A 56,382-nucleotide genomic window follows, 5' to 3' on the forward strand; every position below is an offset into this window, starting at 1 on the left:
ATTTTGCTACCCCGAAGTTTGCGCATCTGCGGCTCTTCCAGAGGCAGCAATGATTGTCCCTGGAACATAACTTCGCCTCTGGGATGTCTGGCTTTGGGGTAGGGGAGAAGTTTCAGAATCGACATGGCCGTAACGGATTTACCAGAGCCTGATTCGCCAACCAGTGCCAGTGTTTCACCCTTGTTCAGGGTAAAACTGATCTGTTTGACCGCTTCAATAGGCGGCTGGTCACGCTGGATAAATTCAACGGCCAGATCGGTTACCTGAAGTAGAGGCTGGGTCATTGCACCTTCCTTGGGTCAAATGCATCACGCACGGCTTCGCCGATAAAGATCAACAGACTGAGCATCAGGGATAAAACAACAAAAGCCGAGATACCTAACCACGGGGCATGCAGGTTGGCTTTGCCCTGGGCCACCAGTTCACCTAGTGAGGGCGACCCCGGGGGCAGGCCGAAGCCCAGGAAATCCAGTGCGGTTAGGGTTACCAGAGAGCCATTAAAGATAAACGGCATAAAAGTCAGGGTGGCAACCATGGCATTTGGCAGGATATGCCTGAACATGATATTGCGGTTACCTAAACCCAGTGCCCGAGCTGCCCGCACATACTCAAGGTTGCGGCCACGCAGGAACTCAGCACGTACTACATCTACCAGATTCATCCAGGAAAACAGCAGCATAATGCCCAGTAGCCACCAGAAGTTTGGCTCTACTACGCTGGCGAGAATAATCAGTAGGAACAGTACCGGCAAGCCTGACCATATTTCGATAAAGCGTTGAAACAGTAAGTCGACCTTGCCACCGTAATAGCCCTGTACGGCACCGGCGACAATGCCAATCACTGAGCTGGCCAGTGTCAGTACCACGGCAAACAACACCGATATGCGAAAACCATAGATCACCCGAGCCATGACATCACGGCCCTGGTCATCAGTTCCTAGCAGATTTTCGCTGCTGGGTGGAGACGGTGCCGGTACCGGCAGGTCATAATTAATGGTGCTGTAGCTGAATGGAATTGGCGGCCACAGGATCCAGCCCTGGCCTCGGTCTTCAATCAGCTCCTGGATATAGGGGGCTTTATAATCGGCAGGGCTTTCAAAGTCTCCGCCAAAAGTAAGTTCGGTGTAATCCGTCACCACTGGGAAGTAGAAATTGTTTGCAAATTTCACCATCAGCGGCCGGTCATTGGCCAGCAATTCGGCAAACAGTGAGAGCAGGAACAAGGCAAGGAATATCCATAGTGACCAGTATCCGCGACGGTTATGACGGAAGTTGGCGACACGGCGTTGATTCAGCGGGCTGAGAGACATTGCCATGCTCAATGCTCCCGGCTTTCAAAGTCGATCCTGGGATCGACCAGAACATAGGTAATGTCACTGATCAGTTTCAGCAATAAGCCGATCAGGGTAAAGATGTACAGGGTGCCAAAGATTACCGGGTAGTCGCGGTTAATCACTGCCTCGTAACCCAGTAGCCCGATTCCGTCCAGGGAGAAGATGACTTCAATCAGCATAGAGCCGGTGAAAAAAATCGAGATCAGGGCTGCGGGCATGCCGGCAATGATAATAAGCATGGCGTTGCGGAATACATGGCCATAGAGTACCTGGTTTTCGGATAAACCCTTGGCGCGGGCGGTAAGCACGTATTGCTTGTTAATCTCATCAAGGAACGAATTTTTCGTCAGCATGGTGAGCGCTGCGAAACTGCCGATGACGGAGGCCAGTACCGGCAGCGTAATATGCCAGAAGTAATCCACTACCTTGCCCCAGAGTGAGAGTTGGTCAAAATCGGGCGATGTCAGGCCACGCAATGGGAACCAATCCAGCCAAGTGCCACCGGCAAAGACCACGATTAACAGGATGGCAAACAGGAAGTTGGGGATAGCGTAGCCGACAATAATTGCCGAGCTGGTCCAGATATCAAACGGGGTGCCGTCTCTGACAGCCTTACGGATGCCCAATGGAATTGAAATCATATAGGTGATTAGCGTGGTCCACAGCCCCAGCGTAATGGATACCGGGATCTTTTCGATAATCAAATCCACCACGGATTTATCATTGAACAGGCTGTTACCGAAATCAAACCGGGCATAATTTTTGAGCATCTCCCAAAAGCGTTCGTGCGCTGGTTTGTCGAAGCCGTACAGGGCTTCAATTTCTTTCACCAGGGTTGGATCAAGTCCGCGTGCGCCGCGATAATTTCCTTCGCTATTGGTGTTGCTTGGTCCCTGGCTCGTTAGGTCGGTTTGCGCTCCGCTGATGCGTGCAGTGGCACCAACATCAAGTCCTTCCAGTTGGGCGATTGCCTGCTCCACGGGGCCACCAGGTGCTGCCTGAACAATGATGAAATTGATGGTCAGGATGCCCAGCAAGGTTGGGATAATCAGCAGTAACCGGCGCAGGATATAGGCGGTCATGGCTGGCGGTTGTCTCCCGTTGCCGGAGCCGCCCACCAGGTATCAAAACCCAGATTGTAATCCGGACGTACCTCAGGCATCTGAATAAATTTACGCACAGCAATACGATAGCTATTGATGTGATACTGCGGCACCACGTAGTGATTCCATTGCAGCACACGATCCAGTGCCCGGACGCGAAGTACTAACTGCTTGCGGTCAGGTGCGGTAATGATTTGTTCAACCAGGTAATCAACGGCGGGGTTTTTGATGCCGATAATGTTGCGGCTGCCGGGTTCATTTGCCAGCGACGAATGCCAGAAGTCACGTTGTTCGTTGCCGGGGGAGTTGGACTGGCCGAAGCTGCTGACAATTACATCGAAGTCGAAACTGCGTAGTCGGTTGATATATTGCGACACATCAATGATACGGATACTGGCCTGGATGCCGAGTCGTTCCAGGTTGCGAATAAAGGGTGCGACCACGCGTTCAAAGGCTGGTTGTACTAATAACATTTCAAAAATGAAAGGTTGCTGGGTTTCGGTGTTGACCAGCTTACCATCTTGGAACTCCCATCCCGCTTCTTGCAGCAGGCGCTTGGCGGTACGTAGTTCTTTGTAAATGCGGCCGCTGCCATCGGTTTCCGGTGCCCGGTATATCTTGGTAAACACCTCTGGTGGTACTTGATCACGCACAGGCTCCAGAATCTTCAATTCCTCGGGCGTTGGCAGTGCGGAGGCAGCCATTTCTGAATTTGAAAAATAACTGTGGGTGCGGGTATAGGCGTTGTGGAAGATATTTTTGTTGGTCCACTCGAAATCGAACGCCATGGTCAACGCTTCACGTACCCGGGCATCTTGAAACTGCGCTCGGCGCAGGTTCAGGATAAAAGCCTGCATCCCCGTGGGATTTTTGTGCGTCAGCTGGTGGGTAATAATATCGCCGCTGTCGAATGCCTGACCGTTGTATTCAGTGGCCCAACGCTTGGCACTGTTTTCCTGGCGGAAATCGTATTCGCCTGCCTTGAATGCTTCCATGGCTACGGTGCCATCCCGGTAATAGTCGTATACCAGGCTGTCGAAATTGTAGCGACCTAGGTTTACGGCGAGGTCTTTGCCCCAGTAATCAGGGTTACGTTGCAAGGTGACGCTGCGACCGGCATCAAAACTGGCCAGAGTGTATGGGCCGGATCCCACCGGGATGTCCAGGCTGGGTTTGGTGAAATCTCGATCCTGCCAGTAGTGTTTGGGCAGAATACCGACCTCACCAACAATCAGCGGCAGCTCTCGGTTAAGGTTGTGTTTAAAAGTGAATTTAACCCGTAGAGGTGACAATGCTTCTATTTGCTCGATATCCGCATAGTAGGCGCGGAAGAATGGTGCGCCCTGTTCGCGTAATAGCGTGAAGGTATATACCACGTCCGCTGCGGTTACGGGTTGACCATCAGAAAACTTAGCGCTGGGATTAAGGTTAAAAATAATCCAGCTGCGATCGTCTGGTACCTCAAGGGACTCCGCTAATAAACCGTAAAGAGAGAAAGGCTCATCCTGGGCACGGGTTAACAGGCTGTCATAGATAAGACCGATATCATCCGCTGGCGTACCTTTGATGATAAAGGGATTAAAGCTGTCAAAGGTGCCTATGGATGACTGCACCACCTTGCCACCTTTGGGCGCATCAGGATTCGTGTAATCAAAGTGACTAAAACCTGCGGCATACTTCAGGTCGCCATGCATGGCAATGCCATGTTGGGTCGCTGCCGTTGCTTGCCACGCTATGGCACTGCATAGGATCAGACAGAGCACCTGCAAAGCACGAAATACATTGTGTGAAGACTGAAGGCAGTGTTTTACCAGTTGCATCGCGCGAAATTCCTTATCGTCGAGATTTCAGCGAAAACTCATTTATATCAGGCAGCGGGTTTTGTCGCCAGCCCATGTGAATAGACTAAACAGACAGCAGGTTACTGTTTTTGTTCAAATTCTGCGGCAAGTTGGGTGAGCATTTCAGCCACTTGTCGGCGTTTAATCTTCTGCTGGCGCAGTTGGTGGTAGTGCTGTTGCAGGAATTGCTGCTTGTCAGTATTACCCTCTGCCAGACCGTTGATCAGATCCTGATCCATCCATTGCTGTATACGGTGGAATAGGAACCACTTGAAGGCGATTGCTAACACCACAGAGACAGCAATGATAAAGATACTCAGGGCATCCATAGGGTAATACTCAAAAGTTAGCGTGCTTTACGCACATCAATATATAGGGTCAATTGCTGTCCAGGCTGGAGGTATTTGGACTGGTCTAGGTTGTTCCAGCGTTTGATATCGGTTACGGCTACGTTATACCGTCCGGCAATTTTGTGTAATGAGTCACCCGAGCGTACACGGTAGCCGATTTTTCGGTTTTTGGCGCGAATATCATCACTGCGACTGCTGCCGTTGCTGGCTAGGATAAGCAGCTTTTTGCCCGGTTTTAGAGTATCGCCGGGAGCCATATTGTTCCAGCGGGCCAGCGCTTTCAGGTTGACCTTGTAGCTACGGGCGATCTGCCACAGGCTGTCACCCGGTTTGACTGTATGGTAACGGCTTGAAGCAGCTTTGCTCTTGACCCGGTTTTGTTGGCGCTGGTGACGCTGTACTTCGCTGAGTACGTAACTGTCAGCCTGTTGGCTGGCGGTGGGAATCAGTAAGGTCTTGCCTGCACGTATGCGATTGCTGCTTAGCTGGTTACTGGTTTTGAGCAATGTCACTGTGGTGTTAAAACGTTTTGCGATGCTGATCAGCGAGTCGCCGGAGCGGATAGTATAGCGCTGCCATTGCATGCGCTTTTCCGGTGGCGTCTGTGCCAGTGCGGCTTTCAGTTGTGCTGCTTTATCAGTCGGCACCAGTAAGCGGTGAGGCCCCGCCGGGTCGGTTGCCCAGCGGTTGAAACCAGGATTCAACAGGTACAGTGCTTCTACATCAAGGTCGATCAATTTCGCTGCCCAGGCAAGATCAACCTGGCTTTGCGTATCGACGACAGAGAAAAACGCTTCATCCGGCAGGGAGGGCAGGTTCAGACCATACTGGTCATGATTGCGCAGTAGCTCGGTAACCGCCAGTAACTTGGGTACATACCGTTCTGTCTCGTTTGGTAGTTGCAGTGACCAGAAGTCAGTGGGCAGGCCTTGCTTGGTATTCTTACGAATTGCTTTAGATACATTACCGCCGCCAGCATTATATGCCGCTAACGCCAGTAACCAATCGCCATCAAACCGCTTGGCTAACTGTTCAAGATAGGTTAGGGCAGCATCGGTGGATTCAAGAATGTCGCGGCGAGCGTCATACCACCAAGTTTGTTTCAAGCCGAAGTGTTGGGCCGTAGACGGAATGAACTGCCAGGCACCTGCAGCGCGACCATGAGAGTATGCAAACGGGTCATAGGCACTTTCGACAATCGGCAGTAACGCCAGCTCGACCGGCAGGCCGCGCTGCTGTACCTGCTGCAGAATATGATGGTAATAGGGGGCTGCCCGTTTAAGGGTGCGCTCCATGTAGTGGGGGTGCTTGCTATACCATTTAAGCTGCGCTTTAACCCGCGGTTGATCCAGCGATGGTGCCAGGCTGAAGCCGGCTCGAGTCTGTTGCCAGAGGTCGGTAACGGCCTCTGGCTCGTGGGCTGTAGGCCGTATTGATTCTTTCTCAGGCGAGACCTGTGTGACCACCTTTTGCGCGGGCCGCTCAGCTATATTAGAAGACTGGGAGGACACTTCATCTGCTGTTGAGCGCTGAGTGTGTTCTGATAGGGTCTGGCAACCGCTTAGTACCAGAGTGCTAACCACAAGGGCTGCAATGCGCGATGAAATTAAAGGCATGGGCTCGCTGTATTTATAAAAATTATCCGGTCATTCTAACAGTGAGGCACATGCGGTCAACTGACTAGAATCAGAACTGATTCTTCCACTCACGGATGGCCGCAAAGACTTCCACCTGGGACAGTCCTGTTTGGCCAGTGAACTGCTCAGCGGCTTTAATTACATCGGTTTCAGCGGTACGCATAAACGGATTAATCTGTTGCTCTGTAATGACGTGAGAAGGTAGCGTCGGCTGATCCTGCTGGCGTAATTCATCGCAATGCTCGGTAATGGTATGAATGGCGTTATTATTTGGTTCGACCGCGGTCGCAAATTTCAGGTTGGCCATAGAGTATTCGTGGGTGCAGTAGACTTCTGTTTGCTCAGGAAGATGCTGGAAATAGTTCATGGCTGTCAGCATCTGTTCAGGTGTGCCTTCAAACAGGCGGCCACACCCGGCAAGGAATAAGGTGTCGCCACAGAATAACTGGGGTACAGCACCGGGTTTGAAATAGCAGATATGATCCAGCGTATGACCGGGTGTGGCTTTGATTTGCAACGCATGACCAAATAGAGAAATGTGATCACCATCTCTCAGGGGTTGATTGATGCCTTTAAAAGGTGAGTTATCAGGGCCATACACCGGCACGATGCGGGTGTCGGTCAGGCTGCTTACACCGCCAGTATGATCCGGATGGTGATGCGTGATGAGTATGGCGGTGAGCTGCAGATTATGCGCTCTCAGGTAGGCTTCAACCGGTGCGGCATCACCGGGATCGACCACGGCAACCTGATTACTCTCCGGCGAGTGAATCAACCAGATATAATTATCCTGAAAAGCTGGAATAGGGGTGACCTGATACATGATTAACCTCAACGATCTACTCTGGTCTTCAAAAAACTTAGCGGTTAGGATGCATCATACACTGACATAGGCTTTTTGTGATGCCACGCACACAGGGTTAAGTTGCTATATGAGCTTTCAGGTTCAGCCTTCGTTACCGACACTTTTGCCCGCACTGCGCAACTGGTTTGACTCTGAATTGGGTCAGGAGTTGCTGCAGCGGGAACGAGCGTTGCTCGATCGGGTTCTGCCGGGGTTGTTTGGTATGGAGCTGGTGCAGTTTTCTGTCGATAGCCGGGTCAAGCTCTGGGAGTCCAGTCCGGTGCAGCACTGTTTTGCCATTGCACCCCAGCTGGAACTTGGGATGGATGAGGCGCAGCTGGTGGCACTAAGCCATGAGGTGCCGTTGACCCATGAGTCAATGGATGTGGTGTTACTGCATCATGCGCTGGATTTCACACCGGCTCCACACCAGGTGCTGCGAGAGGCTTCACGCATCTTGCGCCCCGGTGGGCATCTGGTGGTGATCGGGTTTAATCCGCTTAGTTTATGGAGCCCACGCCGTTTGTGCCGCAACCGTCGCCAAACGCCGCCCTGGTGTGGCCACTTTCTCAGTCACCGGCGTCTGTCGGATTGGTTAAAATTGCTCGAATTGACTGAACTGAAACACCTTTCCGGGTATTATCTGCCCCCTTTCGATAATCAACGCTGGCGTGCACGCTGCCGATGGCTGGAGCGTTATGAGCGCGGTGGTGTAGGCCATTATGGTGCTTTTTCTTTGGTACTGGCTCGCAAGGATATTGCCGGAATGACACCGATCCGATCAGGGTGGGGGTTACGTCGTTTGATCAATATCCCAGTGGCAAAACCGACCGCAAGGGGACAGATGCGTGAAAACCGTTGAAATTTTTACAGACGGTGCTTGTAAGGGTAACCCTGGCCGGGGAGGCTGGGGCGCGGTGGTGCGCTATGGTGATGCTGAAAAGCAGATCTATGGTGGTGAACCTGATACCACCAATAATCGAATGGAACTGATGGCAGCGATTCAAGCATTAGAATTGCTCAATCGTCCCTGTGAGGTGGTGCTGACCACTGACTCTCAATATGTGCGTCAGGGGATTACCGAGTGGTTGTCTGGCTGGAAACGTAAAGGCTGGAAAACCTCAGCCAATAAACCGGTGAAAAATGCCGATCTATGGCAGCGCCTGGATCAGGCAACGCAACCGCACCAGATCGACTGGCGCTGGGTCAAGGGGCATAGTGGCCACCCTGAAAATGAACTGGCGGATCAATTGGCCAATCGGGGTGCCGAGGAAGTAGCAGCATGAGACAGATAGTACTGGATACGGAAACCACCGGTCTGGAACCCGCTCAAGGGCATAATATTATTGAAATCGGTTGTGTTGAGATGTTCAACCGCCGGTTGACCGGTAAAACTTACCACCAATACGTCAAACCAGATCGTGATGTGGACGAAGAAGCGGTTCAGGTGCACGGTATCACCAATGATTTTCTGGATGATAAACCGCGTTTTGCTGAGGTGGTGGATGAGTTTATTGAGTTTATCCGTGGCGCTGAACTGATCATTCATAACGCCGCGTTTGATGTTGGCTTCATTGATACTGAGTTGGAACGCAATAATCATCCAGAGCGTGTTGCGAATATATGCCTGATCACCGACAGCCTGTTACTGGCACGTAAGAAACATCCCGGCCAGAAAAATAACCTCGATGCTCTGTGTAAACGTTATGGCATCGAAAATGGTCATCGTGAGCTGCACGGTGCGTTGCTTGACTCTGAGATTCTGGCGGATGTTTATCTGGCGCTGACGGGGGGGCAAACAAACTTGTCACTGGCAGGGGGTGATGATAATGATGAGGGTGGCAGTAGGATCCGACGTTTGGAATCAGCATTGGAATTACCTGTGCTGACCCCGGATATGGATGAGTTATCGGACCACGATGCTTTCCTGCAGCGTTTGAATAAATCCGGCGACTGTGTCTGGCTCAAACAGTCAGAGCAAGACTGAATCAGGGCTGCTTTGGATAACAGGTAACGCCTTCCGGCAGGGTATACCAGTCCTGCTTCTCACTGACCCAAATATGTATCGTTGGTTGAATTATTCGGGTATCGGATAGGTTGGTGGGCTTCAATCTGATCTCTTCAGGCTTATCCGGGTTAAAGTGATAGATGCGATTACCGCAATTCGGACAAAATTTCGCGGCAATGGTATTGCCGCTGTCAGCTTTGCGCTGCCACTCTTTCATACGGCCGTTAAATTCCACATCAGTCGCATCAACCACAGCAGTGATACTGAAGGCGCTGGTGGATAGCTTTTGGCACTCGCGGCAGTGGCAGGCCGCAATCAATTTAGCTGGCCTTAATAGGCGGTATGTAACACCGCCACACTGGCAGGCACCTTCAATGGGGTAGCTGATGTCGCTGGTCATAGTGCCTCCTTTTAATGTCGACGCTTCAGTGTAGGCCTCTGCAGGATGTTTCTCCAGATTCTGTTGCTGAAGTCAGGCAATAAAAAAGGCTGACAATGGTCAGCCTTTTTTTGAGCAGTTGAAAATTTATAGCGTATTTACTACCGCTATGTAGCCAACAACGCTCATCACAATGGTATAGGGCAGAGCCATAAAAACCATCTTGCCGTAGGACAGGCGCAACAATGGTGCCAGCGCCGATGTCAGCAGGAACAGAAAGGCAGCCTGGCCATTGGGTGTTGCCACACTCGGAATGTTGGTGCCGGTATTGATGGCAATTGCCAGACTGTCAAAATGCTCACGAGTTATCTCTCCCGCATTCAGGGCGGCGACTACTTCATTGATGTACACCGTTGCCACAAACACGTTGTCACTGATTGCTGACAGGATGCCGTTAGCGATGAAAAATACCGAAGGTTGCTGTTCAATATCCATTGCCAGCACAGCATGAATGATTGGCTGGAACAGATGCTGTTCATGTATGACTGATACGATGGAGAAAAACACTACCAGCAGTGCAGTAAAGGGCAGGGCCTCTTCAAATGCTTTACCAATCTGGTGCTCTTCGACAATCCCGTTCATCGCTGTCAGGAAGATAATGATGGTCAGACCGATTAAGCCAACCGCAGCCAGGTGAAAGGCCAGAGCAAATACTAAATAGAGGGCAATGGCCGCCTGAACCATCAGCGCCACTTTATCCTTGGTGGTGCGCTTGGCGCTTTGCTCGCCATCAAAATCGATCAGAATGTTGCGCACATTTTCTGGTAGTGTCGCGCCGTAATCGAACAGTTTGAATTGCTCAAGCAAGAGGCAGGTGATCAATCCAGCTAGTAATACCGGCATGGTAATTGGTGCCATGAGCACGAAAAACTCTACAAAGTCCCAGCCGGCTTTCTCCGCAATTAGCAGGTTTTGTGGTTCGCCCACCAGGGTGCAAACTCCGCCTAAGGCGGTACCCACCGCACCGTGCATCATCAGGCTGCGCAGAAATGAGCGGAACTGGAGTAAATCTTCCCGGTGGTTTTCCTGCACTGAGGTATCGTTGGCGTGGTCATGTTCCGGGTTGTGATAGGTTTTGCCGGATGCCACCTTATGGTAAACGGCGTAAAAACCGACACCAACACTGATCAGCACCGCAGTAACAGTTAGCGCATCCAGAAACGCAGAGAGGAACGCCGCAGACAATGAAAACAGCAATGCCAACAGTTTTTTGGAACGCACTTTAAGCAGGATTTTGGTGAACGCGAACAGCAGCATATCTTTCATGAAATAGATGCCGGCAACCATAAACATCAACAGCAGAATAACTTCCAAGTTGCTCGCTACTTCATGTGACACTGACTCGGGAGTGGCCAAACCCATGATAATGGCCTCAATTGCCAGCAGACCGCCGGGTTGTAGCGGGTAACATTTGAGGGCTAATGCCAGAGTGAAAATAAATTCAAAGATTAATAACCAGCTGGTTATCACTGGCCCTATTGTGGCCAGCAGGATTGGGTTTATGATCAAAAAGGCCAGAATAGCCTGTTTGTACCAGACTGGAGAATTCCCCAGAAAATTGTTCACAAAGGCTTGCGGTAACGAGTTGCTCATTGCGGGTTCCTATTATAAGAGTCATTCTTATGTGACTTTTTTGCAGCCCAAGATTATCAGTAACTGGGTTAAAGCTGAAGAATACATCAGTAATTTCAGCCTGTAAGCATGAAGTTCCGATAGCTGAAGCTGCTTTGAAAAAGTATGAATGCTGCTGGTGCGAAAATGACAAGATGAGCAGAATTTGCATGAAATCGACATATTGGCTAGCGCAGGATGGAAAGCTACTGACAGATGCAGAAGGGGTGTTCTGTTGTTCTGAGCAACAGTTGCAGACACTGCCGGTAGAGGTCTGTTATGTCTTGGGTGATAACTTGTCTGTTGCGGATGCTCCGCAATTGGCGATACTGCAGCAGGCAACGCTGCCTGAGGCGGTGCAGGCAGGAAATTTACGGAATTTGTTGGCAAATGCTACGGATCTGCGGATGGCAACCCTGTTATCCAGGGCCGCTCAGCTGGCTAATTGGCATGTTCAGTTCCGGTATTGCCCGCGCTGTGCATCTGCGCTGCACCGCGCCATGACTGAAGTGGCGATGCGGTGCCCGGCATGTGAACGTCATTATTACCCACCGACCAACCCCTGTGTCATTGTCCTGGTGCGCAATGGCAATCGTTGTTTATTGGCGCATGCCAGTCGTTTTGCCGATGGACGTTACAGTTTGTTGGCGGGTTTCATTGAAGCGGGTGAAACTGCAGAAGCCGCGGTAGCAAGGGAAGTCGCCGAAGAGGTTGGCATTCAGCTGAAAAACATTCGCTACATCCGTTCGCAGTCATGGCCGTTCCCGCACTCACTGATGTTAGGTTTCTTCGCGGATTATGCCGGTGGGGAGATTCAGCCGGATGGAGAAGAGATCGTTCATGCCGACTGGTTTGGTATCGACGGGTTGCCTGTCCTGCCGCCAAAGTTCTCGATTGCCAGAGGACTGATAGAGCAGTTTTTTCAGGAAATTGGTGCTGAGGCGCCGGTGAGTTCAGCTGCGTTTTTCCCGACTGAATAGTTTTCCCAACCGGGTGGCGAGCATAACATTGCCTTCTGCCCGCAGTTTGCCAGTTAGAAATGCACTCATACCATCTTTCTCGCCACTGATGACGGCAAACATGGTGTCCGCGTTCATCAGCAGGGTGACATGGGGGTCGGGATGGCTGCCCAGACTGGCTGAGCAGTCCGAACCGTTTATATGAATATAGAAGTCTTCATCATCGTGCAGTTTAAATTGAAATACGGCTTCCAGTTCATCGGCTTCGGTGGCGATAAAACGGCTGGGTAATTTTTCAACCACTCGGTTGACAGTCAGCGTTTCATTCATTGCTTCAGACTCCATAGGACAGCTTCGATGCATGGGGTTTTATGATACATTAGCGTCTTTCGCGCTGATAGCTGATAGGGAGTTTTCCGGTGGCTGATTTTTTCTCTGAATATGGATTGTTTTTGGCCAAGTCGGTCACTGTGGTGGTCGCAATCCTGATTGTTGTCATCGGTATGACTGCGGTTGCCCTGCGTTCCCGACGGGAGGGGCATCACGGTGATATTGAAGTCACACACCTGAATGAAGAACTGCAGGAGATGAAGTCTGCTCTGGAAAGCGCCATCCTCGATAAGGCAGAACTAAAAGCTTTGCATAAAGCGGAACGTAAAAAAGAGAAAGCTGAAGCTAAGCAGGCAAAAAAACGAGGAACGGATAAAACCGCAACTGAGGAAGAGCGGCGCAAACGGATCTTTGTGCTCGATTTCGACGGGGACGTGAAAGCGTCTGAGGTAGAGAACCTTCGGGAAGAGATTTCTGCTGTATTAATGCTGGCGGAAGGTAAGGACGAGGTAATGTTGCGTCTGGAGAGTCCCGGCGGGATGGTACATGAGTACGGTCTTGCGGCCTCGCAGCTGGAACGTATTCGCCGCAAACAGATTCCACTGACAATCTGTGTTGATCGCGTAGCGGCCAGTGGCGGTTATATGATGGCCTGTCTTGCCAATCGTATTCTGACTGCACCCTTTGCCATCATCGGTTCCATCGGGGTGATTGCGCAATTACCTAACTTTCATCGCCTGCTGCGTAAGCATGACATCGACTATGAGGTACTGACTGCGGGTGAGTATAAACGTACTCTGACGGTGTTTGGCGAAAACACGGACAAGGGGCGAACGAAATTCATTGAAGAACTGGAAGAAACTCACGAGTTGTTTAAAACATTTGTCGCCAAGCACCGTCCTCAGGTTGATATGCAACAGGTTGCTACCGGCGAAATTTGGTTCGGCAGTCAGGCGCTGGATAAGCAGCTGGTTGATGAACTTATGACCTCCGATGAGTACCTGATGTTGGCGGCAGATGATGCTGATATCTATATTGTTCATTATGAACAGAAAAAATCACTTCAGGATCGGTTGTCAGAATTCAGTGTAAATGCCTTTGAAAAGGTGTTCTGGCGTGCTTTAACCCGACTGAGTGAAACCCGAAATTGGTTTAGATGAGTCCAGTTAGTTAAGATTTAGTTAAAATTGCTTGTAATTTTTAGTGATTTTTGGCTTGATTGGGCCCAGGTTTTAAACATTGACTGGGATCAGTATGGCGTATAAAGGGACACCTTCCAGTATTGTGGAAGCAGCAGAAACCCTGTTTGCAGAGCAGGGTTTCAATGAAACGACTGTGCGGCAGATTACTCATCGTGCGGGTGTTAATCTGGCGTCTATCAACTATCACTTTGGCTCCAAAAAGGGGCTGATACAGGCGGTAGCTGAGAAGTTTCTGACGCCTTTATGTAATTCGCTAGAGCGAATGCTGAATGATTTTCAGGTCCACTCTTCTGAAGATATCGCGCTGGAGGATCTACTGGAGATCCTGATGCGTGCACTGTTATCCGTGCATCACGAAAATTTACATGCTCTGTCGGTGTTTATGCGCCTGCTGGAATTGGCTTATATGAAAAGTCAGGAGGAGCTAAGAGGTTTTCTGTTGCAACGCTATCAAAGCAAGTTGCAGCCCTATTTTAAACTGTTGCACGACAGCGCAGCGCCAATGGAGGATGATGAGTTTTTCTGGCGTTTACATTTCCTGCTTGGCTCCATTACTTTTACCCTGTCCAATTTCCACACCCTGAGCGCCATTGAGAAGACTGAATATCATAGTGATGCTGAGGTTGAAAAAATCATGCATCGCATGATTCCGGTGCTGGCCGCGGGGCTGCAGGCGAGAGCGGACAAAAGTTATTTTTGCCGGATCTGATGACACAACGAATTGAAGTTTCAATCAGCCAGCAAACGCTGCGGCTGCTGGAAGATTCCCATGAGTTAGCGGTCTACCCGGTTTCTACTGCGTTAAATGGAGCCGGGGAGCGAGAAAGTAGCGGCTGTACGCCGCGTGGTGGGCATTATATCCGCGCCAAAATTGGTGATGCTCAACCCATCAACAGTGTCTTTGTCGGCCGTCGGCCAACCGGCGAAATTTACTCTTCTGAATTGGCATTGATGCATCCTCAGCGGGACTGGATTTTGACCCGTATTCTCTGGTTATGTGGCACTGAAACGGGTTTTAACCGTTTGGGCAGTGTCGACAGTATGCGCCGATATATCTATATACATGGTACGCCGGACTCCGAGCCTATGGGTAAACCCTTATCCCACGGCTGTATTCGCATGCGCAATCAGGCTATCCTCGAACTCTTTGACAGGGTCGCGGTCGGAACTGCGGTGGACATTCAAGAATAACGGAACTCTCCTATGCCTGATGCATCGTTGTTTCTCGACCTGGAAGGCACCAGCCTGACGGTCGAGGAAGAGCAACTGCTGGTTCAGCCTGAAATCAGTGGTGTAATCCTTTTTGCCCGTAATACCGAAAATGCTGAGCAAGTGAGTCAACTCACAGCCCAGATTCGTGCCTGTAATCCGCAACTGGTGATCAGTATTGACCAGGAAGGGGGGCGAGTGCAGCGCCTGAGGCAAGGGGTTACCCGTCTACCCGCAGTACAAACTCTGCTGCCAGGCTTTCGGCGGTCACCGGATGTTGCCTTAGCTGAGGCTTCACAGCTTGGCTATCTCATGGCTGCTGAATTGCGGCAATTGGATGTGGATATCAGTTTTGCCCCAGTGCTGGATATTGATTATGGTCACAACGAGATCATTGCCGATCGCGCGTTTGGGGACGATGTCGCTTCAGTGACAGCCTTATCCGGTGCCTATATCCGTGGTATGGCTGATGCAGGGATGGTCGCCACAGGTAAGCATTTTCCCGGCCATGGTTGGGTGAGTGCCGATACTCACCTGGCCGATGCGATAGATGAACGTGACCTGGAGACTCTGCTACATAAGGATATCGCGCCGTTTAAAAGTGCCATTGAAAATGGGCTGGAAGCGATGATGCTGGCGCATGTACTTTACCCATCCTGTGATGACCAGCCAGCCGGTTACTCCCAATTCTGGCTGAATAAAATTCTGCGACGGCAATTGGATTTCCATGGCGTTATTTTCAGTGATGACCTGAGTATGAAAGCTGCCCATTGTGCGGGTGATTACCAGGCACGGTCTGCCCTGGCTGTCGATGCGGGTTGTCAGGTACTGCTGTGCTGTAATGACCGTCAGGGATCACTTGAAGTGATGGAGTACCTGAGAAATCTGGGTGCGCGGCCGGGGATTGCTGTGGCAGGTTTGCGAGGTCGGGACTGGACGATTGATGTTGATAGGTTAGGGCAGGCGCGTTTGCTTGCCGACCGTTTACTGGAGGCAAGCAGTGGTTGAGTTATTGCAAATCTGGCTGGCAAAACTGTTGCCTGAGCAGGCCGAGTCTTCCTGGTTAATACTCTGTGTGCTGGTGTCTGGACTCGCAGTGGTGCTGGATGTGGTGTTGCGCGCGGTGTTTAGTCGGTTAATTAAACAAACCACTAAAACCCGTATGCTGTGGGACGATCTGGTTCTGCATGCCATTAATGCGCCTTTACTGGGATATATCTGGTTGTTGGCCGGGTTTGCCCTGCTGCAGATTTTGCAGCAGCATTTTGACATTGAAGTGCTGGCTGATGATAACCCACTACCAAAACTGAGCTTTATTATCATTGGTGCCTGGGCGTGTTTGCGGTTTTTACGGCGCATGGAAGAGGTCCTGGTTGAGCCGGGTATGGTCAGCAAACCAATGGATCCTACTACGGTCAGCGCGCTGGGCCGGGTGTTCAGGATTATTATCGGTATCATCCTGTTGCTGATTGTCATGCAGAGCTACGGCTACAGCATTTCTGGAATTTTGGCATTTGGTGGTATCGGCGGGATTGCGGTGGGTTTTGCTGCCAAGGACCTGTTGGCCAATTTCTTCGGCGGCATGATGATCTATCTGGACCGGCCATTCAAAGTCGGTGATTGGATTCGCTCGCCGGATAAAAATATCGAAGGGGTGGTCGAGGAGATTGGCTGGCGCCAGACCCGGATTCGTACCTTTGATAAACGTCCGCTCTATGTGCCTAACTCCACGTTTAACAGCATCTCAGTGGAAAATCCGTCGCGCATGACCAATCGACGTATCTACGAATATGTCGGTGTGCGATACGATGATGCGGACCAGGTGCTAGGTATTGTGGACGCTGTGAAAGCGATGTTGGCGGAGCATGAGGCTATTGACCATAACCTGATACTGATGGTCAATTTAGATCGGTTTGGTCCTTCTTCGCTGGATTTCTTTATCTATACTTTTACCAAAACCACTGACTGGGCGACCTTTCATGCGATCAAGCAGGATGTGATGGTCAAGGTAATGGCGATCATTGAGCAGCATAACGCGGAAATTGCTTTCCCGACCACTACACTGCATTTGGCCAGTATGCCAGAACCTACCGAGGCACCAGCCTAAGCTATGCCACACTGGTGTTGCCTGAATCTGGGAGATGCCTGGTTGGCTGATGAGGCTATGCAGCAGCTACAGGCAGGTTACGCCGTATTTTGCCGTGACAGGGCGACGGAGGGTGTTGCTCTGTGGCAGCGGCATGAATCGGATGGACAACTGCACTGTCAGCTGAAGGTTTATTTTCCTCCAGAGGCAGAAGCCTTTGCTCGTGTTGCTGGTGCGCAGCCTTGTGCCAGGCCTGATGTAACCGGACTGGCTGCGTTGGATTTAAAATCGGATGACGCTATGTCTTAAGGAACTGACAATGAAACATGCAATGAAACTCTCTGCACTGACGCTAGCATGTGGTGTGGTTCACACTGCGGTGTTGGCTGATACAACCATTGAAGTGAAAAACGTGGGCTTTGCTACACCGGAATCTGCAGAGTATTACGCTGCAGAAGATGTGATTCTGGTGAGTAATATCAATGGTCACCCGGCAGAAAAGGACCGCAATGGTTTCATTTCCAGGCTCAGTCCTGATGGTACGGTGCTTGACCTGAAGTGGATCGACGGTGAGAACGATGGGGTTATCCTTAATGCACCAAAAGGCATGACTATTATTGGTAAGCGCCTGTTTGTGACCGATCTTGATCAGGTGCATATTTTTCAGCTACCAGAGGGCGGTTCTCTGGGCTCTGTGAATATCAGTGGTAGCTCATTCCTGAATGGCATCACGCCCCTGCCGGATGGTTCTGTGCTGGTGACAGATACTGGTGTGAAGGCGGATTTTTCTCCTGCGGGTAATGATGCGGTGTATCAGGTTTGGTCTGATCGAACCTACCGTAAGTTAATGTCCTTGCCGAACATTGGTGGTCCAAACGGCATCTGGGCTGATGATGCCGGAATTACCCTGGTGACCTTCGGTGGCGGCCAGGTATTTAAATATGATTTAACTGGGAAACCACTCGCTGAGCCGGTAGATCTGGCAAAAGGGCTGGATGGCATGGTGGGGCTGGGTGACCAGCGGTTACTGATCACCAGTTGGGGTGCTTCGGCAATTTATGAGTTCTCCGGGGGCCAGAGTAAAGTTGTCATCACGGATGTAGATGCGCCTGCAGATATCGATATTGATAGCAAACGTAATCGCTTGTTAGTGCCCTTGTTTAAACAGGATAAGCTGTTATTGATCCCGCTGGAGTAGGAGCGAGGCAGTGAAAAAAACACCGGCTTTGCCGGTGTTTTTTTATTGTAGTGGGTTAATACTGACCACCATGCCAAACAGCGGGTGGTCAATATAATGCACTTCACCTGAGCGCATCCGCCTGGGTTGGTCCATATGCACGGTCAGTACCTCCTGCAGGCTGAAGGGCAGGGTGTTGAGTTCGGCTGCTGAGGCAACAGGCTCAGCACTGCGCGCTTGCTCCAAGGCGTTAGCCTGAGCTGGGCTCAATATGCGATTCAGATAGAGATCAGGACGAACGTGCAGGTATTGGCCGCGCCCGATGCCGAGGTAACCTTCCAGTTCATAGCGGCCATTGTCGAGAATATTCCCCGCCACGATCCGCACCGGTGTCGGATTCTGAGTGCGCTGCACCGGCTGAATCCAACCGGTATGCAACAGGGTGCGGTACTGGCCGCTGCGCTGCAGTTGGGCTTTGGCAGTCGTTAGGGTCAGCTTCTCTGCCGCCATTAAACTGTAGGGTGTGGCATCCACTGCTGCAGGCTGCAGGTTTACTGCATCCCGTTGTGCCGGCTCGGGTAGCAGTGGCCAGGTTTCGGCCTGCACTGCTGCACTCTCCTCATTGCTGAAAATGATAATCTCGATACTGTACCAGTTATCCAGCTCCTGGCTGTGTGCCAGGGAGGCAGACAGAGCGAGAACAGTGATCAGTAGTGTGTATATTTTTGTCATCAAGGGTGTCCTGCCAGTCGGGACAGCAGATGTTCCACCGCCTGGAAGCGTTGCTCCGCAGTGTCCATCTGCTGGTTAAAACGCAGTTTGTCCGCGCCATCCAGTTTATAGATTTGCGGCTGATTTTGAACCATTTTCACTAATGTCAGTGGGTCCACCTGGGTTTCGCTGTCAAATTCCACTCTGCCAGCTTCTGTGCCGGCATCCAGCTTACGCACGCCGAGTTTCTCTGCGCACAGCTTTAATTCGGTAATACGGAATAGGTGTTTCAGTGGTTCAGGCAGCAGGCCAAAGCGGTCGATCATCTCGATTTGCAGTTCTTTTAAGGCTTTATCGGATGCTGCGCTGGCAATCCGTTTGTACATAATTAACCGGGCATGGACATCGGGTAGGTAATCCTCAGGAATCAGCGCTGATACCCTCAGGTTAACTTCGCTGCCCTGATGTAGCGGTTTATCAATATTTGGCGTTTTGCCCTGTTTGATCGCTTCAATTGCCTGTTCCAGCATCTCCATAAACAGGCTGAAACCGACGGTTTGAATCTGGCCGCTCTGTTCTTCGCCAAGTAATTCACCAGCGCCTCTGATCTCCATATCATGGGTCGCCAGGGTGAAGCCTGCGCCCAGATCATGGCTGGCTTCAATCGCTTCAAGTCGCTTTTGGGCATCTTTGCTCATGTTACGACTATCGGGTGTTAGCAGGTATGCATATGCCTGGTGATGTGAGCGTCCCACCCGGCCGCGTAGCTGATGCAGTTGGGCCAGGCCAAACTTATCGGCGCGGTCGATAATAATGGTGTTGGCATTAGGGACATCGATACCGGTTTCAATGATGGTGGTGCAAAGCAATAGATTGAACCGTTTGTGATAGAAATCGGACATCACCTGTTCCAGCTCTCGCTCACGCATCTGGCCATGCCCGATGCCAATACGGGCTTCAGGTACCAGCTCACGCAGCTCTGCTGCCGATTGTTCAATGCTTTTTACTTCGTTATGCAGGTAATAGACCTGGCCGCCCCTTAACAGCTCACGCAAAATGGCTTCTTTCAGCAGGCTGGGGTCGTGCTGGCGTATAAAGGTTTTTACCGATAAACGTCGGGCAGGTGGAGTGGCGATGATGGACAGGTCGCGAATACCTGACATGGCCATATTCAGTGTTCGGGGAATCGGCGTAGCGGTTAGAGTCAGTATATCCACCTCAGCCCGCAGTGATTTTAAGCGTTCTTTTTGCTGAACCCCGAACCGGTGCTCTTCGTCGATAATCACCAAACCAAGGTTTTTAAACTGGATGTCGCCCTGCAATAGCTTGTGTGTGCCGACAATAATATCCACCTGGCCGGACTCAAGGCGCGAAATTATCTGTTCCTGCTGTTTGCCGCTACGGAAACGTGAGATAAGTTCGACCGTTACCGGCCAGTCGGCAAAGCGGTCCTGAAAATTTTGGTAGTGCTGTTGCGCCAATAGGGTTGTGGGGACCAGAATGGCTACTTGCTTGCCGCTTTGTACCGCGACAAATGCCGCCCGCATGGCTACCTCTGTCTTACCGAATCCGACATCACCACAGACCAGACGATCCATCGGCTGCTGTGCAGTCATGTCACGAATCACGTTGCCGATGGCTGCGGCCTGATCAGGCGTCTCCTCAAACGGAAACGAGGCAGCAAACTGTGAATAGTCTTCGTCAGGGGAGCTGAAGCTGAAGCCTTGGCGCGCTGCACGACGGGCGTAGATATCGAGTAACTCAGCTGCCGCATCACGGGCTTTTTCCGCCGCTTTCTGTCGGGCTTTTGTCCACTGCTCGGTGCCGAGACGGTGCAATGGTGCAGTATCCGGGCTGCTGCCGCTATAACGACTGATCAGGTGCAGTGAAGCGACTGGCACGTATAATTTGGCACCGTCAGCATAGGATAGGGTGAGGAACTCATTGGTTTCACCATCCAGATCAATGGTTTGCAGGCCAAGGTAACGGCCGACACCATGTTCAAGGTGGACTACCGGCGCGCCTTCGTTAAGTTCGGAAAGGTTGCGAATAACTTGGTCATTCTGCTCCTGTTCACGACTGCGGCGGCGGCGCTGGAAGACCTGATGGCCAAATAGCTGGGTTTCTGTGACCAGGTAGAATTGCCCTGGCAGAGATAGCCCTCGTTCCAGCGGGAACTCTGTGATAGCCAGTGCGGTATCCTGCGCTAAGAACCCCTGCCAGTCAGTAACCGGTGTAGGATGGATCTGATGCCGACCCAGCAGCTCCAATAACGCTTCGCGTCTTCCGGAAGACTCAGCACAGAAAAGTACCCGACCATCCCGTGCGGCGAGAAAGGTTTGCAGTGCTGCCAAAGGTTGTTTTTTCTTGGCGTCAACGGTCAGGTCAGTCGGAACCAGGCAGGGGAGGTTCTCCCTGCCGGCTTTGCTTGTCAGCGTCTCCGGGTGTAGCTGTAATCTGGGATGTTGCTTGATTTTCTGGAACAGTTCATCAACACCCATAAATAGTTTGCTGGGTGGTAGCAGTGGGTGTCGAACATCGAAGCGGCGTTGTTCATAACGGCTCTCGACCTCTTGCATAAAGTGTTGCGCGGCCGCTTCAAGATCATGATCGGTGATTAGCTGAGTGTCAGCTGGGAGCGCGCTAAACAGGGTGGTAAGCTCATCAAAGAACAGGGGCAGGTAGTATTCTATGCCGGGTGAGGCCAGGCCATCATTGATATCGTTGTAGATTGGGCATTGACGATAATCGACATCAAACTGTTCCCGCCAGCGGCTTTTGAAGTCACGGATAGCTTTGTTGTCTAACGGAAACTCTTTGGCGGGTAATAACTCGATCGCGTCGATCTGTTCCAGTGAACGCTGGGTCTCCGGGTCAAAGGTGCGCAGGGTTTCGATTTCATCATCAAACAGTTCAATACGAAATGGGTGGCTGCAGCCGCTGGGAAACAGGTCAATAATCGAGCCCCGTACTGCATATTCGCCATGTTCCAGCACCGTATCTACGCTGTGGTAACCGGCATCACTCAGTTGCTTGCGTAACAGTTGCGGGTCAATCTGGCCGCCGGCTTTTAAACTGAAGCAATGCCCGGCAATAAACTCATCAGGTGCAGTCCGGTGCATGAGGGTACTGACAGGAACCACCAGGATGCCACGTTTGAGACTGGGCAGGCGTGCCAGGGTGGCAATGCGCTGGGAGATAATATCCTGATGTGGTGAGAAGGTGTCGTAGGGCAGTGTTTCCCAATCAGGGAACGCCAGCAGCTCTATTTGGTTGCCACTGAAAAAGCGAATTTCATCCAGCAAGCGTTGCGCTTCACTGCTGTCGTTGCAGATAACCAAAGTGGTGCTGTTATGCCGCAAAGCCGCTTCGCTGATGGCGAGGCCTCGAGAGGCGCCAGTAACCTGTCCGAGGTATTTGCGATCTGCGGTGCCGCTTGGCAGTGAATAATCCAGTTGAAACAAGCTCTTAACTCCAGACCCGGTAAATCAGCGGCATAGTGTAACCAAGCCAGCCTGAAAACGCAGTTTTCTATAGCGCTTTATTATGACTTTTCTGCATTTGCTCAAAAGCATGGAAAAGAGCATAATGCGCCCAAATTTTTTTCAGAACCTGGGGACAAAACCTGCAGCATTTCGGCTACGGCAGTTAAGTTGCAACCCGGGCGGCGCCTTGGCATCACCTGACCTGTCTTGTTTCCCGGAGTTGAAACTACTTTATGACTCGGAGTTGCTTGTGAACCAAGATCAAGTTTTCACAGACTGGAAAGAACGCGAAGCACTGGCAGAAGCCATGGTGCCGCTGATCGGATCCCTGAATCGTGCAAAGAACGTTGAGACTTCTGTATACGGCCGTGTACTGAATAAACGTTCTGTGATCGACATCCTGAAAGCCCACCGTTATGTGCGTCAGGTTGAAGGCAATGAACTGTCTGTTGTTGATACTCTGCCCGTGCTGCAGGCGGTAGATAAACTTGATGTGCGTAATGCGCATGTGGATATTGGTAAACTGGCGGCTAAGTTTGCTAAAGCGGGTGCCGCTGATCTGGAAACCTTCCTGAAGGCAGAAATGGCAGATGCCATTGGTGCTGAAACCGCAAGCGGTACTGACGTGGTCCTGTACGGCTTCGGTCGGATTGGCCGCTTGCTGGCTCGATTGATGATTGAAAAAACCGGCGGCGGCAAGTCGCTGCGCCTGAAGGCTATCGTGGTACGTAAAGGCAGTGCGGCTAAAGATTTGGAAAAACGTGCCAGCCTGCTGCGTCGTGATTCAGTTCATGGTTCTTTCAAAGGCACTATCACCATTGATGAAGAAAACAACACCATCACTGCCAACGGCAATGTGATTCAGGTGATTTTTGCTGATGCTCCGGATACGGTTGATTACACGGCTTACGGTATTAATGATGCGGTTGTAATCGACAATACGGGTAAGTGGCGCGATGAAGCAGGCTTGTCACTGCATCTGAAATCCAAGGGTGTTAGCCGCGTAGTCCTGACTGCACCGGGTAAAGGCGTTAAAAACATTGTAATGGGTGTTAATGATGCGGATATCGCGGTGGATGACACTATCCTGTCTGCGGCATCCTGTACTACCAACGCTATCTCTCCAGTACTCAAAGCAGTTTATGACCAGTTTGGTATTGAAAATGGCCATGTTGAGACTGTTCATGCGTATACCAACGATCAGAACCTGATCGATAACTATCATAAGGGTGATCGTCGTGGTCGTGCGGCGGGTCTGAACATGGTTATTACCGAGACCGGTGCGGCGAAAGCGGTGTCGAAGGCGCTGCCAGCAATGGAAGGCAAGCTGACGGGCAATGCGATTCGTGTACCCACACCAAACGTGTCTATGGCAATCCTGAACCTGAATCTGGAAAAAGAGACTGACAAGGATGAGCTGAATGGCTACCTGCGCGATGCGGCCTTGTTTGGACCGATGCAGAAGCAGATTGATTACAGCAATTCTCCTGAAGCAGTATCAACTGATTTTGTCGGCTCTCGTGCGGCGGGTGTGGTAGATGCGCTGGCGACTATTGCTAACGGTAAGCGTTGCGTACTCTATGTTTGGTATGACAATGAATTCGGTTACAGCTGTCAGGTGGTGCGTATGGTGCAGAAAATGACTCAGAGCACCCTGACTGCATATCCAAAGTCAGTGTAACTTGCTGACCCAGTTATAAAAAATTAAAAAGGTCGCCTTTGGGCGGCTTTTTTTTCGCCTAAGGTTTAATATAATTATTTAAAATAACCTAGTTCCTATTAATTCTATATGGGTTTGTAGGTTTTTTGCCTGCTAAATGCCTTTATCACCTTTGGTTCAGTAGAAAAAAAGGTCCTTGCTCGGGTATACTTTGTCGGATTTTTTGGTGGGGTATTCCAATTTACCAACTATTAAAAAGCCATTTTACTGGCCTGGGGGGACAGGGCAGTGAGTGGACTACATTAAGTTGGCTGCCCTGAAAGAGTTTATTGCAATTTGGTGAGGCGTATGATCAGGATCAAGAAGGGTCTGGATCTACCGATTTCCGGTGTGCCCAAGCAAACCATCGCTGATGGTCCTGCTGTAAGCACAGTTGCCATTGTCGGCTTCGATTATGTAGGGATGAAACCCTCTATGGCCGTCAAGGAAGGGGATCGGGTAAAACTCGGGCAAGTAATTTTTACCGATAAGAAAACAGAGGGTGTTCAGTATACGGCGCCGGGAGCGGGTGTTGTAACCGCGATTAACCGTGGCGACCGCCGTGTCCTGCAATCGGTTGTAATTCAGCTTGAAGGCGATGATGCTGTTGAGTTCGCGAAATATGATGCCGGACAACTGTCGGCTCTGAGTCGTGAACAGGTAGAGGAAAACTTGGTTCAGTCTGGTTTGTGGACTGCACTGCGTACCCGTCCTTTCAGTAAAGTGCCTGCCCTGGGTAGTGAAGCGCATTCTATTTTTGTCACCGCGATCGATACCAACCCATTGGCTGCCGATCCTGCCGTGATCATCGCAGAGCAACCTGAAGCCTTCGAAAACGGTTTACAGGTTCTGAAGCAGCTGAGCAGCAAGGTCTTCCTGTGCAAGGCTGAAGGGGCAGATGTGCCCTCTGTTGATGGTGTTACGGTAGAAGAGTTTGGTGGCTTGCACCCGGCGGGTAACGCGGGTACGCACATTCACTTCCTTGATCCCGTCTCGCAGAAGAAAACGGTATGGACTATCGGTTATCAGGATGTCATTGCCTTTGGCAAACTGTTTACCGAAGGTCGTCTGCCGACTGATCGCGTTGTTGCTGTGGGTGGACCTAAAGCGGCTAACCCGGGTTTATTACGTACCCGTATCGGTGCTAATCTGACTGAATTGCTCGCAGGAACTGAAGTTGGTAACCATAACCGTGTCATCAGTGGTTCCGTCTGGAACGGCCGTGCATCACGTGGTCCTTTGGGTTATCTGGGGCGTTATGCCAATCAGATCTGCATTCTGGAAGAAGGCGATAAGCGCGAATTTATGGGCTGGGTCAAACCGGGCACTGATAAATTCTCTGTGCTAAATGTGTTTGCCTCTTTCCTTAATCGTTCTAAGAAGTTTGACTTCACCACTACCACTAATGGTTCTGAGCGAGCCATGGTGCCGGTAGGACAGTTTGAAAACCTGATGCCTCTGGATATCCTGCCAACCCAGTTGCTGCGTGCGCTGGTGACCGGTGATATCGTACAGGCGATGCAACTTGGCTGCCTCGAGCTGGACGAAGAAGACCTGGCCCTGTTTACTTTTGCCTGCCCGGGCAAGTACGAATATGGCCCGATTCTGCGTGACAATCTGGCGCGTATCGAGAAGGAGGCCTGAGCATGAGTATCAGAACAATTCTTGACAAAATGGAGCCGCATTTTCATAAAGGCGGCAAGTATGAAAACTGGTATGCCCTGTATGAAGCAGTTGATACCATTTTCTATACGCCGGGACAGGTAACCAAAACCGCGGCGCATGTGCGCGATGCGGTTGACCTGAAACGGATGATGATTCTGGTCTGGATGTGTACCTTCCCGGCTGTCTTCTTCGGTATGTATAACGTCGGCCTGCAGGCAAATACTGCGATGGCTCAGTTGGGCATCACCGAACCCACTACCTGGCAGGGTGCAATAGCTGCCATTTTCACCAGCTTTGACCCCGGTAGCGTCTGGGATAATATCATTCATGGCGCGGCTTACTGGCTGCCGATCTACATTGTTACCTTTGTCGTGGGCGGTTTCTGGGAAGTTGTGTTTGCCATGAAACGTGGCCACGAAGTGAACGAAGGTTTCTTCGTCACCTCCATCCTGTTCGCGCTGATTCTGCCGCCATCTATCCCATTGTGGCAGGTGGCTCTGGGTATCAGTTTTGGCGTGGTGATTGGTAAGGAAGTCTTTGGTGGTACTGGCAAAAACTTCCTTAACCCGGCGCTGACTGGGCGTGCTTTCCTGTTCTTTGCTTATCCGGCACAGATGTCAGGTGATGCGATCTGGACGGCTGTTGATGGTTTCTCCGGCGCTACGCCGTTGGGCCTAGCGGCTGCCGGTGGTGTTGATGCCATTCTGGCACAGAATATTACCTGGTTTGATGCCTTCATCGGTCGCATTCAGGGTTCTGTTGGTGAAGTGTCTACCTTGGCGATTGCCATCGGTGGTTTCGCCCTGCTGATCGCCAGAGTTGCCGCATGGCGAATTGTTGCGGGTGTATTTCTGGGCATGGTGGCAACCGCGACACTGTTTAACGTGTTGGGCTCTGAAACGAATCCGATGTTTGCGCTGCCATTTTACTGGCACCTGGTATTGGGTGGTTTTGCCTTTGGTATGTTCTTTATGGCAACAGACCCGGTTTCAGCCTCTATGACCAATGTCGGTAAATGGTACTTCGGTGCGCTTATCGGCATCATGGTAGTCTTGATACGTGTTGTGAACCCAGCTTTCCCGGAAGGCATGATGTTGGCGATTCTGTTCGCTAACCTGTTCGCGCCGCTGATAGACAACTTTGTTATTCAGGCCAACATTAAACGGAGGATGCAACGCGATGTCAGCGAATAATGACACTATCGGAAAAACCATCACCGTTACTGTTCTGCTTTGTGTGGTCTGTTCGGTGATCGTTTCTACCGCTGCGGTTGTCCTCAAACCGAAGCAGGTAGCGAATAAAAACCTTGACCGTCAGACCAATATCTTGGCCGCAGCCGGTGTTGATTATCAGGGCAAGGATATTCAGGAACTGTTTAACAGCACCATCACCAAAAAATTTGTTGATCTTGAATCAGGCAAATTTACTGAGGTGGCTGATCCTAAGCGTTATGATGCGAAAAAAGCGGCTAAGGACAAAGAGCTGGGGCAGGTGCTGAGCAAAGATGTGGATATCGCTTCTATCAAGTATCAGGCAAACGTGATGCCGGTATACCTGATTGAAAGTGCGGCGGGTGATGTGGAGAAAATTATCCTGCCCGTGCATGGTTATGGCCTCTGGTCCACTCTTTATGGCTTCCTGGCACTGGAAGGTGACCTGAACACGGTCATTGGCCTAGGCTTCTATTCGCATGCTGAGACCCCGGGTCTGGGCGGTGAAGTGGATAACCCCGCCTGGAAAGCGATGTGGCCGGGTAAAAAAGTCTACCCAGAGGGTTCTATGGACCCGGCGCTGGGCCTGATCAAGGGTAATGTTGATCCAGCATCACCTAAAGCAGTTTTCCAGATAGATGGCCTGTCCGGAGCAACTCTAACCAGCAATGGTGTGACCAATCTGGTGCATTTCTGGTTGGGTAAAAACGGCTATGCTCCATTCCTGGCTAACCTGAAAGCAGGGGAGGCGTAAACCATGTCTGCAGCTAAAGAAGTTCTGGTTACCCCTATTTTCAAGAACAACCCGATCGGTTTGCAGATCCTGGGTATTTGTTCTGCTCTAGCGGTAACGACAAACCTTAATACTGCATTGGTAATGACCATGGCGGTGGTTGCGGTAACGGCATTTTCCAATATGTTCGTTTCTATTATCCGTAACCAGATACCCAGCAGTGTTCGTATCATCTGTCAGATGACCATTATTGCTTCATTGGTAATTGTGGTGGATCAGATTCTCAAGGCGTATGCCTATGAGATATCTAAACAGCTGTCAGTGTTTGTGGGCCTGATTATTACCAACTGTATTGTAATGGGTCGTGCTGAAGCCTTTGCTATGAAGAACCCGCCGGGGATCTCCTTCCTGGATGGTATCGGTAATGGCTTGGGCTACGGGGTGGTACTGCTGTTTGTTGGCTTTATTCGTGAACTGTTCGGCGCCGGCAAATTGTTCGGTGTTGAAGTGTTACCCCTGATCAATGATGGCGGCTGGTATCAGGCCAATGGCCTACTGCTGTTGCCTCCAAGTGCCTTCTTTATTATCGGCATCTTCATCTGGGTGGTACGTAGCTTTAACAAAGAGCAGGTGGAAGCACCTGAATTTGAACTGGCCCCAAACACCAATAAGGAGGCTGTGTAATGGAACAATATATCAGCCTGGCCGTTAAGGCGATTTTTGTTGAGAACATGGCGCTGGCCTTCTTCCTGGGTATGTGTACTTTCCTGGCGATCTCTAAGAAGGTACAGACCGCGATTGGCCTGGGTATTGCCGTTATCGTCGTACTGGCGATTACGACACCGGTGAATAACCTGATCTATAACCACCTGCTGCGTGAAGGCGCGTTGGCTTGGGCGGGTTATCCGGAAGTTGACCTCAGCTTTTTGGGTTACATCTCTTATATCGGTGTTATCGCCGCGATCGTTCAGATCCTGGAGATGTTCCTGGATAAGTTTGTTCCGGCGCTGTATAACGCGCTGGGTGTCTTCCTGCCATTGATCACGGTGAACTGTGCCATCATGGGTGCTGCACTGTTCATGGTTGAGCGTGACTATACCTTTGGTGAGTCTGTGGTGTATGGCGTCGGTGCGGGTATTGGCTGGGCGCTGGCAATTGCTGCACTGGCAGGTATTCGTGAAAAACTGAAATACAGTGACGTCCCTGAAGGGCTGCGTGGTTTGGGTATTACCTTTATCACAGTAGGCCTGATGTCACTGGGTTTCATGTCTTTCTCCGGGGTTCAGCTGTAATGCTGTCTACATGGTCAACAGAAGAAGGATTAGCTTATGAATGCTGAAATCATTCTCGGCGTTGTCATGTTTACTGCGGTAGTGCTTGCACTGGTCGTAGTGATTCTGGCAGCCCGTTCTAAACTGGTGAGTTCCGGTGATGTGACCTTACGCATCAACGATGACCCGGATAAAACCATTACCGTTGCGGCAGGTGGTAAACTGCTGCAGACCCTGGCTGATCAGGGCATCTTTATCCCGTCTGCCTGTGGTGGCGGTGGTACCTGTGCTCAGTGTAAGTGTCAGGTGCTGGATGGCGGCGGTTCCATGCTGCCAACCGAAGAATCTCACTTCACCATGCGTGAAGCGAAAGAAGGCTGGCGCCTATCCTGTCAGGTTAATGTTAAGCAGGATATGGAGCTGGAGATCGAAGAAGAAGTCTTTGGTGTGAAGAAGTGGGAGTGTACGGTTGACTCTAACCCGAACGTGGCCACCTTCATCAAAGAACTGACGCTGCGTCTGCCTGAAGGTGAAAATGTTGACTTCCGTGCTGGCGGTTACGTTCAGCTGGAATGCCCGCCGCATGAAGTGCACTACAAAGACTTTGAAATCGACGAAGATTACCGTGGCGATTGGGATAAGTTCAACATGTGGCAGTATGTGTCCAAGGTAACTGAACCGACCATTCGTGCCTATTCCATGGCGAACTACCCAGAAGAGCGTGGTGTTGTTAAGTTCAACATCCGTATCGCTTCTCCACCACCGGGTACCAATTTCCCACCGGGTATTATGTCTTCGTACGTGTTTAGTCTGAAGCAGGGCGATAAAATCACTGTATACGGACCGTTTGGTGAGTTCTTCGCAACCGATAATGACTGCGAAATGGTGTTTATTGGTGGTGGTGCGGGTATGGCGCCAATGCGTAGCCATATCTTTGACCAGCTTAAACGCCTGAATTCCGAACGTAAAATTACGTTCTGGTACGGTGCCCGTTCGTTGCGTGAGTCCTTCTACAACGAAGAGTACGACATGCTGCAGGAAGAAAATGCCAACTTTAAGTGGCATTTGGCTTTGTCTGATCCGCTACCAGAAGATAACTGGGACGGCATGACCGGCTTTATCCATAATGTGCTGTATGATAACTATCTGAAGGATCACGAAGCGCCGGAAGATTGTGAATACTACATGTGTGGACCGCCGATGATGAACTCTGCGGTAATCCAGATGTTGGTGGATCTGGGTGTTGAGCGCGATAACATCTTCCTTGATGATTTTGGCGGTTAAACACCGGGTGTCTGAAGTTTTCAGTCACCATCGTCAATGGCCAGCAGCTTTGCTGCTGGCCATCCTCTTTTTGTTGGTCACAGCCTGTGCGGATACAACTCCGCCAATGCAGGTTCATTCCGGCATCACAATGGGTACTACCTTCTCGGTTAAATGGATCGGCGTAGACGGTCTTGAGTCAACTGAGATTGCCCGGCGTATTGATAGTGCTCTGGTAGCTATTAATCAGAGTATGTCGACTTACATTTCTGACTCTGAGTTATCAGTCATCAATCAACAGCCAGCTGGCAGTGCTCATCAGGTATCAGCTGAGTTAGGTGAGGTGCTGGCATTATCTCTGGAGGTTGGTGCCATCAGTGAAGGTGCATTTGATATCACCGTTGGTCCTCTGGTAAATCTCTGGGGCTTTGGTCCTAATGGCAGGGTACTGCATGCGCCATCGGAAGATCAGATTGCTACAGTGCGGCCACAGGTGGGGTTTCACAAATTGCAGTATGATGTGAATACCAGAGTGTTAACCCGCGTGGTAAAAAGCTATATCGACCTGTCTGCTGTCGCAAAAGGATATGGCGTTGATTATGTAGCTGAAATCCTGGAAAAAGCGGGCATTTCCGATTATCTGGTTGAGATAGGCGGTGAGCTCAGAGCTCGAGGTAGTAAACCTAATGGCCAGCCATGGCGGATTGCGATTGAGACACCGACTGCCGAATTCGAACGCAGTGTACAACGTATACTTGCAGTGCGTGATGTCAGTATTGCGACATCCGGGGACTATCGCAATTACTTTGAGGATAATGGCGTGCGTTTCTCTCATACCATTGATCCTGCAACCGCGGCACCAATCGATCACCGGTTAGCTTCGGTGACGGTGTTGATGCCAACCTGTGCTGAAGCAGATGCTCTGGCAACTACACTTATGGTGATGGGCCCTGATAAAGGCATGGCATTTGCGAATGAGCAGGGCATTAAAATATTTATGCTGGTGAAAACGGACACTGGCTTTGAAGAACGTATGTCACCGGGTTTTGAGCAGTACCTGGTGCAGTGAGGTTGATATGAGTACCATGATTTTTGCGTTTATTGGCTTGTTACTGATTGTGGTAGCGATGTCGGTTGGCGTTATTTTGGGGCGTAAGCCCATCTCTGGCTCCTGTGGTGGCCTGGCAAATGTTGGCATCGATTCAAGTTGCGAAATTTGCGGTGGCGATCCCAAAAAGTGCGATGAAGAACAGGAAAAACAGGTTGGCACGCCAGACAAACAGGACCTGGCTTACGAGGTTAAGGCCAAAGACTAATTGTCTGGAGTTTTGTCAGGCGTATCTTTTCTGCATAAAAACAGTTCAAACAATAATTTACAGACACGGTAAGGGGAAAGAAATGGCGGTGTATGACTATGATGTCATTGTGATCGGTTCAGGACCGGCAGGTGAAGGTGCTGCCATGAATGCAGCCAAAAAAGGCCGTCGAGTTGCCGTCATTGAAGAACAGGAGTTCGTGGGTGGTAACTGTACTCACAAAGGGACTATCCCGTCCAAAGCACTGCGCCATTCTGTAAAACAAATCATTGAATTCAATACTAACCCGATGTTCCGTGATATTGGTGAGCCGCGCTGGTTTTCGTTCCCAAAAGTGCTAAAGCGCGCTGAAAAAGTGATTTCCAGTCAGGTAGTACTTCGTACTAATTTCTATGCCCGTAACCGTATTGATGTATTTTTCGGACAGGCTGAATTTGAAGATAAAAATACTGTACTGGTGCGTGGTACCTCACAGGGCGATGAAACCCTGCGGGCTAAAAATGTTGTCATTGCGACCGGCTCGCGGCCTTATACTCCGGCCGATATTGATTTTACCCATCCGCGTATTTATAACTCCGATACCATTCTGAAACTGAGTCATACTCCCCGTACGTTGATTATCTATGGTGCTGGGGTGATTGGGTCGGAATATGCCTCAATCTTCAGTGGTTTGGGGGTTAAGGTGGACCTGGTTGATGCCCAAGACCGGCTATTGTCATTTCTGGATGCGGAAATCTCAGACTCGCTGAGTTACCACCTGCGTAACAATGCTGTGAAGATTCGCCACAATGAAGTTTATGACACCGTGGAAGGTGACGATCGTGGTGTCACTCTGAGCCTTAAATCTGGCAAGAAAATCCGTGCGGATGCCTTCTTATGGTGTAATGGCCGCAGCGGTAATACAGAAACGTTGCATCTTGAGCGTGTTGGCTTGGAGGCTAACAGTCGTGGTCAGATCGTTGTTGATGATCACTATCGTACCTCTTGTGAAGGCATGTATGCCGTTGGCGATGTGGTGGGTTGGCCAAGCCTGGCCTCCGCAGCACTGGATCAAGGACGTGCGGCGGCAGCGGATATGCTAGATGCGGAGGACTTCCGTTATATCAATGAAGTCCCGACGGGTATTTATACTATTCCGGAGATCAGCTCTGTCGGACAAACAGAAGAGCAGCTGACTCAGGCTTGTGTACCTTATGAAGTTGGCCAGGCATTTTTTAAAGATACCGCACGGGCACAAATTTATGGCCAGCCAGTCGGTATGCTCAAGATTCTGTTCAATCGTGAAACCCTCGAGATATTGGGTATCCACTGCTTTGGTGAGCATGCTTCTGAGATCGTGCATATTGGACAAGCCATTATGGCTCAGAAGGGCGAAGCCAACACGTTGAAGTATTTTATCAATACCACTTTCAACTATCCGACCATGGCGGAAGCTTATCGTGTTGCCGCTATTGCGGGTCTGAACCGGATAGCCAATCTGTAACCACGGGTGTGGTGGTAAAGAAAAACCGGCCCATGCGAGCCGGTTTTTTTGAGTCAGTGAAAGGCTTAATCCTGAGCCTATTGGGTCTCACTCGGCATGACTATTGTTATTAGCGCAGCACCTGCAGGAAGTGCATGTGTTTTTCGTATTGATCTATCACATCGGCAATGACCTGATCTTCCGTCCAGCCCATAATGTCATAATCTTGCCCACCTTCCTTCAGATAAACTTCGGCGCGGCAATAACGTAACACCTTGCCCCGCTTTGCACTGGTATCGCGCATGACAAAAGAGGGCGGGGTAAACGGACGCGCATGGACTGAATAGAAAAAGTCTTGCTCGTCACCATGGCTGACCTTTATCCATATACGATGTTTGTCGTCGTGACTGACCTTAGCCTGCAGACCGCGCTTGGTAAATTCATGCATTACTTTTTCAAAGGCGGGCTCTACCAGAGTGTTGAGGAACTTAATCACCTCGTCATAACTGGAATGTTGCATGATGCGGGACAGACGTTTCTCCCAACTGACAGGTCGATGCACGACATGAGGTGCCAGCATGGCATCACGCAGGCTGACCCGTTTGACGACTTCAAGTCGCAGTGCCCGCAATAGGCCCCAGCACATTAACAGCATCACAATAGTAAACGGCAGTGCGCTGGCAATGGTGGCTGTTTGTAATGCAGACAATCCTCCGGCCAGCAGCAGGCCAGCAGCAATCAGGCCTTCGGTAACGGACCAGAAGATGCGCTGCCATACGGGGCTGTCATCACCTGTGCCTCCGGAAGTCAGCATATCTACAACCAGTGAGCCGGAGTCCGAAGAGGTAACAAAGAAGGTGATGACCAAGATCGTTGCCAACAGTGATGCGATACCTGAAAAGGGTAGGTGTTCGAAAAACTGAAACAGGGCTACCGACGTGTCTGCTGCTACGGCTTCAGCAATGACTGCCAGTTCCTGGTCAAGGATCATATGCAGAGCCGTATTACCAAAGAAAGTCATCCACATAAAGGTGAAGCCGACTGGTACCAGCAATACGCCAACCACAAATTCACGAATGGTCCGGCCACGTGAGACGCGTGCGATAAACATGCCGACAAATGGCGACCAGGCTATCCACCACCCCCAATAAAACAGGGTCCAGCCGCCGATCCAACCACTGGGCTCGTAGGCATAGAGATTGAAGGTGGTTTCAACCAGACTGGAAAGATAGCTGCCTACGTTTTGAACATAAGTTTGCAGCAAGTAGACAGTTGGCCCGGCAAACAGCACAAAAATTAACAGTATGGCTGCCAGGATCATATTGAGCTCGGATATACGGCGAATACCGTTATCCAATCCCATAACCACGGATATGGTGGCAAATCCGGTGATGATAGTGATCAAAATGATCTGCCAGCCGGTGGATATGGGTAGGTCAAACAGGTAATTCAGACCAGCATTGACCTGCATCACGCCAAAACCAAGGGATGTTGCCACACCAAACAAGGTACCGAGCACGGCAAAGATATCGACAGCATGGCCAATTGGGCCGTAGATGCGTTCGCCAATCAAAGGGTAGAGCGCTGAGCGGATGGTGAGTGGCAAATTGTGGCGAAAGGCAAAGTATGCCAGGGACAGGGCAACAACGGCATAAATTGCCCAGGCATGTACGCCCCAATGGAAAAATGTAATACGCATGGCTTGCCGGGCGGCTTCTACTGAGCCTGCTTCGCCAACTGGTGGGCTCATGGTGTGCATCACGGGCTCTGCTACACCAAAAAACATCAGACCAATTCCCATACCGGCAGAAAATAGCATGGCAAACCAGGATAAATGACTGTAATCCGGTTCACTGTGATCAGGACCCAGTTTGATATGGCCATAATTGGAAAAGGCCAGTATGACAACGAACAGTAAAAACAGCGCCACTGACAAAATATAAAACCAGCCTGCTGTGTGAATGACCCAATTTTGAATGTCAGAAAAAAGGTTTTCGGCTATGTTGGGTAGAAAAATGGCGAACAGTACAAAAAACAAACACAGACCGCCTGAACCGATGAACACCGGTGGGTTTACTTTGATCCAGGCATTTTTTTCAGGTAGGGCCTTATCAACGTTAGGTGTTGGATCAGACATTTTGCGTCCTTACGGTGGGGTTATAAGTAGACATCAACCGAGAGGTAGATTGCATCGAAGTCGCCTTCACCAACCTGCCCGTTTCTATCGACATAGCCATTTTGGATCAGGTATTCGAGATAGATCCAGCCTGGACCGTAGTCATAACGCACGCCTGGTGAATAGGCAGTCACGCTGCTGGCACTGCTGCCCTGGGTACGTGGGTCGGCGTAGGTGGCATCAAAATAGAACGCCCAGTCATTCAGGTTGTAGCCAATTGTTGCGGCAAGGCGAGTATTTTTAATCTCTTCTGGCAGGCTTGCGCTGGCAAAATAAGCATCCGGCAGCTGGCGCTTTCCTCTAATATACGAGGCTTTGTAATAGGCGTCATTGTAGTTGCCTTCGTAATAGATGACGTAAGCCCGATGTGAGCCGGAACTAGGGGAAGAAGGTGTGCCGGTTAGGTCTTCTAACTGGCCGCTTTGTACTGATACTCCCACTTGGTTGTCTTCGTTGATATTCCAGACTGTATTGCCGACCCAGGTTTTGACCTTGCGGAATGTGGTTGAACTACCCCAGTGCCGGTTGTCATCAACGGTATCTGTGCTGGTGCTGCTCCAGTCGTCAGAATGATAGTAGGCCAGATCGTATTGTAGGGATTTATGTTGTCCGCTTAGCTTGAGACCCACATCCATCTGATCGCCATAACCTGCCAACAGCATATCCCCGGGCCAGAAGTTGGTGGTTTTCCAACCGAAAGGTAGCTGGGATTTACCCAGTTTCAGAATATGGTTTTCGTTCAGTTGCCAGCCTAACCAGGCTTTATGGAAAGTAAACTCGTTGCCGGTGCTATTGTTGTCAGGGTCAGTAAAGCCGCCTGGCCCCAAGCGTGCTTCAACAGAGTATGACCATGTGTCTCCTGCCTCTGCTTTACCGTCGGCATAGAAGACCAAAGCTTCGTCGGTGAATTCGCCATCAGTATTGACTTTATCACCTGGGAAATACTGATATGTGGCCCATGCCCCCAGAGAAAATTGGTGTTCTGCGTTGGCGAGGCCAGTAAGGCTGCACAGATAGGCTACGGTTAACCAGAGTAGATATTTATGTGATAAGAGAGTCATTGCCTTTATGCCCTTTCCGCACTGTCGGTAGTCCCATGCCAGATAACAATATCTGTTGTGGCTTCGTTGCTATGGTGCGCTTTTATTTTTTACTGTTATTGCGTAAAGCTTGCGGAAACATAGCGAGTATCACCATGTAATTGAATCGGGTGCGGTCACCGAATAGCACTCATTACCATGAGGTATCAGTCAAAGCTTACGCGCTACTTTCCCGGATTGTCGAGAGGTAAGCGTATTTTGTTTGATCTAGTTTAGTTGAAAAGAGATCGAGGGTATCCGGGGATTCATCGCGGAGGCAATGGTGTGCGGCGTATTTTTTATGGTTTTGGCAGGTAAAACACGGTGGTATGCGGTGGTTTATTTACCCCAGCGCCGCACGCGTCCTACATCGAGATGTAAAAAATCACTTTTGGTGTATAAACCCACGCCACCCGCTTGAAGTGACAGTGCGGCCTGGTGCAGATCTTTCAGCGCTACTCCGGGCACGCGGATATCGATTGCTTTACCTTGCATATGCAGACTTTTTTTGGCTACGCCATTACTTTTCTGGCTGAGCATTTTATTGGTTTCTGGCGAACGGTAACCGGATATGATATGCAGAGGTTGTTTGGTATCGAGCTTTTCACGTAGCTGGAACAGCACTTCCAACAGTTCGATATCCATGGCGCACTGTTGGTTAGAGCGATGATCACGCAGAATCTTATTAATTGCCGCAAGACTTCCCTGGTCGTATCCCTGCGTACTGCAGAAAGTAGTGGAGAGCGACTCACCGGTATGCAGATTGTATAACGCGAGTGTTTTTTCAGGTTGCGGAGACAGGGCTGCTAACGCTGATTGAGGAAGTAATAGGCCAGCACTGCCAGTGGTGAGGTAAGTTAATAGTGCTCTACGAGACAAATACAGTGAATCAGACATTGAGTGTACGGCTACAGATACAAATTTACGGCTGGATTATGCCTTATGTATTGACAGATGTACACTAAATGATCAGTTTGATAAAGGTTGTGCTGTTATTTGTTCAGCTTGTAACGCTATCAGGTCAGTTTGATCTCGACGATAGATATCATCACGAAACTGCAGTTGTTGATTGGCATCGACCCATGCAGTCCAATAGGTGATATGTAGTGGCACCGGTTGTTGTAACTGTATTCTCTGGGTATCAGTCGTGCTGAACAGTGTATCGAGCTGATCCGCGCTCCAGCTGTTTGCGAGTTGCATCAGCGTATCAGCTAATAAACGTGGCTGTTCTACCCGGATACAACCGGAGCTAAAGGCCCGATTAGTTTTGTTAAACAGCGATTTGGCTGAGGTGTCATGCAGGTAAACGGCATAACGGTTGGGTGTCAGGAACTTTACTTGTCCCAGCGTGTTGGTTTCACCCGGTGGCTCCCACAGCCGAGGTGCTTGTGGTGAAGTATATAGGTTGCCCCAGTCGACTTGCTCTAAGGGAATTTCCTGGATGCCTTTGCCCCAGCCTGTTACCACCTTGAGGTTATGCTGCGTCATATATTCCGGATCGGTTTTCTGCTTTGGCAGAATGTCTTTAAAAGCAATGCTTTTTGGTACATACCAGGACGGATTCACCACCATGGTGTCGATTTCGCTGCTGAAGATCGGGGTTTTACGTGACTTACGGCCAACAATAATTTTCATCTCCAATTTGCTGTCACTGCCATCGATAACGCGTAATCGGTATTCCGGAATATTCACTTGCACATAGCGTTGCCCCACCTGACGTGTGAACTGCTCCTGCCGTAACAAATTGACTTGTAGCTGAAGCAGGCGCTGTTGCGGGCTGATATTTAACGCGGCTAGGGTACGCTTACCTACGATCGCATCTGATTCCAAGCCATGTCGTGCTTGAAACTGGCGCAGTGCTGCAGCCAATGCCTGGTCATACAGAGTGAGTTCATCATTGTTGCCTAGATGGTGCAGGTCGCCTAATTGCCACAGCTTGTGCCGAAGCAGAGGAACCGCTTCTGCGTGGTCGCCAGGATGCAACGAGCGTTGCAGCCTGAGGCGAGGCCAAGGCTGTTGCGCATGCTGCTCAAAGTCATGAATGGCATCCAACATCGCATAGTGTTGTTGCTTGATCGGCTGTGTCGGTGGCAATGGCTCTGTTATCACAGTAACTGGCTGCAGAGGGGCAACAGTTACATTGGCCAGGTCAACTGCCTGGCTGGGGGTGGTAATAAAGATGCTTAATAAACATAGGGTAAATAGCTTGTGTTCCAGCATATATGCCTCCGCTTGGCGCATGTGCCATGCAGGTTCTCGTGCGACTGCTGGGATATTTAGCTTAAGGCGTGCAGTGGTCGGGCGGAATTCTGCCTGCAGGTAACAGAAAGTACAGACTGACAACCGCGTTTAGGCAAGTCCGCTAAGTTGAATTCGATTCATTGTGGAACGGCTTTACAGGCAATAATATTGGGCTATGTACCGCCAGTTGTGATTGAATCCTGTATGGCAAGTGGTTTAGTGATCCGGCGGTTAGTTGTTTTGATTAGATTTCTTGGCAGCATTTTTTTCGGCTAAGAGGCGTGCTTGTTCCTCTTCATATTCCGTCTCATAGTAGAAACCACGAATTGCCAGTCGGTGCTCAACCCAACGGTTATAGCGGGACCAGATAAAGAACCCAGGGGTCATCAGCAGCATAATTCCCAGCATAAGTCCGGCACCAGCATGTTCTTGGGGGAGCAGGCTGGCCGCCCAGTCTAAAATACCTAGCTCACGACCGATATAAAACCACAATATAAGGCCCATAAAGCCGCAACCGACGGCAATATGGTGAAGTAGTTTCTGCCGCTTCTGTGCGGCGTTATTGTCGACTGTCATGTTAATTTTCTGAAGTATCACTTAATTGCAGGTTAGCTTTTTGCCGTTCTCTGGCCTGGCTTTCAAGTATCTGGCGAGCGAGCAGGGTGCGACAATTCTCAGGCAGGCGAACAAATTCGGCGGCAATAGTGTAACTGCCTTCTTCGTTCGGCCTGCAGCGCAGGCATTGGGCGTACAGCAGCAGTCCCAGACAGGATTCGGGGAAGACGAGTTTGATGCTGAGGTAGCCTTCATCAGGGTATGGCGTCGGTGTATTGAACTGTAAGCCGCCCTCAGACAGGCTGACTTCCTGAATGGCAGTTGGGCTTATGGTCATTTCGTTGGACGCAATCGCCTGTGCCAGTTTTTCAATTTTTTTATGGATACTGGCCATGAAACTGCCTAGCTGAGAATCTTTTTCAGTGATTCGGCGCAACAATAGCTGGCTTTCAGTGTCCATCTCCTGCAGTTCACTCAATAAAAGGAAATTGGGTGAAACATCAAACTGCCTGGGCAAAGGCGGCATGTGCGTGTCGTCTTCGTTGGTGGATTTAAGTTCCAACGCGACTTTTTGGTTGATACGGAAATACTGACGACGATCCTGTTCCGACATGGCGAATACTCGTAACTGACCAGAAACTGCTTGTGAGTATAGGGAGAATTAACTGGAAAAGCATCTGATGTTGAAGGGATCTGTTTGATTCGTATTGAGTTTCCAAGCACACTCAACAAGTTAGCTTTATTTTTACAGCCTACTATAACTGTGATTTAATCGCCGCCATGTTCAAACCACTCTCACTTTACATTGGATTGCGCTATACCGCTGCCAAGCGAAGCAATCATTTTATCTCCTTTATCTCGCTGGCTTCGATGCTTGGCCTGATGCTGGGTGTGGCTGCATTGATTGTGGTGCTTTCTGTTATGAATGGATTTGACCGGGAGTTGAAGCAGCGCATTCTGGGTATGGTGCCGCATGCTACCATCAGCGGTTATCAACAGCCGATTGACGACTGGCAAGGCTTGATCGAGCAGATTGAACAGCAGCCAGATGTGTTGGGCGCTGCGCCTTTTATTCAAAATCAGGGCATGCTGACCGCCAAAGGGGTGGTGCGTGGGGCGATGGTTAATGGTATCGACCCCATGCTGGAGAGCAAGATTTCAATCCTGCCACAGCACATGAAAGTAGGTTCGCTTGAGGCCCTAAGCGAAACCCGGTTTGGCATTATTTTGGGTGATTTGCTGGCCCGCCATCTTGGGGTGCGGCCCGGCGACAAAGTAACCCTGGTGTTACCAGAAGCCTCTGTCAGCGTGGCAGGGGTGATCCCCAGATTAAAACGTTTTACCGTGGTGGGGGTGTTTGAAGTTGGCGCGGAACTGGATGCCAGTCTGGCGTATATAAGTTTACGTGATGCTGCTGCTTTAAAGCGTATGGACGACACCACAGTCGAAGGTATTCGGTTGCAGTTTGATGACCTGTTTCAGGCGTCAACGCGGGTCCGGGAGATCGCACGTGGGCTTGAAGGCCAACATCGTATCAGCGACTGGACCCGCACCCATGGCAACCTATTCCATGCCATCCAGCTGGAAAAACGAATGATTGGCTTATTATTGTTTTTGATCGTGCTGGTGGCGGCTTTTAATATTGTTTCTACTCTGGTCATGGTGGTCACTGATAAAAAAGCGGATGTGGCGATTTTACGCACCATGGGCGCTACCGCTGGCCAGATTATGCGGATTTTTATGGTTCAGGGTACCGTTATTGGTGTGCTAGGCACGGTACTAGGTGTTTTGCTGGGGGTGAGCCTGGCTTTGACTATCTCTGATCTGATTGCCTGGGTTGAGCAAACCTTAGGTATTCAGTTCCTCAACGCGGATGTCTACTTTATCAGCTACTTGCCGTCTGAACTGCAATCGTCGGATGTTAGCTTGATTGCTGTGACTTCACTGATCATCAGTTTCCTGGCTACTATCTATCCATCCTGGCGGGCGGCTAAAACAGAGCCGGCGGAGGCGTTGCGCTATGAGTAACCCGGTGATGCTGGCCAGTGGCATAAATAAAAGCTATCTGGATGGTGATCGTGAGATTACGGTATTGAATCAACTGGATTTCAGCCTGCAGGCAGGCGAACAGGTTGCAATTATCGGTAGTTCAGGTTCAGGAAAGAGCACGTTGTTGAACATTCTGGGTGGTCTGGACCGGCCAAGTTCCGGAACTGTGATGGTGCAGCAACAGGATCTGTTTGCTTGTTCAGAAAAACAACGTGCAGCCTTGCGTAATCAAGCATTGGGGTTTGTGTATCAGTTCCATCATTTGCTGCCTGAATTCACCGCGCTGGAAAATGTTGCCATGCCTTTGCTGCTGCGGCAGCGGCCGATCCCTGAGGTCAGACAGAAAGCGGCAGATTTGTTGGCTGCGGTTGGCCTGGCAAGTCGTATGACCCACAAGCCAGCACAGTTAAGTGGTGGTGAGCGTCAGCGGGTGGCGATTGCTCGTGCCTTAGTGGGTGAACCGGGTTGCGTGCTAATGGATGAGCCCACCGGTAATCTTGATCGCAGCACGGCAGCTGAAGTTCAATTAGTGATTGATCGCCTCAATGAGGAGCAGGGTATTGCCTTTGTGCTGGTAACCCATGACCCAGAGCTCGCTGCGAGGACATCGCGTATTCTTGAACTTAAAGATGGGCAGCTGGTTGCCCACAGTTGAATAGCGCCGCTCAGGAGTTGTTCTGATCCTTTCCGCCTGGCCGCTGTCGCCAGCTTTTTCCTACGTGCCATGCCCAAAATAGCTGGATCATGAAATAACTGGCGATACCCAGTACGGCGCCGGTTAATACAGATCCCAGTAACAAGGGCCACCAAATTAGAGACAGACTTTCGGTAATCCACTGCAGGGAAAGTTGAAATTGCTCTTCTTGCGGGTTGGCGCCCAGCAAAAACGTGCCTATCTTGTATGTGAAATAAAAGATAGGCGGGATCGTCAATGGATTGGTGATCCAGACCAGGCCGACAGAAAATGGCAGGTTGCTGCGACAAATGATGGCAATCATGGCAGCTAACAGCATCTGCAATGGAATCGGCAGGAAAGCACAGAACACACCGATTAGGAAAGCTCTTGAGACAGAACGCCGGGTCAGATGCCATAAATTGGGATCATGCAGGTGACTGCCCAGCCAACTCAGATGTTTGTGACGTTTAAATTGTTCACCATCTGGCATGTACTTCTTGAATAATTTACGCGGCATCGGTTGTTCTAGTCATCGGCAGGGACGAGTGCTCAGACTCGGCCATATTATGCACGTACTGTTTAGGATAGCCAACTTATGCGATCACGGATGATCTGTTATGTGGCGGGAATCTTCGGCGCATTACATTTAAATACCCTTATACCCCTGTCAGGTTGCATTTTCATTGCCCTATTGGTCGTGTGTTTGCTGCGCCAACGCGTAGTAGTAAACCTGGTGTTGTTTCTGTTGGGGCTGTTATGGGCCAGTTTATGGGCGCATTGGCAGTTAGGCCTGCAGCTACCGGCCGAGATGAATCGAACCGACTGGCTGTTAACCGGGCAGATCATAGACCTGCCTCATCAGTCTGCCCAATCGACACGCTTTACACTACAGGTTGAACAGGCCGAGTTACAGGGAAAAACCTCTGATTTTCAACCCGAGAGGGTACGCTTAAGCTGGTATCAGCCAGAGGTGCCATTGTTAAGTGGCATGCAGATTCAAGTTAATGCACGGTTAAAAGTCCCTCGGGGGAGCCTTAACCCGCAGGGTTTTGATTATGAAAAACTGTTACTCGAGCAGTCGATCGCCGCCACCGGTTATGTTCGTGGTCTGAACATACTCCACCCTGCACCGGGTTGGTCGGTTGACCGTTGGCGGCAACAGCTTAATCAGCAGCTTAAGATCCGCTATCCAGCAGATGTCAGTGCGCTGCTACAGGCACTGACTACCGGAACTCGCTCAGGGCTGGGTGATCAACAGTGGCTGACATTACAACAAACCGGCACCGTGCATCTGGCGATCATAAGTGGCATGCATATTGGTTTGCTGGCGTTGGTAGGTTGGTGGTTAGGGCGCTTACTGGGCTGCTTGCCTGGACTTGGCGGTAAGCGCTGGCCTCCTTACGTTACAGCGCTGTTGCTGGCGGCAGGGTACGTGGTGATTGGCGGCGCTGGTATTCCCTCGCAACGGGCATTTGTGATGTTGGCTGTGTTATTAGTCACGGGTTGGCGCCTGCGGTTGATCGACCATTGGACGCGCTGGTGGTTGGCGTTAGCCGCAGTACTGACAGTGTCACCGATCGCCATTTTTAATACCGGCTGCTGGTTATCATTCTTTGTTGTGGCTGTGCTGATCGTGCTGTACCAGTGTGGCAGTAGTCGCTTGCCGTTGCTGAAAATTCAAGTGATGTTATTACCTGCAATGCTACCGTTGTCATTACTGTTTTTTTCTGGGGTGTCATTGGCTGCCCCGGTTATTAACCTGTTAGCCATACCCTGGATCAGTGTGTTAGTGCCGCTATTACTGGCTGATCAGTTGGTTTACCAGGCTGGTATTACGTTGCTGCAACCTACTGTGTTGTGGCTGGCAGAGCGTTTCTGGTGGGTATTGGCTCAGGTCGCGGCGGTGCCCTGGAGTTATCTCAATCTACCAGTGCCTGAACCAAGGGTAATGTTGCCAGCTGTGGCGGGCGTATTACTGATGGTGCTGCCAGTCGGCGGGCGATATAAATTACTGGCTCTGATTTTGTTTGTTCCGCTGTTACTGCCGCAGCACAATCGGCAAAAGCGTGGTGATTTTGACGCGGTTGTTTTTGATGTGGGGCAGGGGTTAGCAGTGTGGGTAATGGCGAATAATTACCATCTGCTGTATGACCTGGGACCTATCTATCGCAGTGGCAGTCGTGCATTTGATTGGGCAGTGTTGCCAGCTCTGCGGGCAAAAGCCGTGTCACAGGTTGATACTCTGGTTCTGAGCCATGACGACAGTGACCACGCGGGAGGTTATTCAGCCTTGAGTGAACGGATAGAGGTAGCAACAACCTATGCGTCTTATCCGTTGGCGACGGCCCAGAGTCAGTATTGCCGGCGGGGAGTAGCCTGGCAGCATAGCGGGGTACATTTTGAGTTTCTGGCAGGTAGTGAAGGTACTGAGGATAATGAGCGCTCTTGTGTCCTGTTAGTCGCAGGGGCACATTGCACATTATTGTTGACGGGTGATATTGGTAGCGCTACTGAACAACGGCTTGACCCGGCAGGCAGATCACTCAGTTGGCTTGTGGCGTCACACCATGGCAGTCGCTTTTCTAACTCCCAGGCGTTTTTACAAGGCTGGCGGCCGGAGGTGGTTATTTACAGTGCAGGATTTGCGAATCCATATAACCACCCGCACCCGGATGTCGTGAATCGGGTTGAAAACATCAGCGCCCGGCAGTTCAATACAGCATTTGGTGGTGCCGTTAAGTTAAGCGTTTCCGCTGACGGAAAGTGCCTCGCTACCCCCTTTATACGGGAGCAACCGCGCTTCTGGCGATAGGTTTCCACGGCCAGCCTGTGGTAGAGTACAGCAGCACTTGTTAAGGAGAATAAAAACGTGTTTGAACTCATTCAGTCTGGCGGCTGGCTGATGGTGCCAATCATTGCCTGTTCCGTTATTGCTTTGGCTATTTGTCTGGAACGTCTATGGACGCTGCGCACCAGTCGAGTGACGCCTGGTGGCTTGTTGGCCGAGGTCTGGACCATGGTGAAAAAACACCAGGTGACTCCTGAACGGTTACGTGAGTTGAAACAGGCTAGTCCGCTGGGACAGATCATTGCTGCTGGCCTGAACAATGCGGCTCATGGCCGGGAAATTATGAAGGAGAGCATTCAGGAATCTGCCTCTCAGGTGATTCATGATCTGGAGCGGTTTCTCAATGCCCTGGGAACAATCGCTGCGATTACCCCACTGCTTGGTTTGCTCGGTACTGTAATCGGTATGATCAAGGTCTTTACCGAGATTATGATTCAGGGTACCGGCAATGCAAATGTGCTGGCGGGCGGCATCTCAGAAGCGTTGATTACCACCGCGGCGGGTTTGTCGGTGGCGATTCCTGCACTGATCTTTCACCGTTTTTTCCAGCGCCGGGTTGATACGTTGGTGGTTACCATGGAGCAGGAAACCATCAAGCTGATCGAAGTGATGCACGGTGAGCGTGACGTGGATCTGCAGTAGGAGAACAGGCTGTGAAGTTTCCACGACAAAAACCGGAAGAGGTCAGCGTTAACCTGACACCACTGATTGATGTGGTGTTCCTGTTACTGATTTTCTTCATGATCTCCACAACCTTTACCAAAGAAACCCATTTGGAGATTGATCTGCCTGAAGCGAGCGGTGAAAAATCCGTTGATCAGGACTTGGTACTGGAAGTACTGATCGCTGCAGATGGCCAATTCAGTGTTAACGGTGCTGTACTGGTTAATGCTCAGGCCGATACATTAAGCCGCGCCCTGCGAGAGCTGGCCGGGGATAATCGTGAATTGCCATTGATTATCACCGCAGATGCCCAGACCCCGCATCAGGCAGTGGTTACCGCTATGGATGTGGCAGGTAAGCTTGGCTTTACCAAGTTAAGTATTACCACGCAGGAACCGGCATCTGAATGAAGTGGCTGACTCGGCAGTGGTATGCTGATCAGCCACCATCCTGCTGGCTCTTGCCACTGGAGCGGTTGTTTCACATATTGGCCAGCCGTCGGAAAAATCGATCGCTGGTGCGGCAATGGCAGGCACCGGTTCCAGTAGTCATTGTTGGCAATATCAGTGTGGGCGGCACGGGTAAAACGCCTCTGGTTCTGTATTTATGTGAGCAGTTAAAACGTGCTGGCTGGAATCCTGGCATTATCAGTCGCGGCTACAAAAGTGCTGCCAAATCCTTCCCTTTGACTATTCACTCAGACACTGAAGTACGTTTGGCCGGTGATGAGCCTAGTCTGCTGGCCCGCCGCAGTGGCTGCCCGGTTGTTATTGCCCCGGATCGTGTTGCCGCCGCACAACAGCTACTGGCTGAATTTAATTGCAATCTTATTATTAGTGATGATGGTCTTCAGCATTACGCGCTGGGGCGGGATATTGAAATTGCTGTACTGGATGGTCAGCGGGGGCTGGGCAACCAGCACTGTTTGCCTGCCGGACCGTTAAGAGAGCCGGCCACCAGACTGTCACAGGTAGATTTTTTAGTCGTGAATGGACAGCCAGATAAACTGGCGGCTGAACTTGCTTCCCGAGCGTACATGATGACGCTGCAACCGGATCGGTTGTGTAGTGTTGATGGACAGCAACAACAAGCATTGGATTGGTTTTCAGGCCAGCCAGTGCATGCTGTGGCTGGGATTGGCAACCCGCCTCGATTTTTTGATTTGGTGCGTGAGCAACTGGGAGCCAAGCCTGAGTGTCATGCGTTTTCCGATCATCATCATTATGTTGATGATGACCTGCGGTTGGCGCCAGACTGGCCAGTGCTGATGACGGAAAAAGATGCCGTTAAGTTGCAGGGTTTCGACATCAAAGATGCCTGGTATGTAGAAGTCTCTGCTTGCTTGCCTGATAATTTCATCTTCCAGCTTTTACAACGGCTGGAAGCGTGTTTATTGAACAAGAGTATATCGAACCATGGATAAAAAATTACTGGCCTTACTGGTGTGCCCTGTCACCAAGGCGCCACTTGAGTTTCAGCCTGAAACCAATGAGCTGGTCTGCCGGGCTAGCGGGCTTGCATATCCGGTACGGGATGATATTCCGGTGCTGCTGGAATCTGAAGCGCGGGAGCTTACCGCGCAAGAGCGCGAAGCCAAATAAACCGGGAAGGAGCCACTCCATGGGATTCAGTGTCATTATTCCGGCCCGTTATGCGTCCAGCCGTTTTCCAGGCAAACCTCTCGCGCTGCTGCAGGGTAAGCCGATGGTGCAGCATGTGTATGAACGAGCCTGTGAGAGTGAAGCGGAACGTATTCTGGTCGCGACGGATGATGTCCGTATAGCTGATACGGCAGAGCGATTTGGTGCTGAGGTGGTGCTTACCTCAGCGGATCACCCATCCGGCACCGATCGATTGCAGGAGGTGGTCAGTAAACAGGGATTCTATGCAGACGATATCGTGGTCAATGTGCAAGGCGACGAGCCTTTGATACCGCCGCGAATTATCAATCAGGTTGCCCATAACTTACTGGCTGAACAGAGTGCCAGTATTGCGACTCTGAGCGAGCCTATTCTTGACGTTGAGTCCCTGTTAAACCCTAATGTGGTCAAAGTAGTATCTGATGCCAGAGGAATGGCGCTGTATTTTAGCCGTGCGCCTATGCCTTGGCCACGGGATGCATTTGCTCAAGCTGATAGCCAGAAAGTGCTGCCAGAAGGTTTTTCCTGGCAACGGCATATAGGTATTTATGCCTATCGGGTGAAGTTGCTGAATGACTTTGTGAAATGGCCGCCGACACCCTTAGAAACCACTGAATGCCTGGAACAACTACGGGCGATGTGGAACGGGGCTCGGATTCATGTTGCTGAAGCCGATGAACAGCCGCCTACCGGGGTGGATACGCCTGAGGACCTGGCGCGGTTACAACAATTGTTGGATCAGGCTACAGCTTAAGCATGAAACGTATTTTATTTGTTTGCCTGGGTAATATCTGTCGCTCTCCTACTGCTCATGGGGTGCTCGAGACATTGACTAAACAGCGGGGCTTGAGCCATCTGATTCAGGTGGACTCGGCGGGTACGGCAGCATATCACGTGGGTAATCCGCCGGATGCGCGTTCTGCACGGGTCGCTAAACAGCAGGGGTATCCGCTGGATCATCTGCGCGCTCGTCAAGTTGAGCGTAATGATTTTCAGCAATTTGATTATATTCTGGCTATGGATGATGCAAACCTGATGGCATTGCAGCAACTTTGCCCATCTGATTATGCGGGCTATCTGGGCCGGTTTCTGGAGTTCACTGAGCTGAAGGAAACTGAGGTGCCTGACCCGTATTATGGTGGTGCTGATGGCTTTGAGCATGTACTCGCATTGGTCGTCTCTGCCGCTAATGGCTTGTTGGATCACCTGCAACAAGAGCTTGCCAAGTCATGATTACTTGGCATGAAAACCAGGACCTGACAGCTGCTAACAGTTTTGGCCTGCCAGTATTCGCCGAGCATTTTGTTCAGGTTAATCAGCTCACCGAGTTGGTTGAAGCGCTTGAGCAGGCTGAGGCGAAACAGTGGCCAGTGTTGATTTTAGGTGGTGGTAGTAACTTGGTGTTGCAACCCGCGTTGCCCGGTGCTGTGATCGGTATTGCTGCTGCGGGTATTCATCTGCTGGCAGATGATGGCGATAATGTGATTGTCGAAGCCGGCGCAGGGGAGAACTGGCATCAATTTGTTCGTCACTTGCTGCAACTTGGTTTGCATGGTTTAGAGAATCTGGCGTTGATTCCCGGTACGGTAGGTGCTGCTCCGGTGCAGAATATTGGTGCTTACGGTGTTGAAATAGCTGATTGTCTGCACAGTGTTATCGCCTATGACCGTCATGCTAAGTCAGTCGTGCAGTTGATGGCTGCTGAGTGCCAGTTAAGTTATCGCGATAGCTTATTTAAATCACAACAGCCAGGTCGTTATATTATCTGGCGAGTGCGGTTTAACCTGTCTACGACGTTTGCACCCAAACTGCATTATGGCGCGTTAAATCAGTACTTATCGCAACAGGGGCAGGATCAGCCAACCCCCGAACAATTGGTTGCTGCGGTTTGCAGCGTGCGCGCCTCGAAATTACCTGACCCCGCTACGCTGGGAAATGCGGGCAGCTTTTTCGAGAATCCGCGTGTCGATGCCAGTGTGTATCAGGCATTAAAACAACAGTTTCCTGACCTGGTGGCTTATCCGGAAAAAAATGGTCAGTATAAACTGGCAGCCGGCTGGTTAATTGATCAGGCGGGTTGGAAAGGTCATCGCAACGGCGGTGTTGGTGTATATGACAAACAAGCCTTGGTACTGGTTAACCTGGGTGGTGCTGAGTTCGTTGAGTTGATGGCGCTGGCTGGTGATATCTCTGCGTCGGTCAAGCAACGCTTCGGCGTAAGTTTGCAGATGGAGCCGCGGGTATATCCGTAGGGTGAACCCTTGTTTTGGATACAAAAAAGCCGGCTTTCGCCGGCTTTTTTATTGCGTCAGGACCCGCTGTTATTTTTTATCGTCAGAAGACTGGCGACGTAAGCGAGGATCATTTGGTGCCCGGCTACGGCGCTTGCGTGGGCGGGGCGCCTCTTCTTCAGCGGGCACTTCTGCCGCTTGAGTCTCATCAGCTTCTTGGATAACAGTGGCAGGGGTTTCGGTAGCCTCAGCCTCAGGTGCGGCAACGGCTTCATTTTCCTCTGCTGGTGTTTCTAGATCACTGACTTCAGCCTCTGGCTGCGGTGCCGCTTCCGTCTCTTGAGCCGTTTCAGCTGCTGTTGATGTTGCTAGCTCTGCTTCAGGCGTTGCGGGGTTTTCAGCCGCTGCTTCAGGTGTGCTAGTTACGTCTTCCGCTGGTGACGGCGCTTCACTTTGAGCAGGTTCTGTCTCAACTGCGGTTGATGGCTGCTCCTGTTCGACAGTGGTCGGCTGACTCGTTGACTCTGAGCCTTGAGTATCTGCTGTTGCTTCTACCTCGACCTCTGCAGGTGCATTATCCGCTACGACAGGTTCCGGATCGGTAGTATCTCCGGGCGCGTCCTGTTTGGTTGCAGTATCTGCCATTGTGCTGTTATCCGCAGCAGCCGCTTCGGTGTCAGTAACGTCTGGTGTAGCTTGAGTTGCTACCGCCTCTATAGCCTGATTGTCAGCAGCTTGTACAGACTTTTCTGGCTTGGCGGGGGCTTCAGGCTTCTCTTGTCCCGCAGCGGGTTGCTTGGAATCTCCGCCACTGGATTTGGCTTTAGCCATGTTAGCTGATCCTTCGCTGGCGACTGCCGTACCTGGGGCATCGGAACGCACAGATTGACGTTCACTTCCGCGACGGCGACGGCCGCGACGGCGTGGATTTCGCTGTTCGGTCTCTTCTGTCTTATTGCCATCGGTTTTTTGGTCAGTACTGGTATTGGCGCTGGTTTCGTTAGTCGTTTCAGTACTGGCATCATTCTGACGTTCACCACCACGGCGACGGCGACGGCGACGTTTTGGCTTCTCCTCCTGCTCACCTATCGGTGGCAGGTTGGATTCTGGTTCCAGAGTAATGATCTCGTCATTCTGCCGTTCAGGTTTATTACGGCGGTCGTTGTCACGACGACGGTGGCGACGATTCGGATTATTCTGATTGTTACCTGATGAGCGCCCGCCACGGTTACGTTTTGGTGCCGGTTTCTCTTCTGTTTCTGCAGCGGGTTTGGCAGCCTCGGTCTGGTTGCCGAACAAGCCTTTGAAAACACCCAGAACACGGTGGCCAAGGGATGATTTAGGCTGTAATTGGCTGGGTCGTGCTGGCGCTTTTTCAGTTGGAGCAGGTGAGGCATCCGCAGTCGGTGCCGGTGCTTGCGGGGCGACAGTACGAACAGCGGCTTTTTCTTTACCGGCTGATGCTGTTTGAGCCGTGGCGGCCTGAACCAGATCAACTTCTTCTGTTTCTGGCTGCAGGGTATAGCTGGCATCGTTGGTGGTTGAGACTGTGTGATCATCACGCAGTCGCACGACTTCGTAATGCGGCGTTTCCATATTTGGATTCGGTACAATCACCACACGGACACCTTGACGGTGTTCGATATCATGCACTGCCTTGCGCTTTTCATTCAGCAGGTAGGTAGCGACGGTCACTGGCAGTATGGCGCGAATTTGTGCGGTACGCTCTTTGCCGGATTCTTCTTCAATCAGTCGCAGAATTGACAGTGCCAGTGATTCAGTATCACGAATGGTGCCCTGTCCATTACAGCGTGGGCAGACAACACCGCGTGTTTCCGCCAGGGAAGGGCGTAACCGCTGACGGGACATTTCCAGCAGGCCAAAGCGCGAAATCCGGCCCATCTGAACCCGGGCACGATCGACTTTCAGGACGTCCTGCAAACGTTTCTCTACTTCACGCTGGTTTTTGATCGGTGTCATATCGATGAAGTCGATAACAATAAGACCACCGATATCACGCAGGCGGAGCTGTCGAGCAACTTCCTCAGCCGCTTCCAGGTTAGTCTGCAAGGCTGTTTCTTCGATATCTCCACCACGTGTTGCTCGGGCGGAGTTGATGTCTATAGATACTAGTGCTTCAGTTGGATCGATAACGATCGAACCACCGGAAGGTAATGTGACTTCACGCTGGAAAGCGGTTTCGATCTGAGTTTCGATCTGGAACCGGTTAAATAGCGGGGTTTGATCGTCGTATAGCTTGATCTTGTTTTCGTAGGTAGGCATGACCTGCTTGACGAAGGTTTTAGCTTCTTCGAAAACCTGCGGGTCATCAATCAACACTTCACCGATGTCGGCGCGCAGATAATCGCGTACCGCACGGATGACCACGTTGCTTTCCTGATAGATCAGGAACGGAGCAGCCCGCTCATCTGATGCTTGGGTAATGGCATCCCACAGGGTTTTGAGGTAATCCAAGTCCCACTGTAGCTCTTCAGAGCTGCGACCGACACCTGCCGTACGGATGATAATACCCATCTGATTAGGGATGTTTACACCGGCCAGTGCTTCTTTTAACTGTGAACGTTCGTCGCCTTCAATGCGACGGGAAATGCCGCCAGCACGAGGGTTGTTCGGCATCAGCACCAGATAACGGCCGGCCAGGCTGATAAAGGTGGTCAGGGCCGCGCCCTTGTTGCCACGCTCTTCTTTATCTACCTGGACAATCACTTCTGTGCCTTCTTTCAGCACATCTTTGATATTCGGGCGATTACCGCGGGTTGGTTTCTGAGTGAAATATTCGCGGGAGATCTCTTTCAGGGGCAGGAAGCCGTGGCGTTCAGAGCCATAATCGACAAATGCAGCTTCAAGGCTGGGCTCGATTCGGGTGATTTTGCCTTTGTAGATATTGGCTTTTTTCTGTTCCCGGGAATCGGATTCGATATCCAGGTCATATAAGCGCTGGCCATCGACCAGTGCTACACGCAGCTCTTCAGGTTGAGTTGCGTTAATTAGCATTCTTTTCATAGCGTTCTCTTGTGAACGCTTTTCACGCCGCGAACGAGCACCAATGCCCGAGTCGGTTTCTGGATCAATCCAGGGCTAGCGGCATACTTAAACCGGGGATACGTTACAGCAAGGCATCTGCCTGCGCTGGCGTTTTCACTACGGTGCTAGAGTGCTGCTAGCGGATTTAACTGGACCCCCTGCAACTGGCAGGCTGGATGTCCTGATGGAGGAATCCCGAACCAATATTGTTCTTTTATCTGGTTGTGGCTGCCGTATATAAACGACAGGTTCCTGGTTCGGGTGCATCTCCATCGCCAACCGACACGTGTCCGGCTGGGTGAAAAGCTGTGTTAATTCGATTACTTCGCTGTCTGCTTTCCGGTGTGGATATTGTGCGGCAGACATGCCGTGATGCGGGATTCGAAAAAAATAAAGCCATCGGATCGCGGCAGCGGTAGAATATAGCAGCAAACCCCATACGCATCAATTCGTTAACCGGATTTAAACAATATTTATGTCGGTATCAGAAAAGCCCGTTTCGGCACAGGTTCGTTTTATTGAAATTCTTGCAGATCAGGCGGGTCAGCGCATTGATAACTTCTTGATTACCGCTTTAAAAGGTGTGCCAAAGAGCCTGGTATATCGTATTTTGCGCAAAGGCGAAGTGCGGGTGAATAAAAAGCGGATCAAGCCTGAATATAAGCTCCAACCGGGTGATATAGTCCGGATACCGCCAGTGCGGGTGGCGGAGCGAGCAGAGCCGCCCAAGGTGAGTGAGCAACTAACCACTGTGCTTGAGCAAGCGATTCTGTTTGAAAGTAAAGAGTATATTGCGGTCAATAAGCCCTCAGGGCTTGCTGTACATGGTGGCAGTGGTGTCAGTCTTGGTCTGATCGAGTGCTTTAGACAGATGCGGCCGCAATTGAAATTTCTCGAGTTGGTACACCGGCTTGATCGAGATACCTCAGGCTGTATCCTGTTGGCGAAAAAACGCAGTGCATTGAAATTTATGCATGAGGCCTTGCAACGCAAACGGGTGACCAAAATCTATCATGCTTTGGTGGTCGGTCGCTGGTCGGATCGGCGGCGGCAAGTGGATGCGCCGCTACGTAAAAATGAGCTTAAATCAGGTGAGAGAGTCGTAAAAGTAACCGAGGACGGCAAACCATCGTTGACCGAATATCGGGTCTTGCAGCGATTCGGCTCCCGGGCAACGTTGATAGAAGCGAGGCCTATCACAGGTAGAACACATCAAATTCGCGTACATTGCCAATTTGCCGGGTATCCTATTATTGGTGATCCGAAGTATGGCATCGATAGTGAAAATGCTGAGATGAAAGCGCAGGGCATTAATCGTCTGTTTTTACATGCCGCCGAGCTGCGTTTCCCGCTACCGGAAGGGGGCCGTCAAGTGGTGAAGGCCCCATTGGACCCGGGGCTAAGATCAGCGCTGGAGCGTTTGGACAGTATTGAGTAAGGGATTGAGAGAACATGAACGATTCAGTCGATATAGAAACGATTTATTCTACTGCGGACCGGCTTCTACTGGCCGGTATGCAGCCGACACAAAGCTTGATTGCTGAATCAATGGGGGTGTCAGAGGATTCCATCGCTGAGGGTTTTCACTCTTGGTGGCAAATGGCGCCAGAGCGCCTGGCCTTAAGTCCAGTCGACCTGGAACTACCTGAAGTTCCGGAAAGCCTGCATCAGGCTTTTGGCCGTTTGTGGCAGACAGCAGTTAAAGAAGCATTGAGTTCACTGCAAACCCAGCCCACTTATGATGGCAGTCTTGAGGCGGATAGTTTATCTCGTGAATCCGAGCGGGTGTTAAGTGAAGCGCGGGAAAAGGCATTGAATTTGGAAGAGCAGATTCGTACAGAGTCTGCGCTTAACGAAGAGTTTCGGACCTTGATAAAGGCGCTTGAGGCTGAAAAGAAGGTACTCAAGCAGAGTCTTGATAATGAAACTGTGTTGCGTAACAAAGAGTCGCAAAAGCACAGCGCCATGGAGCATGAGCTGACCCATTTGCGCAAAGTGCATGAAGAGCATAAGCGCAAATTTGATTTGCGAATGAAAGATGAGCAGCGCCATACCATGGACAGTATTGGCAAGGCGGAGGCTGACGCGCGACATTTCCGTACATCTCTGGATAAGGTAAGGGAAGAGGCGGGTAAAAAAGAGGCTGCGCTGACACGACATATTCAGGAACTCCAGGCTGAAGTTGCACGCAAAGATGTGAAGCTGGATATGCAGAAAACTCAGTTGAAGAACCTTGATGAGCAGCTTAAAAAAATTAAGCATGAGCAGGCCAGTCAGGTTCGTGAAGTCTCTAAATTAAACAGCCAGTTATTGGCTGAGATTAATAAAACTAAACGTTTGCAGGATAAAATCAAAGGTTTGGAAGAAGAGCTTAAAATGCAGCGTCAAAAGCAGATGACCACGTCTAATGAACATGTGCGTCGCGAAAACTCCGTGCGTATCCAGTACAAGGATAAAGATGAAGAGTTAAATCGGGTGCTGGGTAAAATGGCGGCGCTTGAGAAAAAGTTGATTTTGCAAGATGAAGAGATTCGGCGTCTGAAGTCGCGCTAGCGCTAAGCCGTATAAATATCAGTCGGACGCGGTGTTCTTATTCTAAACTGTTACTATAAGAGATGTTCCGACAACAAAATTTTCTAAGGCAGCAGCGTTAAGCACGGCCGTTGCTGTTAACTATAAAAAGCATGTTCCGGGGCGCTGTCGTTATCTTAAGCAGATGCAGATGCCTCTTCGGAGTTTATGATGAAACTGCAACAGCTGCGCTACATTTGGGAAGTATCCCGACATGACCTGAATGTTTCCGCGACGGCTCAAAGTCTCTATACCTCCCAGCCCGGTATCAGTAAACAGATACGTTTATTGGAAGATGAGTTAGGTGTTGAAGTGTTTGCCCGCAGTGGTAAACACTTGACCCGTATCACGCCTGCCGGTCAGGCCATTCTTGATGTGGCCGGTGAGATATTGCAAAAGGTTGAGAATATTAAGCAAGTTGCCCAGGAGTTCAGTGATGAGCGTAAAGGCAGCTTGGATGTGGCAACCACGCATACTCAGGCACGTTATGCGCTGCCCAAGACCATCACTGGGTTTATTCAGGAGTATCCGGATGTTTCCCTGCATATGCATCAGGGTACACCCATGCAAATATCCGAAATGGCAGCAGATGGTACGGTGGATTTTGCCATTGCGACGGAAGCGATGTCGCATTTTGCTGATCTTATTATGATGCCTTGCTATCGCTGGAACCGTTCTGTGGTTGTGCCCAAGGATCATCCGCTGGCGCAGGTGTCTCGACTCAGCTTGGCTGATCTTGCCGCTCATCCGATTGTTACCTATGTGTTTGGCTTTACTGGTCGTTCGAAGCTGGATGAGGCTTTCCGTCGGGAAGGTTTATCGCCGAAGGTGGTGTTCACTGCGGTAGATTCCGATGTCATCAAAACCTATGTCCGCCTGGGGCTTGGCGTTGGTATTATTGCCACCATGGCGTTTGAGCCAGAAGTCGACCAGGATCTGGTGGCACTGGATGCCAGTCATTTGTTTGAGGCGAGTACGACCAAAATTGGTTTTCGCAAAGGGACATTCTTGCGCGGATATATGTATGACTTTATCCAGCGTTTTGCGCCTCACCTGACACCTGAAGTAGTGCAGCGGGTTTTAGCCTGCGGTAGCCGGCAGGAGGTAGATGACCTGTTTGCCGGTCAGGAGCTACCTGACCTGTAAGACCGGAGGCAACATGATGCGTCTGGAACTTCAGACCGGCAAGGTGATACAGGGTGAACTGACATTGTCCCGCTTGAACCTTATGCTGGTGTTTCAGGTTAACTGCCCAGGTTGCTTGAATCAGGCGTTGCCTCAGTTGCAGGCGTTGCAGCCATTATTTCCTCGCTTGAACCTGTTTGCCTTATCGACAGCATTTGAGGACTTTGCGCTGAATACAGCAGAAAATACCCGTTTATTGCTGGACAAAGGGTACTTGACTCAGGCATCTGCTCGTTATTTCTCTCGCCTTGGTCACCGGGCATTACCGTATCGTATTTCGGTTCCAGTCATAATGGATCGGTTTGCCCAGCCAGGGCAGATTGAGGCGATGCGCAGTGTATTAGAGCAGGCCTTGTCTGATATGGGGTTAGATCAGAAGCCCGTGCAGCAAACCATGGCAATGCTTAACGCCAGATTGCAGCCGGTGCTGTATACCGGCCGTACCTTTCTGAATAATCAACTGCAAGGCACGCCAAGT

General features: G+C 50.7%; 55 protein-coding genes (2 of these 55 running past the window's edge). 35 read left to right on the forward strand and 20 right to left on the reverse strand.

Annotation, left to right across the window (positions count from 1 at the left end):
• The 7 genes from ACFVYJ_RS08100 to gloB form a co-directional block, all read right to left on the reverse strand.
• Positions 1–284, reverse strand: the start of a protein-coding gene (locus tag ACFVYJ_RS08100) for an ABC transporter ATP-binding protein (RefSeq protein WP_419415183.1). Its footprint begins 1,315 nt before the window's first position; only the first 284 of its 1,599 coding nucleotides appear in the window; it begins with the start codon at positions 282–284; its stop codon lies off the left edge, out of view.
• A complete protein-coding gene (locus ACFVYJ_RS08105; protein WP_463255139.1) occupies positions 281–1,315 on the reverse strand; it encodes an ABC transporter permease in 1,035 nt (344 codons plus the stop codon). The genes ACFVYJ_RS08100 and ACFVYJ_RS08105 overlap by 4 nt, the downstream gene beginning before the upstream one ends.
• A 2-nt stretch (positions 1,316–1,317) precedes the next feature.
• Complete coding sequence (locus ACFVYJ_RS08110) at positions 1,318–2,415, reverse strand: microcin C ABC transporter permease YejB (protein WP_419415182.1); 1,098 nt, start codon at positions 2,413–2,415, stop codon at positions 1,318–1,320.
• Entirely contained in the window at positions 2,412–4,256 is a 1,845-nt protein-coding gene (locus tag ACFVYJ_RS08115; protein WP_419415181.1) for an extracellular solute-binding protein, read from the reverse strand. The genes ACFVYJ_RS08110 and ACFVYJ_RS08115 overlap by 4 nt, the downstream gene beginning before the upstream one ends.
• A gap of 101 nt (positions 4,257–4,357) precedes the next feature.
• Entirely contained in the window at positions 4,358–4,606 is a 249-nt protein-coding gene (locus ACFVYJ_RS08120) for a hypothetical protein (protein ID WP_419415180.1), read from the reverse strand.
• Between the two features lie 17 nt (positions 4,607–4,623).
• The gene (locus ACFVYJ_RS08125) at positions 4,624–6,243 is read right to left on the reverse strand and encodes a LysM peptidoglycan-binding domain-containing protein (RefSeq protein ID WP_419415179.1); all 1,620 of its coding nucleotides are present in this window, start codon (positions 6,241–6,243) and stop codon (positions 4,624–4,626) included.
• Positions 6,244–6,313: 70 nt separating this feature from the next.
• On the reverse strand, positions 6,314–7,087 hold the full coding sequence (gene gloB / locus ACFVYJ_RS08130) for a hydroxyacylglutathione hydrolase (protein ID WP_419415178.1): 774 nt from the start codon (positions 7,085–7,087) through the stop codon (positions 6,314–6,316).
• A 109-nt stretch (positions 7,088–7,196) separates the two neighbouring features.
• On the opposite strand from gloB, the gene ACFVYJ_RS08135 reads away from it, so the two are divergent.
• Genes ACFVYJ_RS08135 through dnaQ form a run of 3 tightly spaced genes read left to right on the forward strand, consistent with a single transcriptional unit; the run spans position 7,197 to position 9,095 of the window.
• On the forward strand, positions 7,197–7,970 hold the full coding sequence (locus ACFVYJ_RS08135) for a class I SAM-dependent methyltransferase (RefSeq protein WP_419415177.1): 774 nt from the start codon (positions 7,197–7,199) through the stop codon (positions 7,968–7,970).
• Positions 7,957–8,394, forward strand: a complete 438-nt coding sequence (gene rnhA, locus ACFVYJ_RS08140; RefSeq protein ID WP_419415176.1) for a ribonuclease HI — start codon at positions 7,957–7,959, stop codon at positions 8,392–8,394. Before ACFVYJ_RS08135 ends, rnhA begins: the two co-directional genes overlap by 14 nt.
• On the forward strand, positions 8,391–9,095 hold the full coding sequence (gene dnaQ, locus ACFVYJ_RS08145) for a DNA polymerase III subunit epsilon (protein ID WP_419415175.1): 705 nt from the start codon (positions 8,391–8,393) through the stop codon (positions 9,093–9,095). The genes rnhA and dnaQ overlap by 4 nt, the downstream gene beginning before the upstream one ends.
• Before the next feature lies 1 nt (position 9,096).
• Here dnaQ and ACFVYJ_RS08150 read toward each other — a convergent pair whose 3' ends face one another.
• Both ACFVYJ_RS08150 and nhaB read right to left on the reverse strand, forming a co-directional pair.
• Positions 9,097–9,516 carry a GFA family protein gene (locus tag ACFVYJ_RS08150; RefSeq protein ID WP_419415174.1) on the reverse strand — a complete coding sequence of 140 codons (420 nt, stop codon included), beginning with the start codon at positions 9,514–9,516 and terminating at the stop codon, positions 9,097–9,099.
• A 126-nt stretch (positions 9,517–9,642) separates the two neighbouring features.
• Positions 9,643–11,148 (reverse strand): sodium/proton antiporter NhaB, encoded by a 1,506-nt coding sequence (gene nhaB / locus ACFVYJ_RS08155; protein WP_419415173.1) that lies wholly within the window; start codon positions 11,146–11,148, stop codon positions 9,643–9,645.
• A 188-nt stretch (positions 11,149–11,336) separates the two neighbouring features.
• On the opposite strand from nhaB, the gene nudC reads away from it, so the two are divergent.
• Positions 11,337–12,146, forward strand: coding sequence for an NAD(+) diphosphatase (gene nudC / locus ACFVYJ_RS08160; RefSeq protein ID WP_419415172.1), 810 nt, complete (start codon positions 11,337–11,339; stop codon positions 12,144–12,146).
• Here nudC and ACFVYJ_RS08165 read toward each other — a convergent pair.
• Positions 12,120–12,455: an SCP2 sterol-binding domain-containing protein gene (locus ACFVYJ_RS08165; RefSeq protein ID WP_419415171.1), complete on the reverse strand. Its 336-nt coding sequence runs from the start codon at positions 12,453–12,455 to the stop codon at positions 12,120–12,122. The genes nudC and ACFVYJ_RS08165 overlap by 27 nt on opposite strands.
• A gap of 89 nt (positions 12,456–12,544) precedes the next feature.
• Here ACFVYJ_RS08165 and sohB point away from each other — a divergent pair, with 89 nt between their 5' ends.
• The 7 genes from sohB to ACFVYJ_RS08200 all read left to right on the forward strand — a co-directional run bounded on the left by sohB (position 12,545) and on the right by ACFVYJ_RS08200 (position 18,150).
• Complete coding sequence (sohB, locus tag ACFVYJ_RS08170) at positions 12,545–13,615, forward strand: protease SohB (protein ID WP_419415170.1); 1,071 nt, start codon at positions 12,545–12,547, stop codon at positions 13,613–13,615.
• 94 nt (positions 13,616–13,709) lie between these two features.
• Positions 13,710–14,366 (forward strand): TetR/AcrR family transcriptional regulator, encoded by a 657-nt coding sequence (locus ACFVYJ_RS08175; protein ID WP_419415169.1) that lies wholly within the window; start codon positions 13,710–13,712, stop codon positions 14,364–14,366.
• Positions 14,366–14,848: a L,D-transpeptidase family protein gene (locus ACFVYJ_RS08180; protein WP_419415168.1), complete on the forward strand. Its 483-nt coding sequence runs from the start codon at positions 14,366–14,368 to the stop codon at positions 14,846–14,848. The genes ACFVYJ_RS08175 and ACFVYJ_RS08180 overlap by 1 nt, the downstream gene beginning before the upstream one ends.
• A gap of 12 nt (positions 14,849–14,860) precedes the next feature.
• Complete coding sequence (nagZ, locus tag ACFVYJ_RS08185; RefSeq protein ID WP_419415167.1) at positions 14,861–15,874, forward strand: beta-N-acetylhexosaminidase; 1,014 nt, start codon at positions 14,861–14,863, stop codon at positions 15,872–15,874.
• Entirely contained in the window at positions 15,867–16,973 is a 1,107-nt protein-coding gene (locus ACFVYJ_RS08190; protein ID WP_419415166.1) for a mechanosensitive ion channel family protein, read from the forward strand. Before nagZ ends, ACFVYJ_RS08190 begins: the two co-directional genes overlap by 8 nt.
• 3 nt (positions 16,974–16,976) lie before the next feature.
• Positions 16,977–17,261 carry a hypothetical protein gene (locus ACFVYJ_RS08195; RefSeq protein WP_419415165.1) on the forward strand — a complete coding sequence of 95 codons (285 nt, stop codon included), beginning with the start codon at positions 16,977–16,979 and terminating at the stop codon, positions 17,259–17,261.
• 10 nt (positions 17,262–17,271) lie between these two features.
• Positions 17,272–18,150 (forward strand): NHL repeat-containing protein, encoded by an 879-nt coding sequence (locus ACFVYJ_RS08200; RefSeq protein ID WP_419415164.1) that lies wholly within the window; start codon positions 17,272–17,274, stop codon positions 18,148–18,150.
• A gap of 42 nt (positions 18,151–18,192) precedes the next feature.
• Here the strand turns inward: ACFVYJ_RS08200 and ACFVYJ_RS08205 are convergent, their stop codons facing one another.
• Both ACFVYJ_RS08205 and mfd read right to left on the reverse strand, forming a co-directional pair.
• Positions 18,193–18,861 carry a CsiV family protein gene (locus ACFVYJ_RS08205; protein WP_419415163.1) on the reverse strand — a complete coding sequence of 223 codons (669 nt, stop codon included), beginning with the start codon at positions 18,859–18,861 and terminating at the stop codon, positions 18,193–18,195.
• A complete protein-coding gene (mfd, locus tag ACFVYJ_RS08210; protein WP_419415162.1) occupies positions 18,861–22,304 on the reverse strand; it encodes a transcription-repair coupling factor in 3,444 nt (1,147 codons plus the stop codon). Before mfd ends, ACFVYJ_RS08205 begins: the two co-directional genes overlap by 1 nt.
• Before the next feature lie 271 nt (positions 22,305–22,575).
• Here mfd and ACFVYJ_RS08215 point away from each other — a divergent pair, with 271 nt between their 5' ends.
• From ACFVYJ_RS08215 to sthA, 10 genes are all read left to right on the forward strand, one after another.
• The gene (locus ACFVYJ_RS08215) at positions 22,576–24,006 is read left to right on the forward strand and encodes a glyceraldehyde-3-phosphate dehydrogenase (protein WP_419415161.1); all 1,431 of its coding nucleotides are present in this window, start codon (positions 22,576–22,578) and stop codon (positions 24,004–24,006) included.
• Between the two features lie 327 nt (positions 24,007–24,333).
• Positions 24,334–25,668, forward strand: a complete 1,335-nt coding sequence (locus tag ACFVYJ_RS08220) for a Na(+)-translocating NADH-quinone reductase subunit A (RefSeq protein ID WP_419415160.1) — start codon at positions 24,334–24,336, stop codon at positions 25,666–25,668.
• Positions 25,669–25,670: 2 nt separating this feature from the next.
• Positions 25,671–26,882, forward strand: a complete 1,212-nt coding sequence (locus ACFVYJ_RS08225; RefSeq protein WP_419415159.1) for an NADH:ubiquinone reductase (Na(+)-transporting) subunit B — start codon at positions 25,671–25,673, stop codon at positions 26,880–26,882.
• Positions 26,869–27,654: a Na(+)-translocating NADH-quinone reductase subunit C gene (locus ACFVYJ_RS08230; protein WP_419415158.1), complete on the forward strand. Its 786-nt coding sequence runs from the start codon at positions 26,869–26,871 to the stop codon at positions 27,652–27,654. The genes ACFVYJ_RS08225 and ACFVYJ_RS08230 overlap by 14 nt, the downstream gene beginning before the upstream one ends.
• Positions 27,655–27,657: 3 nt before the next feature.
• Positions 27,658–28,317: an NADH:ubiquinone reductase (Na(+)-transporting) subunit D gene (locus ACFVYJ_RS08235; RefSeq protein WP_419415157.1), complete on the forward strand. Its 660-nt coding sequence runs from the start codon at positions 27,658–27,660 to the stop codon at positions 28,315–28,317.
• A complete protein-coding gene (gene nqrE / locus ACFVYJ_RS08240) occupies positions 28,317–28,925 on the forward strand; it encodes an NADH:ubiquinone reductase (Na(+)-transporting) subunit E (RefSeq protein WP_419415156.1) in 609 nt (202 codons plus the stop codon). Before ACFVYJ_RS08235 ends, nqrE begins: the two co-directional genes overlap by 1 nt.
• A gap of 36 nt (positions 28,926–28,961) precedes the next feature.
• Positions 28,962–30,188: an NADH:ubiquinone reductase (Na(+)-transporting) subunit F gene (gene nqrF, locus ACFVYJ_RS08245; RefSeq protein ID WP_419415155.1), complete on the forward strand. Its 1,227-nt coding sequence runs from the start codon at positions 28,962–28,964 to the stop codon at positions 30,186–30,188.
• Entirely contained in the window at positions 30,148–31,236 is a 1,089-nt protein-coding gene (locus ACFVYJ_RS08250) for an FAD:protein FMN transferase (protein WP_419415154.1), read from the forward strand. The genes nqrF and ACFVYJ_RS08250 overlap by 41 nt, the downstream gene beginning before the upstream one ends.
• A gap of 7 nt (positions 31,237–31,243) precedes the next feature.
• Positions 31,244–31,483 (forward strand): (Na+)-NQR maturation NqrM, encoded by a 240-nt coding sequence (gene nqrM, locus ACFVYJ_RS08255; protein WP_419415153.1) that lies wholly within the window; start codon positions 31,244–31,246, stop codon positions 31,481–31,483.
• Between the two features lie 82 nt (positions 31,484–31,565).
• Positions 31,566–32,966 carry a Si-specific NAD(P)(+) transhydrogenase gene (sthA, locus tag ACFVYJ_RS08260; RefSeq protein ID WP_419415152.1) on the forward strand — a complete coding sequence of 467 codons (1,401 nt, stop codon included), beginning with the start codon at positions 31,566–31,568 and terminating at the stop codon, positions 32,964–32,966.
• Between the two features lie 109 nt (positions 32,967–33,075).
• Here sthA and ACFVYJ_RS08265 read toward each other — a convergent pair whose 3' ends face one another.
• From ACFVYJ_RS08265 to ACFVYJ_RS08290, 6 genes are all read right to left on the reverse strand, one after another.
• Positions 33,076–35,082: a BCCT family transporter gene (locus ACFVYJ_RS08265; protein ID WP_419415151.1), complete on the reverse strand. Its 2,007-nt coding sequence runs from the start codon at positions 35,080–35,082 to the stop codon at positions 33,076–33,078.
• A 20-nt stretch (positions 35,083–35,102) separates the two neighbouring features.
• Positions 35,103–36,182 (reverse strand): hypothetical protein, encoded by a 1,080-nt coding sequence (locus tag ACFVYJ_RS08270; RefSeq protein WP_419415150.1) that lies wholly within the window; start codon positions 36,180–36,182, stop codon positions 35,103–35,105.
• A 357-nt stretch (positions 36,183–36,539) separates the two neighbouring features.
• Positions 36,540–37,097, reverse strand: coding sequence for a YcbK family protein (locus ACFVYJ_RS08275; RefSeq protein WP_419415149.1), 558 nt, complete (start codon positions 37,095–37,097; stop codon positions 36,540–36,542).
• Between the two features lie 72 nt (positions 37,098–37,169).
• On the reverse strand, positions 37,170–38,420 hold the full coding sequence (locus tag ACFVYJ_RS08280) for a L,D-transpeptidase family protein (protein WP_419415148.1): 1,251 nt from the start codon (positions 38,418–38,420) through the stop codon (positions 37,170–37,172).
• A 252-nt stretch (positions 38,421–38,672) separates the two neighbouring features.
• Positions 38,673–39,017, reverse strand: a complete 345-nt coding sequence (locus ACFVYJ_RS08285; protein WP_419415147.1) for a hypothetical protein — start codon at positions 39,015–39,017, stop codon at positions 38,673–38,675.
• A 1-nt stretch (position 39,018) separates the two neighbouring features.
• A complete protein-coding gene (locus ACFVYJ_RS08290) occupies positions 39,019–39,609 on the reverse strand; it encodes a PilZ domain-containing protein (protein WP_419415146.1) in 591 nt (196 codons plus the stop codon).
• Positions 39,610–39,776: 167 nt separating this feature from the next.
• Between ACFVYJ_RS08290 and ACFVYJ_RS08295 the strand changes: the two genes are divergently transcribed.
• Both ACFVYJ_RS08295 and ACFVYJ_RS08300 read left to right on the forward strand, forming a co-directional pair.
• Positions 39,777–41,024, forward strand: a complete 1,248-nt coding sequence (locus tag ACFVYJ_RS08295) for a lipoprotein-releasing ABC transporter permease subunit (RefSeq protein ID WP_419415145.1) — start codon at positions 39,777–39,779, stop codon at positions 41,022–41,024.
• Positions 41,017–41,700, forward strand: a complete 684-nt coding sequence (locus ACFVYJ_RS08300) for an ABC transporter ATP-binding protein (protein ID WP_419415144.1) — start codon at positions 41,017–41,019, stop codon at positions 41,698–41,700. The genes ACFVYJ_RS08295 and ACFVYJ_RS08300 overlap by 8 nt, the downstream gene beginning before the upstream one ends.
• 10 nt (positions 41,701–41,710) lie before the next feature.
• Here the strand turns inward: ACFVYJ_RS08300 and ACFVYJ_RS08305 are convergent, their stop codons facing one another.
• Positions 41,711–42,238, reverse strand: coding sequence for a DUF2062 domain-containing protein (locus ACFVYJ_RS08305; RefSeq protein WP_419415143.1), 528 nt, complete (start codon positions 42,236–42,238; stop codon positions 41,711–41,713).
• A gap of 78 nt (positions 42,239–42,316) precedes the next feature.
• Between ACFVYJ_RS08305 and ACFVYJ_RS08310 the strand changes: the two genes are divergently transcribed.
• From ACFVYJ_RS08310 to murB, 8 genes are read left to right on the forward strand one after another with little or no spacing between them, the layout of a single operon-like run.
• Positions 42,317–44,533, forward strand: coding sequence for a DNA internalization-related competence protein ComEC/Rec2 (locus ACFVYJ_RS08310; protein ID WP_419415142.1), 2,217 nt, complete (start codon positions 42,317–42,319; stop codon positions 44,531–44,533).
• A 57-nt stretch (positions 44,534–44,590) separates the two neighbouring features.
• Positions 44,591–45,211, forward strand: coding sequence for a MotA/TolQ/ExbB proton channel family protein (locus tag ACFVYJ_RS08315; RefSeq protein WP_419415141.1), 621 nt, complete (start codon positions 44,591–44,593; stop codon positions 45,209–45,211).
• An 11-nt stretch (positions 45,212–45,222) separates the two neighbouring features.
• On the forward strand, positions 45,223–45,642 hold the full coding sequence (locus ACFVYJ_RS08320) for an ExbD/TolR family protein (RefSeq protein WP_419415140.1): 420 nt from the start codon (positions 45,223–45,225) through the stop codon (positions 45,640–45,642).
• The gene (gene lpxK / locus ACFVYJ_RS08325) at positions 45,639–46,655 is read left to right on the forward strand and encodes a tetraacyldisaccharide 4'-kinase (protein ID WP_419415139.1); all 1,017 of its coding nucleotides are present in this window, start codon (positions 45,639–45,641) and stop codon (positions 46,653–46,655) included. The genes ACFVYJ_RS08320 and lpxK overlap by 4 nt, the downstream gene beginning before the upstream one ends.
• Complete coding sequence (locus ACFVYJ_RS08330) at positions 46,648–46,833, forward strand: Trm112 family protein (protein WP_419415138.1); 186 nt, start codon at positions 46,648–46,650, stop codon at positions 46,831–46,833. Before lpxK ends, ACFVYJ_RS08330 begins: the two co-directional genes overlap by 8 nt.
• Before the next feature lie 19 nt (positions 46,834–46,852).
• Positions 46,853–47,626, forward strand: a complete 774-nt coding sequence (gene kdsB / locus ACFVYJ_RS08335; RefSeq protein ID WP_419415137.1) for a 3-deoxy-manno-octulosonate cytidylyltransferase — start codon at positions 46,853–46,855, stop codon at positions 47,624–47,626.
• Positions 47,627–47,628: 2 nt separating this feature from the next.
• Entirely contained in the window at positions 47,629–48,105 is a 477-nt protein-coding gene (locus ACFVYJ_RS08340; RefSeq protein WP_419415136.1) for a low molecular weight protein-tyrosine-phosphatase, read from the forward strand.
• Positions 48,102–49,124 (forward strand): UDP-N-acetylmuramate dehydrogenase, encoded by a 1,023-nt coding sequence (murB, locus tag ACFVYJ_RS08345; RefSeq protein WP_419415135.1) that lies wholly within the window; start codon positions 48,102–48,104, stop codon positions 49,122–49,124. The genes ACFVYJ_RS08340 and murB overlap by 4 nt, the downstream gene beginning before the upstream one ends.
• A gap of 69 nt (positions 49,125–49,193) precedes the next feature.
• Here the strand turns inward: murB and rne are convergent, their stop codons facing one another.
• The gene (gene rne / locus ACFVYJ_RS08350) at positions 49,194–52,127 is read right to left on the reverse strand and encodes a ribonuclease E (protein ID WP_419415134.1); all 2,934 of its coding nucleotides are present in this window, start codon (positions 52,125–52,127) and stop codon (positions 49,194–49,196) included.
• Positions 52,128–52,623: 496 nt separating this feature from the next.
• Here rne and rluC point away from each other — a divergent pair, with 496 nt between their 5' ends.
• The 4 genes from rluC to ACFVYJ_RS08370 form a co-directional block, all read left to right on the forward strand.
• Positions 52,624–53,586: a 23S rRNA pseudouridine(955/2504/2580) synthase RluC gene (rluC, locus tag ACFVYJ_RS08355; protein ID WP_419415133.1), complete on the forward strand. Its 963-nt coding sequence runs from the start codon at positions 52,624–52,626 to the stop codon at positions 53,584–53,586.
• A gap of 14 nt (positions 53,587–53,600) precedes the next feature.
• Positions 53,601–54,701: a DNA-binding protein gene (locus ACFVYJ_RS08360; RefSeq protein ID WP_419415132.1), complete on the forward strand. Its 1,101-nt coding sequence runs from the start codon at positions 53,601–53,603 to the stop codon at positions 54,699–54,701.
• A 189-nt stretch (positions 54,702–54,890) separates the two neighbouring features.
• A complete protein-coding gene (cysB, locus tag ACFVYJ_RS08365) occupies positions 54,891–55,865 on the forward strand; it encodes an HTH-type transcriptional regulator CysB (RefSeq protein ID WP_419415131.1) in 975 nt (324 codons plus the stop codon).
• A 13-nt stretch (positions 55,866–55,878) separates the two neighbouring features.
• A protein-coding gene (locus tag ACFVYJ_RS08370) for a hypothetical protein (RefSeq protein WP_419415130.1) crosses the window boundary here: on the forward strand, positions 55,879–56,382 show its 5' portion. Its footprint extends 117 nt past the window's final position; only the first 504 of its 621 coding nucleotides appear in the window; the start codon lies at positions 55,879–55,881; the stop codon falls past the right edge of the window.

It is taken from the genome of Pontibacter sp. JAM-7 (assembly GCF_048548695.2).
Classification (GTDB): domain Bacteria; phylum Pseudomonadota; class Gammaproteobacteria; order Pseudomonadales; family Balneatricaceae; genus Neptuniibacter.

What these genes read in the sequence shown, in the direction of transcription:
- ACFVYJ_RS08105 (WP_463255139.1), bottom strand. Translation starts at nt 1,315, where the DNA reads ATGGCAATGTCTCTCAGCCCGCTGAATCAACGCCGTGTCGCCAACTTC.
- ACFVYJ_RS08110 (WP_419415182.1), bottom strand. Translation starts at nt 2,415, where the DNA reads ATGACCGCCTATATCCTGCGCCGGTTACTGCTGATTATCCCAACCTTG.
- ACFVYJ_RS08115 (WP_419415181.1), bottom strand. Translation starts at nt 4,256, where the DNA reads ATGCAACTGGTAAAACACTGCCTTCAGTCTTCACACAATGTATTTCGT.
- ACFVYJ_RS08120 (WP_419415180.1), bottom strand. Translation starts at nt 4,606, where the DNA reads ATGGATGCCCTGAGTATCTTTATCATTGCTGTCTCTGTGGTGTTAGCA.
- ACFVYJ_RS08125 (WP_419415179.1), bottom strand. Translation starts at nt 6,243, where the DNA reads ATGCCTTTAATTTCATCGCGCATTGCAGCCCTTGTGGTTAGCACTCTG.
- gloB (WP_419415178.1), bottom strand. Translation starts at nt 7,087, where the DNA reads ATGTATCAGGTCACCCCTATTCCAGCTTTTCAGGATAATTATATCTGG.
- ACFVYJ_RS08135 (WP_419415177.1), top strand. Translation starts at nt 7,197, where the DNA reads ATGAGCTTTCAGGTTCAGCCTTCGTTACCGACACTTTTGCCCGCACTG.
- dnaQ (WP_419415175.1), top strand. Translation starts at nt 8,391, where the DNA reads ATGAGACAGATAGTACTGGATACGGAAACCACCGGTCTGGAACCCGCT.
- ACFVYJ_RS08150 (WP_419415174.1), bottom strand. Translation starts at nt 9,516, where the DNA reads ATGACCAGCGACATCAGCTACCCCATTGAAGGTGCCTGCCAGTGTGGC.
- nhaB (WP_419415173.1), bottom strand. Translation starts at nt 11,148, where the DNA reads ATGAGCAACTCGTTACCGCAAGCCTTTGTGAACAATTTTCTGGGGAAT.
- nudC (WP_419415172.1), top strand. Translation starts at nt 11,337, where the DNA reads ATGAAATCGACATATTGGCTAGCGCAGGATGGAAAGCTACTGACAGAT.
- ACFVYJ_RS08165 (WP_419415171.1), bottom strand. Translation starts at nt 12,455, where the DNA reads ATGAATGAAACGCTGACTGTCAACCGAGTGGTTGAAAAATTACCCAGC.
- ACFVYJ_RS08175 (WP_419415169.1), top strand. Translation starts at nt 13,710, where the DNA reads ATGGCGTATAAAGGGACACCTTCCAGTATTGTGGAAGCAGCAGAAACC.
- ACFVYJ_RS08180 (WP_419415168.1), top strand. Translation starts at nt 14,366, where the DNA reads ATGACACAACGAATTGAAGTTTCAATCAGCCAGCAAACGCTGCGGCTG.
- nagZ (WP_419415167.1), top strand. Translation starts at nt 14,861, where the DNA reads ATGCCTGATGCATCGTTGTTTCTCGACCTGGAAGGCACCAGCCTGACG.
- ACFVYJ_RS08195 (WP_419415165.1), top strand. Translation starts at nt 16,977, where the DNA reads ATGCCACACTGGTGTTGCCTGAATCTGGGAGATGCCTGGTTGGCTGAT.
- ACFVYJ_RS08200 (WP_419415164.1), top strand. Translation starts at nt 17,272, where the DNA reads ATGAAACATGCAATGAAACTCTCTGCACTGACGCTAGCATGTGGTGTG.
- ACFVYJ_RS08205 (WP_419415163.1), bottom strand. Translation starts at nt 18,861, where the DNA reads ATGACAAAAATATACACACTACTGATCACTGTTCTCGCTCTGTCTGCC.
- ACFVYJ_RS08220 (WP_419415160.1), top strand. Translation starts at nt 24,334, where the DNA reads ATGATCAGGATCAAGAAGGGTCTGGATCTACCGATTTCCGGTGTGCCC.
- ACFVYJ_RS08225 (WP_419415159.1), top strand. Translation starts at nt 25,671, where the DNA reads ATGAGTATCAGAACAATTCTTGACAAAATGGAGCCGCATTTTCATAAA.
- ACFVYJ_RS08230 (WP_419415158.1), top strand. Translation starts at nt 26,869, where the DNA reads ATGTCAGCGAATAATGACACTATCGGAAAAACCATCACCGTTACTGTT.
- ACFVYJ_RS08235 (WP_419415157.1), top strand. Translation starts at nt 27,658, where the DNA reads ATGTCTGCAGCTAAAGAAGTTCTGGTTACCCCTATTTTCAAGAACAAC.
- nqrE (WP_419415156.1), top strand. Translation starts at nt 28,317, where the DNA reads ATGGAACAATATATCAGCCTGGCCGTTAAGGCGATTTTTGTTGAGAAC.
- nqrF (WP_419415155.1), top strand. Translation starts at nt 28,962, where the DNA reads ATGAATGCTGAAATCATTCTCGGCGTTGTCATGTTTACTGCGGTAGTG.
- nqrM (WP_419415153.1), top strand. Translation starts at nt 31,244, where the DNA reads ATGAGTACCATGATTTTTGCGTTTATTGGCTTGTTACTGATTGTGGTA.
- sthA (WP_419415152.1), top strand. Translation starts at nt 31,566, where the DNA reads ATGGCGGTGTATGACTATGATGTCATTGTGATCGGTTCAGGACCGGCA.
- ACFVYJ_RS08265 (WP_419415151.1), bottom strand. Translation starts at nt 35,082, where the DNA reads ATGTCTGATCCAACACCTAACGTTGATAAGGCCCTACCTGAAAAAAAT.
- ACFVYJ_RS08270 (WP_419415150.1), bottom strand. Translation starts at nt 36,182, where the DNA reads ATGACTCTCTTATCACATAAATATCTACTCTGGTTAACCGTAGCCTAT.
- ACFVYJ_RS08275 (WP_419415149.1), bottom strand. Translation starts at nt 37,097, where the DNA reads ATGTCTGATTCACTGTATTTGTCTCGTAGAGCACTATTAACTTACCTC.
- ACFVYJ_RS08280 (WP_419415148.1), bottom strand. Translation starts at nt 38,420, where the DNA reads ATGCTGGAACACAAGCTATTTACCCTATGTTTATTAAGCATCTTTATT.
- ACFVYJ_RS08285 (WP_419415147.1), bottom strand. Translation starts at nt 39,017, where the DNA reads ATGACAGTCGACAATAACGCCGCACAGAAGCGGCAGAAACTACTTCAC.
- ACFVYJ_RS08290 (WP_419415146.1), bottom strand. Translation starts at nt 39,609, where the DNA reads ATGTCGGAACAGGATCGTCGTCAGTATTTCCGTATCAACCAAAAAGTC.
- ACFVYJ_RS08295 (WP_419415145.1), top strand. Translation starts at nt 39,777, where the DNA reads ATGTTCAAACCACTCTCACTTTACATTGGATTGCGCTATACCGCTGCC.
- ACFVYJ_RS08300 (WP_419415144.1), top strand. Translation starts at nt 41,017, where the DNA reads ATGAGTAACCCGGTGATGCTGGCCAGTGGCATAAATAAAAGCTATCTG.
- ACFVYJ_RS08305 (WP_419415143.1), bottom strand. Translation starts at nt 42,238, where the DNA reads ATGCCGCGTAAATTATTCAAGAAGTACATGCCAGATGGTGAACAATTT.
- ACFVYJ_RS08310 (WP_419415142.1), top strand. Translation starts at nt 42,317, where the DNA reads ATGCGATCACGGATGATCTGTTATGTGGCGGGAATCTTCGGCGCATTA.
- lpxK (WP_419415139.1), top strand. Translation starts at nt 45,639, where the DNA reads ATGAAGTGGCTGACTCGGCAGTGGTATGCTGATCAGCCACCATCCTGC.
- ACFVYJ_RS08330 (WP_419415138.1), top strand. Translation starts at nt 46,648, where the DNA reads ATGGATAAAAAATTACTGGCCTTACTGGTGTGCCCTGTCACCAAGGCG.
- kdsB (WP_419415137.1), top strand. Translation starts at nt 46,853, where the DNA reads ATGGGATTCAGTGTCATTATTCCGGCCCGTTATGCGTCCAGCCGTTTT.
- ACFVYJ_RS08340 (WP_419415136.1), top strand. Translation starts at nt 47,629, where the DNA reads ATGAAACGTATTTTATTTGTTTGCCTGGGTAATATCTGTCGCTCTCCT.
- murB (WP_419415135.1), top strand. Translation starts at nt 48,102, where the DNA reads ATGATTACTTGGCATGAAAACCAGGACCTGACAGCTGCTAACAGTTTT.
- rne (WP_419415134.1), bottom strand. Translation starts at nt 52,127, where the DNA reads ATGAAAAGAATGCTAATTAACGCAACTCAACCTGAAGAGCTGCGTGTA.
- rluC (WP_419415133.1), top strand. Translation starts at nt 52,624, where the DNA reads ATGTCGGTATCAGAAAAGCCCGTTTCGGCACAGGTTCGTTTTATTGAA.
- ACFVYJ_RS08360 (WP_419415132.1), top strand. Translation starts at nt 53,601, where the DNA reads ATGAACGATTCAGTCGATATAGAAACGATTTATTCTACTGCGGACCGG.
- cysB (WP_419415131.1), top strand. Translation starts at nt 54,891, where the DNA reads ATGAAACTGCAACAGCTGCGCTACATTTGGGAAGTATCCCGACATGAC.